This is a genomic window from Flavobacterium sp. (assembly GCF_024642105.1).
In the GTDB taxonomy this organism is placed as follows: Bacteria; Bacteroidota; Bacteroidia; order Flavobacteriales; family Flavobacteriaceae; genus Flavobacterium.
Genome location: NZ_JAHEBT010000001.1, coordinates 115,344 through 173,014, shown reverse-complemented (window position 1 = coordinate 173,014; position 57,671 = coordinate 115,344). Strand labels below are relative to the sequence as shown.

Sequence of the window (57,671 nt, the reverse complement as noted above, 5' to 3'; positions counted from 1 at the left end):
TTGCAGCACAACAACAAGTAGAAAACACCTATTTCAATTGCATTATTTCTCCAAGTATTCAAATGAACCTATTGAATAAAAAATTGCATCTTCGTGCAGGGATAATGTATTCCAAAAATAGTTTTATATCAAATACGTTACAATCCAATAGCCGAATTGATTTTGATTGGAATAAGAACTTGAATTTGTTCATAAACAATTTTTACAGCGATTTTTCTACTAGTTTTCAACCCGTAAACACCATTCAATTTGGCTTGACCAAACGGTTCAATCCCATTCAAATTGATGCTACTAAAAGTGATTTAGAAGTGTATCTTTTTTATGATACTACAGGGAATGGTGTTTTAGATTCGAAAAACAAACCTGCCATCAATCAATTAGTTATTATTAATGACAAAGCCTTTAAATCAAATGACCACGGAATTATAAAATACAAAAGACTGCCCACTGGTTATTATGAAATCCGCCCTATAAATTCCAATGAATGGCATGCCCCTTTGCAAAAAATAAAAGTAGACAAACCTACTAAAATCGCTATAGGTCTAAGCCGTACAAGTACAATCAAGGGAAGTATTCGCTACTTTTCGACTGAAAATTCATTTTCTATCAATCAAAAAATAGGTGGATTGTCAGTAATCCTAACCGATTCTTCAGGGAATGTTTTTTACACAAAAACAGATGAAGCAGGTAAATTTATTTTTTATGTTCCTAAGAACAATTATACCGTCACACTTGAAAAAAAAGGACTTTCAGAATATGTAACTATTGTTTCAAACAACATCAGTATACAAGCAATACCTGAAACCATTATCGAAACGAACTTTGTATTACAGGTAAAAGAGAAACGAATTGAAACCAAAAAATTTGGTACTCAACAATTCTAGACTCTACCTTTAAGAGAACTAAAAACCCAAGCATTCGCTAAAAATCCAACACCGACAGCAGCAAAGCCCCATCCTGCAACATCATCATATCTAAAAGCCCCTAAACCTATTAGTAATAAGCCCATTGCAATCATAATTAAAGTAGCCCATCCTAAAATGGTATTTTTATTCATTCCCATAACATGTGGTATTTTCTGTTTTTTGGTGGTGCAAATATCTAAATTTACTACTAATTAAATATTTTATATAGCATTTCTTTTAATAAATCCGACTGTGACATCGTAGCTCCTACTCCTTTACTCTTCACATCTACATCTCGTAAAGAAGTAATGATTTGGCTTACTTTTTTCATAGGATAATTTTTCAAAGCCACATCATAATCTTTCAAAAAATAAGGATTTACTCCTAAAGCAGATGCTACTTTTGAAGGATTTCTATCTTTCAATCCGTGGTATTTTAGGATTTTTACAAAAAATCCAAATACAAGACCCGTGGTTACTACTAAAGGATTGGCTTTTGGATTTTCTGAAAAATAGTGAGCAATATGGAATGCCTTAGCTTGATTTCGAGAGCCCAAAGCATTCAGTAACTCAAAATTATTGAAGTCTTTACTAAAACCTATATTCTCTTCAATATGCTGTGGATTAATCGTACTTCCTGACGGAAGTATAATTTGCAGTTTCTCTAATTCATTGTTAATTTTACTCAAATCAGTTCCTAAAAATTCCACTAGCATGGCAGTAGCTTTAGGTTCGATCGCATATTTTTTACCAGCCAAAACACGTTTTATCCAGTCGCCAACTTGATTCTCATACAGCTTTTTACTTTCGTAAACAATCCCTTTTTGTGCTAATAATTTCGTTGCTTTTTTACGTTTATCCAATGTTTTGTATTTGTAACAAAAAACCAAGACCGTTGATTCCATTGGATTTTCTACATAACTCTCAATTTTATCAATTGTTCGAGACAATTCTTGAGCTTCTTTAACAATCACTACTTGACGTTCGGCCATCATTGGATAACGCTTAGCAGTCGAAACAATATCGTCAATTGAAACATCACGACCATACAAAACCGTTTGATTGAAGCCTTTTTCTTCTTCAGTCAATACATTTTGTTCAATAAAATCGGATAATTTATCAATATAATACGGCTCTTCTCCCATCAAAAAATAGATTGGTTTGATGTTTCCTGCCTTAATATCATTTACAATTTTTACTACTTCGTCCACAAAAAGTTGTTTTGGTTAGGTCTTTATTCGGAAATTTGAAATTTAAAATAGTAATTTTGGCGCATGCAACAATTGAATTTTTCATCCTATTCTTTCCGTTTCAAAAATAGCGAAAATAAAGTGTCTATTTTTGATGCCATCAGGAAAAAATTTATAATTCTTACTCCCGAAGAATGGGTTCGCCAACACGTTGTTCAATTTTTAATGTTCGAAAAAAACTATCCTAAGTCATTGATTAATGTTGAAAAAGTTTTAAAAGTCAACGGATTACGAAAAAGATATGATGTTGTGGTGTACAATTCAGATGGTTCTATTTTTATATTAATCGAATGTAAAGCCCCTGAAGTGACCATTTCACAAAGTACTTTCGATCAAATTGCTCAATATAATATGACTTTGAAATCGAATTATTTAATGGTGACTAATGGCTTGAATCATTACTTTTGCCAAATGGATTTTGAAAATGAAAAATACCAATTTTTACCTGAATTACCCCATTATCAATCAAACACAATCTAGATGAAAGTAGCAGTTGTTATACTCAATTGGAACGGAAAACAATTACTAGAACAGTTTTTACCTTCTGTAGTTCAATTTTCCAAAGAAGCGACTGTTTATGTTGCTGACAATGCTTCTACAGATAATTCAGTGGCTTTTGTAAAGGCTCATTTTCCTGAGGTTTCTATTGTGGTAAATCCAACTAATACGGGTTACGCAGGTGGGTATAACGAAGCATTACAACATATTGATGCCGATGTTTATGCTTTAGTCAATTCAGATATTGAGGTGACAGAAAATTGGCTACAACCCATCATCAAAACATTTCAAAACGAACCTACAACTGCCATCATTCAACCGAAGATTTTAGACTTCAAGAACAAAGACTATTTTGAATATGCAGGAGCTGCCGGAGGATATATTGACCAATACGGTTATCCTTTTTGCCGCGGTCGTATATTTGACACTTTAGAAAAAGACAATGGTCAATACGATACCAATCAAGAAATCTTTTGGGCTTCAGGAGCTTGTTTTTTTATTCGAAGTGCTGTTTACAACGAATTAAATGGATTTGACACTTCCTTTTTTGCACACCAAGAAGAAATTGATTTATGTTGGAGGGCAAAAAATAAAGGATATACAATTAAGTATTTATTTGAATCTAAGGTGTATCATGTTGGTGGTGCTACTTTACAGCAAGGGAATCCCAAAAAAACGGAATTGAATTTCAGAAATTCATTATTAATGCTCACCAAGAATTTACCTAAAAAAGACTTGTATCGAATACTTTTTATCCGAATGCTATTAGACGGAATAGCCGGAATTCAATTCTTGTTACAAGGAAAAATAAAACACTTTTTGGCAATTCTAAAAGCACACTTCGCATTTTACACGCGCTTTGCCGAAAATTATGCTAAACGAAGTAATTTTCAACAAACCCAATACTATATCACCAAAAGTATCGTTTATAGTTACTTCATAAATAAAATTCGTTTTTTTAACGATTTAATTAGGCTCAAATAAATTATAAAAACTAAATTTGCTACAAATCAAATAATCCAATAAAATCATCATTTATGAAAAAAGTTGTAATTGCTTTATCAGTATTGGCGCTTTTAAGTTCTTGTGTTTCTAAAAAGAAATATGCTGAATTAGAGGCTAAAAATAAAGAAACTCAAGACTTATTAAATACTTGTACTGTAAAGTTAAATTCTTGTTTAGAAGAAAAAGCTGGACTTGCAGCTACTGCAGCAGCTTTAAAAGATCAAAATTTAAATTTAATTGAGACTTCTAAAGAAATGGCAGTTTTGTCGTCTAAAGGTGCTCAAAATATTGAAAAAGCATTAGAATCTATCAAAGAAAAAGATTTGAAAATCAACAGAATGCAAGATGCCTTAACTAAAAAAGACAGCGTTACCTTAGCTGTTGTCACTAGTTTAAAAAGTGCAGTTGGTTTGTCTGATCCAGATATCGAAATTAATGTAGAAAAAGGAGTGGTTTTCATTTCAATTGCTGATAAACTATTATTTAAAAGCGGTAGCTATGAGGTAACTGATAAAGCGAAAGGTGTTTTGGCTAAAGTGGCTAAAGTAGTAAATGACAAACCTGATTTCGAATGTATGGTAGAAGGACATACCGACAATGTACCTTATGCAGGAAGCGGAATCTTACTAGACAACTGGGATTTAAGTGTAAAACGTTCTACGTCTATTATTCGTGTTTTAACTAATCAATTAGGTGTTAAACCTTCTCAATTGATTGCTGCTGGTAGAAGTTCGTATGTACCATTAGTAGAAAACAATTCAGCTGAAAACAGAGCTCGTAACAGAAGAACTCGTATTGTTGTATTACCTAAAATTGACCAATTCTACGAAATGGTGGAAAAAGAAATGAAGAAACAACAAAAATAAAATTGTTTCCATTACATAAAAAAAACGTCTTGAAAAATCAAGACGTTTTTTTTATGTAAAATTTTAAAATACAAATAGTTATATATAACTAACTAAAGTATGTCTACATCTCCTTTTCCTTCTCTGACAACTATCGGTTCATGCCCCGATAAGTCAATTATGGTAGAAGCCGTATTATCTCCATAGCCACCATCAATTACCATATCCACCAAATTTTGCCATTTTTCAAAAATCAATTCTGGGTCAGTCGTATATTCAATCACATCATCTTCATCATGAATGGAAGTGGATACAATTGGATTTCCTAATTGGCTAACAATTTCTAAAGCAATGGAATTGTCTGGCACACGAATACCAACAGTAGTTTTCTTTTTGAATTCTTTTGGTAAATTAGTACTTCCTGGTAAAATGAAGGTATAAGGTCCTGGCAACGCTCGTTTTAAAATTTTAAAAGTAGCGGTGTCAATTTGCTTCACATAATCAGATAAATTACTTAAATCGTGGCATATAAACGAAAAATTAGCTTTCTCTAATTTCACGCCTTTGATTCGGGCAATTCGCTCCAAAGCCTTTGTATTCGTAATATCACAACCCAATCCATAGACCGTATCGGTTGGATAGATTACTAAACCTCCTTCTTTCAATACCTTTACCACTTTGACAATAGCCGACTCACTCGGTTTATCAGGGTATATTTTTATAAATTCAGCCATAGTTTTGTTTTTTTATTTTGTCACTTCGATACATTTTTTGTTCTGCTTCAATACTCGAACTGACATATAAACTATATCTTACTTTTAACGTTTCAAGTACGCGTCACTTCGAGTGATTTTAAATAGGAATGCAATAGCTTTTCTATTTAAAATTGTATCGAGAAGCTGTGTAATGACTGTAAAATTAAAATTTCTTTTTAGCTAAGTTAGGAAGTTTGTCAAACTCCTCGTTTATTAAAGCTTCTTTTTTAGCTCTAGACCATTTTTTAATTTTCTTTTCTATATCAATTGCAAAATTAATATCGGTAAATTCACAATAGTAAACCAATTTAACTGGTCTTTTATTTACTGTATAACAATCTGGATAATAAGCCGTTTCATGTTGAAAAATACGTTGAGTTAGGTTACTTGTTACACCAGTGTAACTAGGAATCATCAGCACATTTTAAAATATAGACATAAGATTGCTTCATTATATTTCGCTTTTAAATGGTTCTCGATACATTTTTTGTTCCGCTTCACTACACAAAAAACACTCGAACTGACGTTTAAACTATATAATCCAATTTAACCAATCCATTCACGTCACTTCGAGTGATTTTAAATAGGAATGCAATAGCTTTTCTATTTAAAATTGTATCGAGAAGTTTTGTTCCGCTTCACTAAACAAAAATACTCGAACTGACTTAAATAATATGATTATTACCCAATAATTTCCAATTTTGCAAAACGCAATAATAGTTTCTTAATTCCCCCCACTTCAAAACGAATTTCCGCTTTTCTGTCGGCACCAACCCCTTCCATATTGATGACTTCACCTTTACCAAAACGCTCGTGCATTACGATATTTCCAGCTACTAATTTATTGTCAAACAAATTGGCACTCCCTGAAGTGGGTGTATTTCCAGTAACCGGTTTTAATCGTCTAATTGGACTGTCCGGTTTAGGTTGGTTATCTGTAATGTATTTGGGTGGTGTTCCTGAAACCGGTTTAGCTAAACGCAATTTGGACTTGTCCACATCGCCAAAAATATCACTGTCAATCATCGGTTTGTAGCGGTAATTCGATTCGGCAGGCGTTAAATATTCTAAATATTGTCCATCAATTTCTTCAATAAAACGAGAAGGTTCGCTATCTGTAAGTTTTCCCCAACGGTAGCGCGATTGCGCATACGTTAAATACGCTTGATGTTCCGCACGAGTTAATGCCACATAAAACAAACGGCGTTCTTCTTCCAATTCCGAACGGGTACTCATACTCATCGCACTTGGAAACAAATCTTCTTCCATTCCCACCACAAAAACGTGTGGAAACTCTAATCCTTTTGCCAAGTGAATCGTCATCAACGCCACACGATCTTCATCGCTAGTGTCTTTATCCAAATCGGTAGCCAAAGCCACGTCTTCCATGAATTCGGACAAGGCACCGCGCGCACCATCAATTTCTTTTTGACCTTCGGTAAAATCCTTGATACCATTAAGCAATTCCTCAATGTTTTGGATTTTAGCCATGCCTTCGGGGGTGGCATCTTTTTTCAGTTCTTGTACCAAACCTGTTTTTTTGGCCACATGATCGGTAATGTAAAACGCATCTTGGTTTTCATTAATAATTTGAAAACTCTTAATCATGTTCACAAAATCCGTCAACTTTTGCTTGGTTCCCGAATTTAGTTTCAAGTCAATTTTATCAATGTTTTGCATCACTTCAAAAATCGAACGCTTGTAATGATTGGCTGCAATAGTCAATTTCTCAACGGTAGTATCCCCTATTCCTCTGGCGGGATAATTAATCACACGAATCAAGGCTTCTTCGTCCTTTGGATTGATAACCAATCGCAAATAACACAAAACATCCTTGATTTCTTTTCTTTGGTAAAAAGAGAGTCCGCCGTAAATTCGGTACGGAATATCTCGTTTACGCAAAGCATCTTCCATAGCACGCGATTGTGCATTGGTACGATACAAAATAGCAAATTGACCGTTTAGCATTTGGTTTTGCATCTTTTGTTCAAAAATCGTACTGGCTACAAAACGCCCTTCTTCGGCATCCGTCAAACTGCGGTGTACTTTTATTTTTGGGCCAAAATCATTTGCCGTCCAAACAATTTTATCCAGTTTGGTTTTATTCTTATCGATAATGGTATTGGCCGCCTCCACGATATTTCGGGTCGAACGGTAATTTTGTTCCAAACGAAAGGTTTTCACATTGTCGTAATCCTTTTGGAAATTCAAAATATTATTAATGTTGGCACCACGGAAGGCGTAAATACTCTGCGCATCATCACCCACTACACAAATATTTTGAAATTTATCTGACAAGGCACGAACAATCAAATACTGAGAATGATTGGTATCTTGGTACTCATCCACCAAAATGTAACGGAAACGATTCTGGTATTTGGCTAATATTTCAGGGAAACGAGTGAGTAATTCATTCGTTTTCAATAATAAATCATCAAAATCCATCGCTCCTGCTTTAAAACAACGCTCAACATAATTTTGGTAAATTTCGCCCAAACGCGGTTTCTTAGACATCGCATCGGCTTCTTGTAATTCGGGATTGTTGAAATAGGCTTTTACCGTAATCAAGCTGTTTTTATAGGTAGAAATACGGCTTAACACCTGTTTTGGTTTGTAAATGTCCCTATCCAATTGCATTTCCTTGATAATCGAAGAAATCAAACGCACGGAGTCTTGCGAATCGTAAATCGTAAAATTAGAAGGATAGCCTAAATGTTCTGCCTCTGAACGCAAAATACGGGCAAAAACCGAGTGAAAGGTTCCCATCCAAAGATTCTTAGCTTCACTGGCTCCCACAATAGACGCGATACGATTTTTCATTTCGCGAGCGGCTTTGTTGGTAAAGGTCAATGACAAAATATTAAATGCATCCACGCCTTGACTCATCAAATAGGCAATTCGAATGGTCAACACTCTCGTTTTACCAGAACCTGCACCCGCAATAATAATCATTGGGCCGTCCTTCTGAAGTACGGGTTCGCGTTGCGCTTCGTTCAATTGATCAATATAGTGCTGCATTTGGAAATTTATATTATTAAAAACAAAAATAGGTATTTTGAATGAGGTTTTGAATAGCAAAAATTGAAGAACAAATAAATTTATTAACCATTTTAAATAACCGCAGATTCACAGATTTTATAGTTTAAAATATGTGAAATACAAGATTAATTTATATATTTAATGAATAATTTTTTTGAAATGAAACAACTCTTTCTCTCATTAACGCTATTTGTTATTGCTACTTCTTTTGCACAACAACTTTCAGGCAAAGTTCCTGGGGTAACAATATCAAAACCATATTCTGCAAATGACACCGTAATTAAAGTTATTTACAATAAACCTAGAATACTCCCGAATAAGAAACCTGCTTTTTATATAAATGGAACATTGGTTAATCAAAATATTCTCCGAACTCTCAACCAAATCGAGATTGAAACAGTGAATATTGAGAAAGAAGAATTTAAAATTGATACTATTAAGTATTATGGAAAAATATTTATTACTACAAAAAACCCCTATAAACCCAAGATTATCTCATTAAGCAATTTAAAAGCAAAATATTTAGAATCATTAAAAGGCCCCGTTATTTTCCAAATTGACAATGAACAAGTTATTGGTGATTATGACCAATATCCAATAGATGAAAAATACATTTTAAAAATAATTGTAGAGGATTTTGAAAACTCGAAAGAAAAACTGAATTTACATATTGTAAAAATAATCTTAAAAACAGAAGAAAATATTAAAAAGGCGAATAATCGTATCCGTGGAGGTAAAGATATTGCAATAGATTAGTTTACTTAAAAAACACATCGTATCCAAAACGAATTAAAGTTCCAATTACCACAATCAAAAAGAAGATTCGGATAAATTGATTTCCTTTGTTAATTGCCAATTTAGCGCCTAAAAAACCACCCAAAGCATTACTAAACGCCATCGGAATGGCAATCGCCCAAATAATTTTTCCTTTGATAAAAAACAAACAAATCGAACCAAAATTAGTAGCCAGATTCACCATTTTCGCATTGGCAGAAGCGTGTAAAAAATCAAATCCCATCAAGGCAATAAACGCCACCACCAAAAAACTTCCGGTTCCAGGTCCTATAAAACCATCATACAATCCCACCACAAAACTGATGCTCACAGCATTGATTAGTTGTCTTTTAGGAGAACTATTCTTTTCAATGTGTTGTCCAAAATTTTTCTTGGCGTAGGTATAAATCACCAAAAAAGACAGCACCACTAACAGAATAGGTTTCATAAAATCATTGCTCACATAGGTCAATAAAGTCGATCCCAAAAATGCTGATGGAAAAGCTAATAGCATCATAATCGAAAGCAATTTCCAGTTCATCGCTACTTTTTTGAGGTATTGGTAGGCCGCAAACGAAGTACCGCTAAATGCTGGAATCTTCAAACTTCCTACTACAGTCGAAACGGGTAAATTAGGCAATAATATCAATCCCATGGGAGTTTGAATTAAGCCACCACCACCCACAACAGCATCAATAAATCCTGCAAAAAAGGCGGCCAAACAAAGTAAAACAATGATGTAATTTTCCATAAAGGATTGAGGTTAAGTAATTTATTTTATTTTATTCTCTACACGTCACTTCGAGTGATTTAAAAAGAAATGAGCTAACTTTTCTTTTTAAATTGTATCGAGAAGCCGTGACTATTTTTGAAGGTTCTCGATTCATTTTTTGTTCCGCTTCACTGCACAAAAAACACTCGAACTGACGTAATATAAATTGATTCGTATGCAATAAAATATTCCGTTACATTTTCAAAAAGCGTATTTTTGTGTTTCAAAAATAGAAAAAAACAAATGGAAACAGTCAAAATACTTGAAATCCTTGGATATACATTACCTTCTTTAGTAACGGGTGGCGTTGCTTATTTTTTATTTGATAACTATTTTAAAGACCAAGAGAAAATTCGTCATTGGTTATTGCAAAAAGAAAACAAAAAAGACATCTTACCTTTGCGCTTGCAAGCCTACGAACGATTGAGTTTATTAATGGAACGCATCAATCCTGCACAAATATTGTTGCGAAATAGCCCTGTAACCAACGATAAAAAAGAATATGAGAATTTTATCATTGACCAAATCCAACAAGAATTTGAACACAATCTAAGCCAACAAATTTATGTGTCTGGCGAATGTTGGTCTATTATTCAAACGGCTAAGAATGCGACTATCCAATTGATACGCATTGCCGCTCAAAACGAAAAAGTACAAACTGCCACTGACTTGAGAGAATTTGTAGTGAGTAGTTTAGTAGATAAAGCCGCTCCTACTTATGCTGCCTTGGACTTGATCAAACAAGAAGTGGGACAGTTGTGGTAGAATATTAAATATTTTATTATATTTCAAATTATTCTTTTTAAGTAAAGTTCACCTCTTTCATAAATATTTAATATCAATAAGTTATGAGATATAGTTTTAAAGTTTGGATTTTTACGGTAGTAGTTTCACCATTACTCTTGTTTTTAATTTTAGGATTAATTAACTCCGCAAAATGGAATGAAATTTTAGGATCTTGGCCAATAATCTCAATTATGATGATTTATGGATTAGTCTTATCAATTCCTGCTATGTTTATATTTTGGATGATTCAACATAAACTTATTTCCTCTTTCACATCGAATAATACTAAACTTATTTTAAGCATTTATTCATTTATTTCCGTTTGGATTACCTTTTATATTTTCGACAAAGGTTTTTTTGAAAGAGGTGTACAACAGAAACTTTGGGTTGTAATATATTCTTTAACAATAGTTATTGGAGTCTGGTTTTTTGAACTTACAAAATCAGAAAAAAAATATATTCAATAAACATTTTATAGCAAAGGCTTCGAATTTTATGCGGAAAATAATTTTTAAAAGACATATTTTACTACTCACCTTTTAAAAATTTTATTTAGCTCCTTACGGAGCAATTTTTAAAAAAAACATTGAGAATAATCGCGTAGCGATGCCATATCGGTAGCCCCACATTAATCAAACGCATTATACATTTCCAATAAATGCGTCACCGTATTCCAATTTCGTATCGTAGCCGTGAGATTCAGTTTTTTCTCAATGTATTTTTGATCTAGTCGTGTTTTTCCTGCGCTTACTGCGTATTTGATGTAAATTTTATTGGCATCAATATGCGCTTGATCCGGTTTCACCTGACTCATCTTTAAATCATTAATGGCCTCATTTCGCAAAGCCATCGATACAAAAGCGACATAGAGTTTTTTGGTATCCAAATCTTTTTCTTTCAAATAGGGATTGTTAGTTAAACAGGCTTCTAAATCGGATTTGGCAATCACCACCACAGGCACTTCGTGACCAAACGCTCTGAATATCTCTTGTTTGATCAGGAAACCTACTTTAGCGGGATTGTCTTCTTCAGTCGTTACAAACACATTTCCAGATTGAATGTAGGTGGTCACGTTTTGAAATCCAATGTTTTCCAAAGCCGTTTTTAATGCCTCCATTTTAATCATATTATGTCCAGAAACATTGATGCCACGAAGTAAAGCGAGATGGGTTGTCATTGTAATTTACGATTTAGGATATACGATATACGATATACGAAGTACGATTTATTGAATTAAGACTTTAATCACTACTTTCTTTACTTCAGCAGTGGATTCTGTTTGAACACAGGGTTGGTGCAAATCATCTGGAAAAAAAATAGTAAACATTCCTTTTGAAACGCGCACTAAAGAAGTTGTACCTTCGTAAAACGTATAGTCTTTATCTTCGTCTTGTTCCAGTATCTTTTGATTGTTTTTTGTAGTTACTCCCATGAATTCCTCACCACGAATCACATATTGAATATCAATGTATTTTTTATGGCTTTCTAATTTACATTCGTTCAAGGGCTTGGTTGGGTATTCTTGTACCAAAGCAAAAATCATATCGCCTTCAATATCGTGTTTTCCTGAGGGAATAGCATCTAAATCAGTGTTGCGTAAAAAGGCAAAACCTTTGGCTATTCTTTCATTGATGGTACTGTACAACTGGTAATTTTCTAGGGTGTCGAGAATCATTTTATGTATTTAATTTTTTTCAAATATATCATTTTCAAACGCTATTTTCTAAAATTGTATTCCATTAAATCAATTTTTAATTTTCATCAATGTCATCCCAATTATTTTTGCCACAGATTTCACAGATTTAACGGATTTTATTTCTAAAAATCAGTATAATCCGTGAAATCTGTGGCTATTATTTTATTTTTATATACTTGATCAAAGTACTCGCAAAAGTGCAAAAAAATTGAACTAAACTGCAACTTGACTTCTCAGCAAAACCATTTTTTTTATAGTTTTGAAATTGTAAAAATAGTAATCTAAAAATATTTTTTACAAACAAAAAACTATCTTCGCAGTATGCAGCAAAATCTTCTACAAACTCCTATCGAATACCTTAAAGGCGTTGGTCCTCATCGGGGCGAACTCTTGCGTAAGGAATTAGGGATTCATAAGTACGGAGATTTAGTGAATTTCTTCCCAAATCGCTACATCGACAGAACGCGTTATTATAAAATTAACGAGTTGCAAAACACCGCTTCAGAAGTCCAAATCATTGGCAAAATCATCCACATTAAAACGGTGGAATTTGGCAAAAACAAAAAACGTTTGGTTGCTACTTTTGTTGATGATACTGGCCAAATGGAATTAGTTTGGTTCCAAGGTCACAAATGGATTCGGGAAAGTTTAAAGTTGAATGAAGTCATCGTGATTTTTGGAAAATGCTCCTCATTCAATGGTACGTTCAACATGGCGCATCCTGAAATGGAATTGCTTAGCGAACACCAAAAAAGTCTTCGCTCGGCCATGCAAGCCATTTATCCTTCCACAGAAACCTTGGCAAATCGAGGTGTTTCGAACCGAGTTATTATCAAAATGATGCAACAGTTGTTTTTGGAAACACAAAATTTGTTTTCAGAAACCTTGCCTGATTATTTGCTGGACGAATTAAAACTAATTCCTAAGAAAGTCGCCTTATTCAATATTCATTTTCCTAAAAGTTCGGAAGCTTTGGCAAAAGCTCAATTCCGATTGAAGTTTGAAGAATTGTTCTTTATTCAGCTGCAATTGATTACCAAAAACCTGATTCAAAAACACAAAATAAAAGGACATCCTTTTACTTCTGTTGGGCAACATTTTAATGACTTTTATCAAAATCATTTGCCTTTTGAGTTGACCAATGCCCAGAAAAGAGTGATTAAAGAAATCCGCACCGATATGGGAAGTAACGCCCAAATGAATCGGTTGCTGCAAGGCGATGTAGGTTCTGGGAAAACCATTGTCGCGTTTATGAGTATGCTTTTGGCAATTGATAACGGCTTTCAAGCGTGCTTAATGGCGCCAACAGAAATTTTAGCCAACCAACATTTTTTAGGCTTATCCGAATTGGCTAAGACCGCCAACATTAACATCCAATTATTGACCGGTTCTACCAAAACCGCTGATAGAAAAGTAATTCATGAAGCATTGGAAAACGGCAGTTTACATATTCTTATCGGAACTCATGCTTTATTAGAAGACAAAGTACAGTTTAAGAATTTAGGATTGGCTGTAATTGATGAGCAACATCGTTTTGGCGTAGAGCAACGTTCCAAATTGTGGAAGAAGGCCTCCCCTGACCCCTCCAAAAGAGGGGAAACCGAACGTATCCTAAAAAAGTATCAAACTGCACGACCTTCAATGTATACTCTTTTAAAAGAGCTTAAAAACGAAAATAAAAAAAAGAGTACACAAGCAGAAAATATTCTTTGGGAATGTCTTAGAGATAAAAATCTTAATTCTAAATTTAGAAGACAACATATTATTGATGTTTTTATAGTTGACTTTATTTGTTTAGAAAAAAATTTAATTATTGAAGTAGATGGTGGTTATCATAATACCGCAGAACAGAGAGAGGCAGATGAATTACGAACCAACATATTAAATGAAATTGGTTTTAAAGTGATTCGTTTTACTAACGAAGAAGTAATTCACAATACTGAAAATGTTTTAAAAAAAATAACCTCTATCTTGGAAAGCCTCCCTTCTGGGGAGGTTGGTGGGGCTATTATCCCTCCACACGTTTTAGTGATGACTGCCACTCCTATTCCACGTACCTTAGCCATGAGTTTGTATGGTGATTTGGATATTTCAGTGATAGACGAATTACCTCCAGGACGAAAACCCATTCAAACCGTGCATCGTTTTGACAGCAACCGACTGAAAGTTTGGAAGTTTTTGAAAGACGAAATTGCGTTGGGCAGACAAATTTACATTGTTTATCCGTTGATTCAGGAATCCGAAAAAATGGATTTCAAAGATTTAATGGATGGCTACGAAAGTATTTCAAGAGATTTTCCATTACCGCAGTATTCTATTTCTATTTTACACGGAAAAATGAAACCTGCGGATAAAGAATCTGAAATGAAGCGCTTTGCCGAAGGAAAAACCAATATTATGGTAGCCACTACAGTAATTGAAGTTGGGGTTAATGTTCCCAATGCCAGCGTAATGATTATTGAAAGTGCCGAACGTTTTGGACTGTCACAATTGCATCAATTGCGTGGCCGTGTGGGACGTGGCGCCGAACAAAGTTATTGTATTTTGATGACGAGCCACAAATTGAGTTCGGATAGTAAAACCCGAATGGAAACAATGGTGAGTACTAATGACGGCTTTGAAATTGCCGAAGTCGATTTGAAATTACGCGGTCCCGGCGATTTGATGGGGACACAACAAAGTGGTGTTTTGAATCTTCAAATTGCGGATATCGTTAAGGATAGAGATATTTTACTATTAGCCAGAAATTATGCCTTGCAACTTCTCAAAAACGATGCAGGCATGCACAAACCAGAACATGCGACCTTGCGTGCTGTGTTTATAGAAATGACTAAAAAGAAAAATATCTGGAATTATATAAGCTGATATAATCAACTCAAAATAATAACTTCAAGTTAGTTCAAAATCAAATTCAAAGTTCTAAATTTGACGTTTGCGTTATTAAGACACTTTAATTAAAATTATGAAAATAAAAACTCTCGTTTACTCCTTATTACTAATAGGATTAGTTGGCTTAATTGGTTACCGAATTACAAAAAATAGCGATAGCAAAGGTCCTAAAGACAAAGAAAAAGACAAACAGCCGATTACGGTGAGTGGAACAATTGTTCATTTACAAACATTCGACAATAATCTAGCTCTTTCGGGTTCGATTGAGGCCAATGAACAAGTGGAGATTCGTTCTGAAGTTTCAGGAATTGTAAAAAACATCTATTTCCAAGAAGGAAGTAATGTGTCTAAAGGTCAAGTGTTATTCAAAGTGAACGATATTGAACTGAAAGCGCAATTGGCTCAAGCTAAAACCAAAGAAAGTTTAGCTTCTGAAAATGAAAGAAGAGCCAAATTGTTATTGCAAAAAGAAGCGATTAGCCAAGAAGAATATGATGTAGCACGCGCTGATTATCAATCTGCGAAAGCACAAAGTCAATTGATTCAAGCACAAATTGAGAAAACTTCGGTACGTGCGCCTTTTTCGGGAAAGATTGGATTGCGTTCTATTTCGCCAGGGACTTACGTTACTCCTACTCTTTTGGTAGCCAAGTTGGTGAATAGTGGTCAACTAAAAATCACTTTTTCTATTCCTGAGAAATATGCTTCGCAAGTAAAAAAGAACGCCACGATTACCTTCAAAGTAACGGGTTCTAACCAATCTTATTCGGCTAAAATCTATGCTATTGAACCCGAAGTGGAGATTGCAACTAGAACTTTAAAAGTGCGTGCTTTGGCAGACAATAAAGACGGTAAGTTATTGCCTGGAACTTTTGCAGATGTGCAATTACCTTTGGATATTATCAAAGATGCCGTAGTTATCCCAACGGAAGCGATTATTCCAGTACAAGACGGTAAAAAAGTATTTATTGCTAATAAAGGAATGGCGAAAGAAGTAATGGTAGAAACCGCTACACGAACCGATGCTTCTATTTTAGTGCTCTCAGGTTTAAAAGTAGGTGATACGGTATTGACTTCAGGAGTAATGTCGTTAAAAGACGAAGCGCCTATTGTAGTAAAAATTAAATAAAAGCACGGAAAAACTAATTTACTTTTCTTAAAAAAACACACATGAGTTTATCCACTTTAAGCATAAAAAGACCTGTATTTACTATAGTTGTCAATCTAACCATTGTTTTATTTGGATTGATTGGCTACAGTTTTTTAGGAGTTCGAGAATTTCCTTCTATAGATCCTGCACAAGTGTCTATTCGTACCAATTATACTGGTGCCAATTCTGATATCATTGAATCTCAAATTACGGAGCCATTAGAAAAAGCCATTAACTCTATTGACGGCATTCGTAACGTTACTTCTTCCAGTATTCAAGGAAGTAGTAATATTACCGTTGAATTTAACTTAGACAAAGATTTAGAAGAAGCAGCCAATGACGTTCGAGATAAAGTATCACAAGCTACACGTAGTTTGCCACAAGACATTGATGCACCACCTGTAGTGTCTAAAGCAGATGCTAATAGTGACGCTATCATTTCGATGACGATACAAAGTGATTCGAGAAACGAATTGGAATTAAGTGATTTTGCCGAAAACGTAATTGGGCAGCGTTTGGAAACCATTCCGGGTGTGAGTGGTATCCAAATTTGGGGACAAAAAAGATACGCCATGCGTTTGTGGATTGACCCTGTAAAATTGGCTTCTTACGGTTGCACCGTTTCTGAAGTTCGAAATGCGTTAAGCAAACAAAATGTAGAATTACCTTCAGGAAAAATCACCGGTGCCAATACCGAGTTAACGGTTAGAACCATTGGTAATTTGTCCAAACCCGAAGAATTCAATAATATCATCATTCGTTCAGAAGGAGAAAAAATTGTTCGTTTTAGCGATATTGGTAAAGCCGAGATTGGACCTGAAAATGTAGAAACTAATATGACGCAATCAGGTGTTCCTTTGGTGGGTGTAGCTATTGTACCTCGCCCAGGTGCCAACTATTTGGATATTGCAACGGCGTTTTACAAAGAGTACCAACGATTTAAAAACGATTTACCGAAAGACATTCACTTAAACATTGTTATTGATAATACGATTTTTGTAAAACAATCCGTGATTGAAGTAGCCGAAACATTAGGTATTTCAATCTTGTTGGTGGTTTTGATTATCTATTTATTCTTTAGAGATTGGGCTATTGCCTTCCGCCCTTTGATTGATATTCCAGTATCCTTAATCGCTACATTTTTTATCATGTGGTTATTTGGGTTCTCTATCAATGTATTGACTTTACTGGCTATTGTTTTAGCCACAGGATTAGTGGTCGATGACGGAATTGTAGTCACTGAAAATATCTTCAAAAAAGTAGAAGAAGGCATGTCTCCTATCGAAGCCGCTATCAAAGGATCAAACGAAATCTTTTTTGCGGTAATTTCGATTTCTATCACTCTGGCAGCGGTATTCTTACCCGTAATTTTCTTAGAAGGATTTGTAGGACGCTTGTTTCGGGAATTTGGAGTAGTCATTGGGGCTGCCGTATTGGTCTCGGCTTTTGTATCATTAACGCTTACGCCAATGTTGAACGCCTATTTAATGAAAGGTGGAAAACAAGAAAAATCCAAATTCTACAATCTCACCGAGCCGTATTTCCAACAATTGAATACGGGTTATGCTAATGCTTTGGAACGCTTCATGAAAAAGAAATGGTTAAGCTTTCCCATTTTAATAGCTTGTTTCGGATTGATTTATTTATTTTTCAATTTGTTAAAAAAAGAAACTGCACCTTATGATGATCGAAGCGGGATGGTAATACGAACCACCACCCCAGAAGGTGCTTCTTATGAATATACAGATAAATTCATGCAAGAATTATCTCAATTAGTTGATGATTCTATCCCTGAAAAAAAAGTAGCCCTTGTTATTACTTCCCCTGGCTTCAATGCTTCTTCTGTAAACAGTGGGTTTATTAGAATTTCATTGGTAGATCCTAACGAAAGAAAAAGTACTCAAAAAGAAATCGCTGAAAAAGTAACCAAATGGACCAATAACTATTCTGAGGCAAAAACAGCTGTAATTGAACAACCCACTATTGCGGTAAACAGACGTGGTGGCTTACCGATTCAGTACATTATTCAGGCTCCGAATTTTGAAAAATTAAGAGAGAAAATTCCATTGTTTATGGAAGAAGCAGCTAAAAACGAAACTTTCTCTACTACCGATGTGAATTTAAAATTCAACAAACCCGAAATCAATGTTACTATTGATAGAGAAAAAGCAGAGAGTTTAGGCATTTCTGTTATCGATGTAGCACAAACATTGCAACTTTCATTAAGTGGGCAGCGTTTTGGTTATTTTATTCGCAACGGGAAACAATACCAAGTGATTGGTCAGTTTGAAAAAAATGATCGTGCAAAACCTTTGGATTTGACTTCGATGTATGTTAAAAACAACAAAGGAGAGTTAATTCAAATGGACAATGTGATTGCAATTGAAGAACAAAGTAATCCGCCACAATTGTACCATAATAATAGATACATGTCGGCTACTGTTTCGGCTGGATTAGCTCCAGGAAAAAGTATTAGTGACGGAATCGAAGCTATGGATGAAATCAAAGCCAAAGTCTTAGACGATTCCTTTACCACAGATTTAGGTGGAGAATCAAGAGATTTTGTCGAAAGTAGTTCCAATACTTCTTTTGCATTTGGATTAGCATTAGTATTAATATTCTTGATTCTTGCAGCACAATTTGAAAGTTTTGTGGATCCTTTCATCATTATTTTAACCGTACCAATGGCCGTTGCTGGAGCGTTATTTTCGTTGTGGTTATTCAATCAAACTTGGAATATCTTCAGCCAAATTGGAACCGTGATGTTAATTGGTTTGGTAACCAAAAATGGAATCTTAATTGTGGAATTTGCGAATCAATTACGCGAGCAGGGAAAACCTAAGTTAGAAGCTATTTTGGAAGCTTCAGAAGCCCGTCTACGTCCTATCTTAATGACGAGTTTAGCCATTGCTTTAGGTGCTTTACCAATTGCTTTATCGCTTGGTGCTGCTTCTAACAGTAGAATCGGAATGGGAGTGGTTATAGTTGGCGGAACTGTCTTCTCATTAGTTTTGACTTTATTCGTTATTCCAGCCTTATATCTAATGTGGTCAAAAGCCAGAAAACATTATCCTGAATTTGATCATATTAACGAATATGAACAAGAAAGTAAATCAATATGACACACTATAAATTCATCATAGTTAGTTTATTTTTTTTAGGTTTTAGCAATGCTAAAGCACAAGAAATTTTAACACTTGAAAGCGCCGTAAAACTAGCTTTAGAGAACAATTACGAAATAAAAATTGCCTCAAATAATTCACTAATCAATACCACCAATGTAGCGGTTGGCAATGCCGGAATGTTGCCTGTTGTCTCAGCAACAGTTGCTGCTAATAATCGCGTTCAAAATAGCTCACAAACTTTACAAAGTGGGGTTGTCAATTCATTGGACAATGCCAAAAATAACAGTTTGAATTACGGCGTTAATTTAGATTGGACGGTATTTGACGGATTCAAAATGTTTGCCAAATTAGACCAACTGAAAGAACTACAAAAATTAGGCGAAGCGCAGTTGAAGCAAACTATTTTGACCAAAATTAGTGCTGTAACGAGTACTTATTTTGATTTGGTACAACAACAACAGCAATTGGAAGCCTTAGATTCTACGATTGTGATTTCGAACCAACGCTTGGCCTTGGCACAAAACCGATTTATTATCGGGAAAGCCTCTAAATTAGAAGTCTTGAATGCACAAGTAGATTTGAATACTGATAAGGTTGCGCTACTAAGACAAAAAGATTTGTATGCCAATACTAAAATTCTATTCAATCAAATTTTGGCTCGAGATACAAAAACAAATTTCAAAGTAATTGATGCTATTAAGGTCGATGCTGCTTTAGTTCTAAACGAATTAACTGCTTTAGCTGAAAAACAAAACCCTCAATTAGAAGCGCAAATTATTGCATTAAAAGTTGCTGAATTACAATTGAAACAAGTTAAGGCCAATAGATATCCAACAGTTCGATTAAATACAGGTTACAATTTATCGGAAACACAAGCTAGTCTGGGTTTTGCTACGGCAACCTCGGCTAAAGGATTGAATTATGGATTTAGTGCCGCATTGAATGTATTTGACGGGTTTGCGCAAAATAGAAATGAAAAAATTGCTCAATTACAAATTGACAACTCTAAATTAACCATCGAGCAGCAAAATTTAGCTTTACAATCGCAATTAGCCACTTCATTTCAAACCTATATAACTAATTTAGAATTGATTAGTTTAGAAGAAAAAAATGAAGCAATTGCCAAACAAAATTTAGCCATTACCTTAGATAAATTCAAGATTGGTACTATTACTACCCTAGAATTTAGAACTGCTCAATTGAATTATGTGAATGCCAAAGTACGCAATAGTAATGCGCAGTTTCAAGCTAAATTATCTGAAATCGCATTAAAAGAATTGGCTGGAATTATCAACCTAAATTAAATCATCCCAATGACATCGTACAACCCAAAAGATTGGATCAGTTTTATATTTCATATTAGTAAAGCCGATACGTTTAGAAAATTAATCCCGATAATGATTATTATCGGAATATATTCAGGAATCATAGCCTATCTTGAAATTGAATATTGGCACTTGCCTGAAGACAGTCATGTAAAAAACATTTCTATGATGCACGGGATGTTAGGTTTTGTCATTTCTTTATTATTAGCTTACCGAACTAACACTGCTTATGACCGTTGGTGGGAAGGAAGAAAAATGTGGGGCGGTTTGGTAAATAGTTCCCGTAATCTAGCTATCAAACTAAATGCTATGTTAGTGGATGATACTGACCGAGCTTATTTTAGAAAAATGATTCCACACTACGCTTCGATTTTGAGAAAACATTTGAATGATAGTGATACAGGCAAGCAATTATTTGATGATGTTGATTTAGAAATCGATCATCACAAACACCGTCCGAATCAAGTCGCCAATAAATTATTTATGAAAGTAAACAATTTGTATTTATCTAAAAAAATATCTGGAAATCAATTAATTATAATCAATAACGAATTACAATCGTTTACCGATATTTGTGGTGCTTGCGAGAGAATAAAAAATACCCCTATACCCTATTCTTATAGCGCATTCATAAAAAAATTCATTTTCATTTATGTATTGACTTTGCCCTTTGGCTATGTATTTAGTTTAGGATATTATGTTGTACCAGTGGTCGTTTTTATATTCTATGTTTTAGCTAGTTTAGAATTAATTGCAGAAGAAATCGAAGATCCATTTGGAGAAGATGCTAATGATTTGCCAACAAAGAAAATAACAGAAAATATCAAAAAACATATCGAAGAAATTTTATAAAACTTATACTTAATCCTATGAAAACTATCGCTAAAATTATTTTAGTTTTAACACTTACATTTTTTACTTCTTGTCAAAAAGGAACTGTTGAAAATCAATCTGTTTATTTTGAAAAAACAACTGATAGTATTCAAAATGGCGGAATAAAAGTTATTCCTATTACGACTCCAAAAGGCACTTTTAACGTTTGGACCAAACGTATTGGAAACAATCCTAAAATTAAATTACTCCTTCTTAACGGTGGTCCGGGTGCCACTCACGAGTATTTTGAATGTTTTGAAAATTTCCTACCTGCTGAAGGAATTGAAATTATTTATTACGATCAATTGGGTTGTGGAAACTCTGATAATCCGAATGATGTAGCGCTTTGGGATTTAGGGCGCTATGTAGAAGAAGTGGAACAAGTTAGAAAAGCGTTGAATTTAGATTCATCAAATTTCTTTATGTTAGGCCATTCTTGGGGAGGGATTTTAGCCATGGAATATGCACTGAAATACCAACATAATATGAAAGGATTGATTATTTCTAATATGATGTCAAGCTGTCCCGAATATGGTAAATATGCTGATGAAGTATTAGCCAAGCAAATAAATCCGAAAGTATTGGCTGAACTCAACCAAATTGAAGCAGCGAAAGATTTTTCTAATCCACGTTATATGGAATTGTTAATTCCTAATTTTTACGAAAAACATATTCTTCGTTTTCCTGCAAAAGATTGGCCAGAACCGGTGAATCGCTCTTTTGCGAAAATGAATCAATCATTATATGTGACGATGCAAGGTCCGAGTGAATTTGGAATCTCTGGAAAATTAGAAAAATGGGATAGAAAAGCCGATTTAAAAAACATCACAATTCCTACTTTAGTTATTGGAGCTAAATACGATACCATGGATCCAAAACACATGTCAGCAATGTCGAAATTAGTACAAAATGGCACCTATTTATTTTGTCCAAAAGGAAGTCACATGGACTTTTATGACGACCAAAAAGTATATTTTGGTGGCTTGATTCCTTTTCTTAAAAAGAATAATTAAAAGAAAAAAATAATTGTTTCAAGTAATACGAAAGACTTTTAAAAATCAAAAAAATTGTTTCCTACTCCAATCTGCAATCCTTATATTTGCAAACCTGAAAATAATTCAAAATGAAAATATCGTACAACTGGATAAAACAGTTTATTAAAATAGATTGGCAATCAGAAGAAACCGCAGCTTTATTAACCGATTTAGGTTTAGAAGTGGAAGTGGTTGAAAAATACCAATCGGTAAAAGGTGGCTTAGAAGGAATTGTAGTCGGACACGTTTTAACTTGTGCTCCTCACCCTGATGCAGACAGACTAAAAGTAACTACCGTAGATTTAGGCGACGGAACTCCAGTTCAAATTGTATGCGGTGCTAGTAATGTAGCGGCAGGACAAAAAGTACCTGTAGCCACTATAGGAACCATTTTGTACGATAAAGAAGGAGAAGCATTTACAATTAAAAAAGGAAAAATTCGCGGACAAGAAAGTCACGGGATGATTTGTGCTGAGGACGAAATTGGTCTTGGTACTAGCCATGATGGAATTATGGTTTTAGACTCATCACTGCAACCAGGTACTCCTGCAGCTACCGTTTTTAAAATTGAAAATGATGAAGTATTCGAAATTGGATTAACTCCCAATCGTGCAGACGCAATGAGTCACTTAGGTACAGCTCGTGATTTAAGAGCTGGAATGCTTCAAAGTGGTGCAAACGTAGAATTGATCACTCCTTCCGTAAGCAATTTCAGAGTAGACAAGCGTACCTTGAAAATTGACATTGACGTTAAAGAAAGTAAATTGGTTCCAAGATACTGCGGAGTAACTATTTCAGGAATTACGGTAAAACCATCTCCTGCTTGGTTACAAAACCGTTTGAAATCTATTGGTTTAAATCCAAAAAACAATATTGTTGATGTTACTAATTATGTATTACACGAATTAGGACAACCACTTCACGCTTTTGATGCTGCTAAAATTAGCGGTAAAGTGATTGTAAAAACAGTACCTTCAGGAACTAAATTCACTACACTTGATGATGTAGAAAGAAGTTTACACGAAGAAGACATTATGATTTGTGACGAAAAAGGACCTTTGTGTATTGCAGGAGTTTTTGGAGGAAAAGAATCGGGGGTTTCAGAAAGTACCAATGCTATTTTCTTAGAAAGTGCATATTTCAATCCGGTAAGTGTTCGTAAAACGGCCAAAAGACATCAACTAAACACCGATGCTTCTTTCCGATTCGAAAGAGGAATTGATCCTTCTATTACTGAATATGCTTTAAAACGTGCAGCTTTATTAATTCAAGAAGTAGCTGGTGGCGAAATTACATCGGATGTAATTGATGTATATCCTAAAAAAGTAGAAAATTTTAGTGTTTTCTTAAACTTTAACAAAGTAGCTAAAATTATTGGTCAAGAAATCTCGAAAGACATTATCAAAAAGATATTAGTTTCTTTAGATATCAAAGTAAATAGCGTTTCAGATTCGGGATTAGGATTAACTATTCCGGCTTACCGCGTAGATGTACAGCGAGAAATTGATGTTATTGAAGAAATCCTTCGAGTATATGGATATAATAACATTAAATTCTCCAATAAGGTAAACGCTACAGTTGCTAATTCACCAAGAACAGAAGATTATAAGATACAAAATGTGGTGGCTACTCAATTGAATTCGCAAGGATTTCACGAAATGATGGCCAACTCTTTGACCACAGCCAATTACATTCAGCTTTCTGAAATGTTGAAAGAAGAACATAATGTAACTATGTTAAATCCGTTGAGTAGCGATTTAGCAACCATGCGCCAATCATTATTATTCTCTGGATTAGAAGCGATTTCGTATAATATTAATAGAAAGAATACCGATTTAAAATTATTTGAATTCGGAAAAACATACCACAACTACCCTTCTGGATATGAAGAGAAAAAACATTTAACGCTTTTCCTTACCGGAAATAGAAATCAAGAAACTTGGACAACTAGCCAAAAACCAACTGATTTCTTTTTGTTCAAAGGATATGTAAATGCTGTTCTAGAACGATTAGGAATTCAGAAAACACAAAACCAACCGTTAACGTCGGATGTTTTTTCTGAAGGAATTGCTGTTAGTTTAGGAAAAGATACTATAGTCGAAATAGGAGTTGTAAAGAAATCAATACTAAAACACTTCGGAATCAAACAAGAAGTATTCTATGCTGATTTCAATTGGGCTGCTATTTTGAAATTAATTTCGAATAAGATTAAATTCGCCGAAATTCCAAAATACCCTGAAGTTCGTAGAGATTTAGCATTGTTAATTGACCAAACTGTTACTTACGAGAGTATTTATACTATTGCAAAACAAACTGAAAAATCATTATTGAAAAATATTGATTTGTTTGATGTGTACGAAGGACAAAACTTACCCGAAGGTAAAAAGTCGTATGCCTTAAGCTTTAGTATTCAAGATAGCTCAAAAACCTTAACCGATGAGCAAATTGACAAAATTATGAATAAATTACAGAAGAATTTTGAAACAGAACTAGGTGCTGTTTTGAGATAATTTATTTTAAACACTATAAAGTAAAACCCCAAATCTAATTAGATTTGGGGTTTTCTTTTTTTGATAATATGCTATACCACTTTTAAAATTACTCCTATTATTCCGAAAATAAAAATTAAACCATAGAGTATTAGAGTAATCAAAGCAAAAATGCCTAAGAATTTATAATGAGATTTTAAATATTCAAACGATGCGTTTAATTGTTCATTATTATTAGTAACAAAAGCTACTCTCGCTTTTGAAGAAAATTGATATAAATAGTACACAGGAAAGAAATAAATCACGGCGATTACCAAATAGATGACCGCTATAAATCCGCCACCAATTGCTCCTAAAGTAGCTTCTCCTCCACCCAAAGAACTTAATTTTGTAAATAACGTTCCCATAAATAGTGCAATCAAAACAATAAATGCGATTCCTATGAATCCCAAAATTGATAAAAAATAAGCCCATTTGGCCGCTTCTTTCAAAAATGATCTTGAGTTTTCTGTCAAATACATCTTTGTTTCTTCTGTTGTTGTAATTTCTTCCATTGTTTGTACGATTTGGTTAATCCATTAAAAATAGGAAAAAAATCAATACAATAAAAAAAGCCTCACATTACTGTGAGGCTTTTGTATTTAAAAAGAACTGAGAATTATTTTTTCTCTGTTTTTTCCATTTTAGCTTTCAAAGCAGCTAATACATCATTGTTATCTCCTAAAGTTGCAGCTGGTGCATTAGTAGAAGCAGATGAAGTATTTTCAGAAACTGTTTTCACATTTTTCTCTTCTTCTTCACGGAAGATAGCAGTGTGAGAAGCAACTACTCTTTTGAATTCTTTGTTGAATTCAATTACTTTGAAATCAGCAGATTCTCCTTTTTTCAATTTCTTACCGTCTTCTTTTTCTAAGTGACGTGTAGGAATGAAAGCAACGATATCATCACCAAATTCTACAGTAGCTCCTTTGTCAACGATTTCAGAAATCTCTCCTGTGTGGATAGTTCCTACTGCGAAAGAATCTTCGTATTGATCCCAAGGATTAGCAGTAGTTTGTTTGTGACCTAAAGATAATTTACGTCCTTCAACATCTAATTCTAATACTACTACATCTAATTTTTCACCAACATTTACAAATTCAGATGGGTGTTTGATTTTCTTAGTCCAAGAAAGGTCAGAGATATAAATCAATCCATCGATTCCTTCTTCTAATTCTACGAAAATACCAAAGTTGGTAAAGTTTCTAACGATACCAGAATGTTTAGAACCTACTGGGTATTTAGAAGTAATGTCAGTCCATGGATCTTGAGTCAATTGTTTGATACCTAAAGACATCTTACGATCGTCTCTATCCAAAGTTAAGATAACTCCTTCAACGATATCACCCACTTTTACGAAATCTTGAGCAGAACGTAAGTGAGTTGACCAAGACATTTCAGAAACGTGGATTAAACCTTCAACACCTTCAGCAACTTCGATAAATGCACCGTAATCTGCGATTACAACTACTTTACCTTTTACTTTATCACCAACAGCTAAGTTAGCATCTAAAGCATCCCATGGGTGAGCGTTTAATTGTTTCAATCCTAATTGAATTCTTGTTTTCTCATCATCGAAATCAAGGATTACAACATTTAATTTTTGGTCTAATTCAAGAACTTCACTTGGGTGATTGATTCTTGACCAAGAAAGATCAGTAATGTGGATTAATCCATCAACACCACCTAAGTCAATAAACACACCATAAGAAGTAATGTTTTTAACAACACCTTCTAATACTTGTCCTTTTTGTAATTGACCAATGATTTCTTTTTTCTGAACCTCAATATCAGCTTCAATAAGCGCTTTATGAGATACAACAACATTTTTGAATTCGTGGTTAATTTTAACTACTTTGAATTCCATGTTTTTGTTTACGTAAACATCGTAATCACGGATTGGTTTCACATCAATTTGAGAACCTGGTAAGAAAGCTTCGATTCCGAAAACGTCAACGATCATACCACCTTTAGTTCTACATTTAACAAAACCAGTAACGATTTCACCTGTTTCGTTTGCAGCGATAACTCTATCCCAAGATTTGATAGTACGCGCTTTTCTATGTGATAATACTAATTGACCTGTTTTATCCTCACGGATGTCAATTAATACTTCTACTTTGTCACCTACTTTTAAGTTTGGATTGTAACGGAATTCGTTTAAAGAAATAACACCTTCCGATTTTGCATTGATATCAACGATAACGTCTCTATCTGTAATTCTAACAACTACACCTTCTACTACTTCTTCTTGATCTGTAGCGATGAAAGTTTTTGAAACTAGTTCTTCGAATTCTTGTAAGTTTTTCTCATCTACTGCATCAATTCCTTCTTGGAAGTTATGCCAGTTAAAATTTGCTAAAAACTCTTCTTGTGATTTTAATTGTTCAGACATGCTGATTAAAAATTTGTATTCTGTATTTTCTCGGATTTCTTGATGCGAAAGAAAACAACAGAAGTTGTTTGTATAATTAATTGATACCTAGAGGAAATCCTTATCCACCAAAAGGTGCGCAAAGGTAATACATCTTTATTCAATTATCAAATTTATTTTAATATAAAACAAACGATTAATTCATTGACAATCAGTAGCAATAGTTAGCTTGAATTTGCGAAGTTAAATCTCTTAAACTTTTGTATAAAAAAAGCCATCCTTTTCAGATAGCTTTTCTTGTTATTTTATATAAAATGATATTAATTTCTAAAATAAATAATTCCTAAGGTTACTGCAATTTGACCAATCCAAAAAATAAACATCCATTTTATGATTTCAGATTTTGTATCAGCCAATTTTACATCAATTTTATAAATATCCTCTTTTGTTGCCAAAATATCTCGTTCTTTTTCTAACGATTTCTCAACTTTAGTTTCTACATATTCAGTCAAAGCTTTGGCTTCGTTTTCACCAAGCTTTTCTTTAAGAATATTGTACATTTCTATACTTGTTATCGAACTCATAATCAATACTATTTTTACAAAATTACAAAAATAAATAATTAAAAAAACATATTTAAACTAGATTACTAATGACTCACTTTTGCTACTTCTTCGGGATTGTGTTTATGTTTAAAGAAAATAGCAAACGCTAATCCGATAATTAATGCATAAGACGAGAAAGCAATCCAGATGTTATGCCAGTCTTTAATTCCGTTTTGAGTATAATAATTATCAATTACAATTCCACTTAGATAACTCCCTAAAAAGGCTCCTACTCCATTGGTCATCATCATAAACAATCCTTGAGCAGAGGAACGTATTGAAGAATCAGTTGTGGTTTCTACAAATAATGAACCTGAAATATTGAAAAAATCAAATGCCATTCCGTACACAATACAAGACAAAATAATCATCCAAAGTCCTTCCGCAGGGTCTCCGTAGGCAAATAATCCAAAACGCAACACCCAAGCAATCATTGAAAACAACATCACTTGTTTGATTCCAAAACGTTTTAAGAAGAATGGAATTGCCAAAATAAACACCGTTTCCGAAATTTGAGAAATAGACATAATAATAGTTGACGAACTCACTACAATTGAATCTTTATATTCTGGAAAGTTTTTAAAATCATTGAGATACGCATCTCCATACATATTGGTTAATTGTAAAGCGGCTCCCAAAAACATAGAAAACAATAAGAATAATGCCATTTTTGAATTGGAAAACAATTTAAAAGCATTCAAACCCAACTGTTCTGTAAAAGACGCTTCTTTTGAGATCAATCGTTGTGGAGGACATTTTGGCAAGGTAAAAGAATAAATCCCTAATACAATGGCAAAAAATGCAGCAAAATAAAACTGATTAGCTGTAACAGGGCTGTCTAACAAAGTAGCAATTCCATTACCAACACTCAAACCAAAATCATGTAAAAAACTTGGTGGATTTGGCGAACTAAAAATATTAGTCAACCACATTGCAGCGATAAAACCAACAGTTCCCCACACACGAATAGGCGGAAAAACTTTTACTACATCGTAATCATTATTTTTCAGAATAGTATACGCAATAGAATTTGACAAAGAAATCGTTGGCATATAGCAAATCATTGCTCCAAAAATCACGTAATACAATACATTTGGATCATCTACTTTTGGAACATAGATCAATATGATTCCGTACAAAATATGAAGGATTCCGTATAATTTTTCAGCATTAAGCCACTTGTCAGCAATAATCCCAGTGATAGCAGGCATGAATAAAGAAGACAAGCCTAAAGTGGAGAAAATAGCACCAAATTCAGCTCCTGTCCAACCTTTAGCATTAAAGCAATAGGTCCCAATTGTGATTAACCAAGCTCCCCAGACAAAAAATTGCAAAAAGCTCATGACTGTCAATCTAAATTTTATACTCATAATTATTTTATGTATTTGTAATAAATAGTTTGTAAATCTAACATTAAAAAAGAAATACGCAAAAATTTAATTCTCTTTAATAATAGCATTCACTAAGTCCAAAACAGCGTCAAACTGCTCTTCTCTACTAAGGTAGGAATTGTCAATTTCAACAGCATCTTCTGCCATTACCAAAGGTGAGTCATCGCGATGGGTGTCAATATAATCTCGTTCTTCCACATTTTTCAATACTTCTTCATACGTTACTGAATCTCCTTTTTGCAACAATTCATCATAACGTCTTTGAGCTCGAGTGGCTGCGCTAGCCGTCATAAAAATTTTCAATTCGGCATCTGGAAATACAACCGTACCAATATCACGACCATCCATAACAATTGCCTTGTTCTTCCCCATTTCTTGCTGTTGTTCCACTAATTTAGCGCGAACTTCAGATACTTCAGCCACCTTACTTACAAAACCAGACACTTCAATAGTACGAATAGCTTTTTCTACATTTTCACCATTCAAGTACATTTCTGCAAAACCCAATTCGCTATTAAATTTAAATTCTAAAACTATGTTTTTTAATTCATTAAGTAGTTTTACCTTATCAAAAAAATTAGCTGAAATTAAATTATTTTGCATCGCAAATAAAGCCACTGCTCGGTACATTGCTCCTGTGTCTACATAAATATAACCTAAGTGTTTTGCCAGTTGCTTTGCCAAAGTACTTTTTCCAGTAGATGAAAATCCGTCTATAGCTATTGTGATTTTTTTTGTCAAAATATAATGTGTTAATGCTGTTCTATTCAACTATGAGTTGCGAAGATAAAATTATAAATACAATAAACGAAAAATTCCAAACTCCAAAACCGAAAAATATTCAGTTTGGAATTTGGAATTAGTTTTTTGGAACAAAATTAATATTACACTAACTTCTTCGCATTTTTAACTTTCTGTTCAGTTATGGCTATTTTCAAGACTTCGATCATCTCTTTCACATAATGAAACGTAAGTCCTTCTAAATATTCTGGTTTGATTTCGTCAATATCACTTTTGTTTTCGTGACACAAAATAATCTCCTTAATATTAGCTCTTTTTGCAGCTAATATCTTTTCTTTGATTCCGCCCACAGGCAATACTTTTCCTCTCAACGTAATTTCGCCAGTCATGGCTAAATTTTTCTTGACTCTTTTTTGAGTTAAGAGAGACACCAAAGAAGTTAGCATAGCAATACCGGCACTTGGACCATCTTTTGGTGTTGCTCCTTCTGGAACGTGTAAATGGATGTTATATTTGTTTAATATTTCCGAATTCAGTCCCATAATGTCCGAATTGGCTTTAATATACTCCAAAGCAATTGTAGCCGATTCTTTCATGACTGTCCCTAGATTTCCTGTAAGAGTCATAGCGCCTTTTCCTGGAGAAAGTAACGATTCGACAAACAAAATATCTCCTCCTACACTGGTCCAAGCCAATCCTGTAACCACTCCTGCGACATCATTACTTTCGTATTTATCTCTTTCCAATCTTGGAACACCTAATACTTTTACAATGTCTTCATCAGTTACTTTTTTATTGTACTCCTCCTCCATTGCAACTGATTTTGCTGCATTTCGAATGACTTGTGCCAATTTATTTTCCAAGCCACGAACCCCTGATTCACGCGTGTACCCTTCTACAATTTTTTCCAATTGTTTTTTAGCAATAGTCAAATCTTTAGAAGTCAGACCATGTTCTTTCAACTGTCTTGGAAACAAATGTTGACGAGCAATTTCCACTTTTTCTTCAATGGTGTAGCCCGACATTTTAATCACTTCCATTCTGTCACGCAAAGCAGGTTGGATAGTTGCCATATTGTTTGAAGTAGCAATAAACATTACCTTAGACAAATCATAACCCATTTCAAGGAAGTTGTCATAAAATGAATTGTTTTGCTCTGGATCCAAAACTTCTAACAAAGCCGAAGATGGATCGCCGCTATGACTGTTTGATAATTTATCTATTTCGTCCAAAACAAAAACGGGATTCGATGTTCCTGCTTTTTTCAAACTTTGAATAATTCGCCCTGGCAAAGCGCCAATATATGTTTTTCTATGACCTCTAATCTCCGCTTCATCACGCAAACCTCCTAGAGAAATGCGAACATATTTTCTACCTAATGCCTCTGCAATAGAACGCCCAATCGATGTTTTACCCACACCCGGAGGTCCTGTCAAACAAATAATGGGTGACTTCATATCATTTCGCAATTTTAAAACTGCCAAATGTTCAATCATTCTTTTCTTCACGTCTTCCAAACCAAAATGATCTCGATCCAGAATTTTTTGTGCGCGTTTTAAATCGAAATTATCTTCTGAAAACACGTTCCAAGGCAAGTCCAAAAACAAATCCAGATAGTTTCTTTGGATACTAAAATCAGGTGCTTGCGGATTCATTCTACGCAACTTAGATAGTTCTTTTTCGAAATGTTTTTGCGTAGTTTCATCCCATTTTTTAGTTTTGGCACGCTGACTCATTTCGTCAAACTCTTCTTCATGCGAAACACCACCCAATTCTTCCTGAATGGTTTTCATTTGTTGATGAAGAAAATATTCACGTTGTTGTTGGTCTAAATCAAAACGCACTTTGGACTGAATGTCATTTTTCAATTCCAATTTTTGCAACTCTACATTCATAAAACGTAAAGTTTCTAAAGCGCGATCTTTTAGATTATTAATTTTCAACAAATCTTGTTTCTCTTTTACCGAAAGATTCATGTTAGAAGAAACAAAATTGACCAAGAACGATTTACTTTCAATATTTTTAATAGCAAAAGTAGCTTCACTAGGCAAATTAGGACTTTCTTGGATAATCTTAACAGCTAATTCTTTCAGTGAATCAATAATTGCATTGAACTCGGTATCGTTCTTTTTAGGCCGTTTTTCAGGCACTTCTTTTACTGTAGCAGTAATATAAGGTTCTTCTGAAACTACTTCTGCAATTTCGAAACGTTTTTTTCCTTGTAGAATAACTGTAATATTACCATCAGGCATTTTTAGCACACGTAAAATTCGGGCTACCGTTCCAATAGTATTAATATCAGCTTTAGTTGGGTCTTCGTCTTCCTCGTTCTTTTGTGCTACAACACCAATATTTTTTCCTGATGCGTTAGCATCATTAATTAGTTTAATCGATTTGTCGCGTCCTGCGGTAATTGGAATAACAACACCTGGAAACAAAACCATATTGCGCAATGGCAAAATTGGTAATGAATCCGGTAATTCTTCATTATTCATTTCCTCCTCATCTTCGGGCGTTAATAATGGAATTAATTCAGCATCTGAATCAAATTCTTGAAGTGACAGATTGTCAATTGTGAGTATTTTATGATTTGACATAAAGTATAATAAGTCGTTTTGTCATTAATTTTTATAATTCGATTGGTCTATGCAATTGGCAATGCAGTTCTAAAGACCGACTCTTAATAAGTCAATCTCTGTGCCAAAACAGAAAACCAAATAGAAATGATTATTCTAATTCAGTAGTTTTGGGAACACGTCGTAATAGAACAAGTCCAATTACAAAGAAGATACCTAAAAACACGATGGCAAATCGCGGACTACCCGTAATTTGATCTATGATTCCATAAACACACATCCCAATAACAATTCCGATTTTTTCGGCTACGTCATAAAAGCTAAAAAATGAAGCCGTATCTTCAGATTCCGGTAACAATTTTGAGTAGGTAGAACGAGATAATGCTTGAATTCCACCCATTACCAAACCGACTAAACCCGCCATCACATAAAAATGAATGGGCAATGTGATGAAATAGGCTAAAGCACACAATACTACCCAGAAAGCATTAATAGCAATCAAAGTAGGTATGTTTCCATATTTAGCAGATGCTTTAGAAGTAAAGGTAGCCCCCACAATAGCAACTAACTGAATCAATAAAATACAGATAATCAAACCAGTAGTACTCTCACTTTGCGAAGCCCATTGAATTTCTTGTTTTCCAAAATAGGTTGCAATCAACATTACCGTTTGCACTGCCATACTATACACGAAGAAACTAGCAAGGTATTTTTTCAAAGCCAAATTTTCGGATAATAAATTCCAAACTTTTAATAACTCTTTGTAACCGTTGAATACAATGTGTTGTTTTATTTTACTTGCTACAATTTTATTGCCTTTTGGCAAATAGTAATAGGTATATTGGCTAAACAAAATCCACCAAATACCTACCATCACAAAGGAATACCGCATGGCTTTTAATGCTGCTTCATTCTCATTACCTGTCATTCCAAAAAAATCAGGCTTCATAATCATAGCCAAATTAACCACAAGTAAAATTACACTCCCAATGTACCCATAAGAAAAGCCTTTGGCACTAATTTCATCTTGTTGTTCAGCAAAAGCTATGTCCGGCAAATACGAATTATAAAAAACCCAACTTCCCCAAAAGCCCACTAATCCTAAAAAATAGAATATTAAACTGAGGTAAATATTTTCAAGACTAAACCAATACAATCCAATACAAGATAAGGCACCCAAGTAGCAGAAGAACTTCATGAATGATTTTTTATTACCTACATAATCTGAAATTCCGGAGAGGATTGGAGAAATAAAAGCCACCACTAAAAAAGCAAAAGCAGTAACAAAACTAATTAAGGCCGAGTTCTTAAGCGAGAAACAAAAAATAGTGATATAATGGCTGCGTTCTGAGAATAAGGCTTCATAAAAAATAGGGAAAACAGCGGAGGATATTACTAATGAATATACTGAATTAGCCCAATCATAAAATGCCCAAGCATTCAATAATTTCTTATCCCCTTTTTGTAAATCTGCCATAATTATTTTGGTTTAGGGGACTAATTTATTTATTTTTTAATTAGTATCACAAAAACTAGATATAATTCGGACTTTAAACTGTAATTTGTAAAAAAACGGGCTATTCTTTAAGAAAAGAATAGCCCGTTTTTTTATGAACTGATTAAATTATCTAGCTATAATTCCAACTTTAGTAGCAATCGCTTTCGCCTCTGGAATTAATGCTCTTAAATTGTCTATTCGAGTAGCATCAGAAGGGTGAGTACTTAAAAATTCAGGTTGGGATTTTCCAGATGATTTAGCAGCCATTCTTTCCCAAAAAAGTACAGACTCCTCTAGATTGTAACCCGCAATAGCCATCAATGTTAAACCAATCTTATCTGCTTCGCTTTCATGACTTCTGCTAAAAGGTAACATTACGCCTACTTGAGATCCAATACCGTAATATTTTTGCCACATTTCTTGCTTTTCAGCACTCTCTTTACCTGTCGCTAGAGCTACTCCTACAGCTCCTATCTGTTGTAACTGAGTTGCGCTCATTCGTTGCGCTCCATGATTGGCTAAAGCGTGAGAAACTTCATGCCCCATAACCGTTGCTAACCCAGCTTCATTAAGGGTTACGGGTAATATTCCTGAATAGACTACAATTTTACCTCCTGGCATACACCACGCATTGATATCTTTGCTTTCTACTAACTTATATTCCCATTCATAGCCTTTCAGATATTGCGTTTGCCCCAAATAATTCAAATATTTTTCGGCGGCTAATTTAATTCTGATACCTACTTTCTCCACTAATTTAGCATTAGCAGTACCTGTAATTACTTTATTTTCTTTTAAAAACGTTCCGTATTGTTGGAATGATGACGGAAATAATTCTGCATTTGAAACAAAATTAAGTGTTGATTTTCCTGTCAATGGGTTGGTTGCACAAGAAAATAATAATCCAAAAGCGGATAGTCCTAGTAAAAAATATTTTTTCATTCGATTTAGATTTAAGAGTTACAAATTTATAGTTTTTAAATCTTTATTAAAATCTAAATCGAACAAAAACAAAATATACGGTTGAATTACGAAATTCTGAATACCATGACCGCCAAAGGAGCTAAATCTAATTCTATAGAATAATCTCTACCATCATAAGGCGAATTTTCTATGGTTAATTTACCTGAATTAGCTACACCGCTTCCTCCAAAAACTTCGGCATCACTATTGAATATTTCGACTAATTTTCCTTTTTTAGGCAAACCAATTCTGTAATTTTTACGCACTACAGGAGTGAAATTACACACTACAATCACATCTTCTTTTGAGTTATTTCCTTTACGGATATACGTCATTACTGCATTATGATGATCGGAATAGTTAATCCACTCAAATCCTTCGGGACTGAATTGTTTTTCATGTAAAGCAGGTTGACTTTTATACAAATCATTCAAACCTGCAATTAACTTTCTTACTCCTTCATGAAATGGATATTGCAGTAAATGCCAATCCAAACTTTGTTCAAAATTCCATTCCCCACTTTGCCCAAACTCAGCTCCCATAAAAAGCAACTTGGTTCCAGGATGCGTAAACATATAACCGTAAAGCAATCGTAAATTGGCAAATTTTTGCCATTCATCACCCGGCATTCTACCTGCAATGGAGCATTTTCCATAGACAACTTCGTCATGTGAAAGTGGTAACATAAAATTCTCTGAAAAAGCATAGGTCATTGAAAAAGTCAAATCATTTTGATGGTATTTTCTGTGAATTGGATCTTTTTTAAAGTATTGTAATGTATCGTGCATCCAGCCCATCATCCATTTCATACCAAAGCCTAAACCACCTGCAAATGTTGGTCTTGAAACCATTGGAAACGAGGTGCTTTCTTCAGCAATAGTTTGCACACCTTCATAATTAGCATAAACGGCTTCGTTAAAATCTTTTAAGAAACTAATCGTATCTAGGTTTTCTCTTCCACCAAAAATATTAGGCTCCCACTCCCCGTCTTTTCTAGAATAATCCAAGTACAACATCGAAGCTACTGCATCTACACGAAGTCCATCAATATGATAATGTTGTAACCAAAATAAAGCGTTACTAATCAAAAACGAACGCACTTCATTTCGTCCATAATTAAAAACCAAACTTTTCCAATCGGGATGATATCCTTTGCGTCTGTCGGGATGTTCAAAAAGATTCGAACCGTCAAAGAAGCCTAAACCGTGCGCATCGTCAGGAAAGTGTGAAGGAACCCAGTCCAAAATCACTCCGATTCCTGCTTGGTGTAGTTTGTCTACCAAAACCATGAATTCTTGTGGAGTTCCAAAACGAGAAGTTGGCGCAAAATAACCGACTAGTTGGTAGCCCCAAGAAGGATCATACGGATACTCCATCACAGGCATAAACTCTACGTGAGTAAAACCTGTTTCTTTTACGTATGCTACTAATTCATCCGCAAATTCTAAATAGGTCAAAAATCGATTTTCTGAACCATGACGTTTCCAAGAACCCAAATGCACTTCGTAAACCGAATACGGCTTATCCAAAGCATTGTGTTCTTTACGGGTTTTCATCCAATTAGTATCTTTCCATTTGTAATCCAAATCCCAGATTACAGAAGCTGTAAGCGGTGGTTTTTCACAGTAAAATGCAAAAGGGTCTGCTTTTTCAGTGATTATTCCACCATTTTCAGATTGAATTTTATATTTGTAAGTAGTTCCTTTTTGAACTCCAGGAATGAATCCTTCCCAAATTCCAGAAGAATCCCAACGAACATTTAATTGATGCTCGCCTTGAATCCAATAGTTAAAATCTCCAACTACAGATACAGAACGTGCTGATGGTGCCCAAACAGCAAAATAAACACCCGAAACTCCATCTACTTCAATCGGATGCGCTCCTAGTTTTTCATAGAGTCTAAAATGTTTTCCTGCTTTAAATAAATCAATATCAAAATCGGTAAAAAGGGAATATCCTTGTACTTTGCTCATTGTGTGTTTTTATTTCTATAAGTATCAAATATACTTTTATATACTACTAATTTTTATCAAATTCCATAATACTTGCAATTCCGGTCAACGGAATTACAGACCAACGCGGACGTGAATTGAGTTCATATCCCAGTTCATATACTGCTTTTTCTAACAAGCAATATTTCAACAAAAAGTCGATTTCTTTGTTGTAACCAATGTTCAAATTACCTGCTTGAGCCACTTCTACATAAGTTTGCAAAAAGACCCCTACAAAATATTTAAACAACACTTCCCCTGCTTGAAACAACTCTTTTTGTTCGTAAGGATACTTCTCTTTATTATTAAAAATCGTTGCGTAAATAGCATAATGAAACGAACGAAACATCCCAGCTACATCTTTCAATGGCGGCTGCTTCACTTTTCGATCTCGAATGGTACTTTCTGGCTCTCCTTCAAAATCCAAAATATAAAAATCATCTCCGTTGACCAACACTTGTCCTAAATGATAATCTCCGTGAATTCTAATGCGTTCTGATTTCATTTTAGTCCAATCAAAATCCAAAAATAATTTTCGAATTGATTTTTTATGATCTAAAAATTGATTGGCTAAATCCAACGCTAAACCATCTAGTTTATGCAAATTATTTTCTAGAATATTCAAACGATTCTGAAATTGATACGTTAACCTATTTTTAAGCCAAACCGTATAATCTCCGTTGTATGTAGTCGGTGTAAAAGCCGTTTCGTGAATGTCACTTCCTAAAGCAATGTGCATTTCTGCGGTGCGTCTGGCTAAAGTTTGAATGCGCAAAATAACACTCAATCCTGCCCAATCAATAATTTCTGGAGGAACTTCATTCAACCGCAATTTTTGAAATAATTCAATATTGGGAAGTTTGTCGATTTTGATTTTTTTAGCACTCAAATTAGAAAAAATTCGATCCACTTCTTCTAACATATATTTCCAAGCATCACCTTGATTTGGAACCAATTCTTGCATCAATCCCAACGTGATATCGCCCTCTGAAAAATTAACACTAATACTTCCTTTATATTCTGGCGAACTTTTAAAATTCATTCTCTCAGTAAGAAAACGACTGATTTCATAGTCTGGATTCATACTAATATAAATTCTTCGAAAAATCTTTAAGACTAAGTTATCGTTGTAAATAATCGAAGTATTGCTTTGCTCTACTCCCATAAATTTGGACGAAATATACTCTTTGTCTAACAATTTTACTCCTTTATGAAAATTCACTTTAGAAATATCATTTTCTTTAGAAGTAATAATTTTATCAAATAGTAATTTTCTGAAATCTTCTTGATGTAACGCATCGACCAAGAATCCATCCTTACCATTCAATTGAACAGGAGCAATAATTGTATTCGTATCCAATTCTTCTTCTAACATAAAAGAAATGGGCATGAAATAATGTTGAAAGAAAGCCTCTTTAAAATTGACTTCTAACAACACTCCGTAATAGTTGTTGTTCTTTGATGTGATTTTGAAAGAATCAACGACTTCGATGTATTTCAAAGTACTTGCCTTACCCCCATACCAACGTTTATTGATGATGTAGTTTTCTAAAATATCTGACGAAAAAACTTTTATAAATTCTTCGTCGTCAAAGGCATTCTTCCAATCTGTTTTAAAAACAAATGGATTTTGAAATTCGTCTTCGTTGATTTTATTTTCTTTCATTATCGCTGAATTTTAAATAAATGAAAAGGTAGTTCTGGAGAAAGTTCTATAAAATTCCATTCTTGATTCCAAAAATATGTATTACCCGTTATCAAGTCTGTAACCTGAATTTGGGTTGTTTCCAAATGTTCTACAGGAATTCTAATCGTGGTTTGAATGGTATTAAATGCGTCTAAATTCACTACCATCAAGGTTTCATTTTGTTTCTCATCATCAAACTTATAATAGGCCAATACTTGATCGTTATTGGTGTCGCAAAAAACAATATTGTTAGTTTGTTGTAACGAAGTTTGCTGTTTTCTTATGAAATTGATTCGAGTGATTAGCGTGGTTATTTTATTTTGCTGATTCCAATCCCATTTCACAAACTCGTATTTCTCAGAATTCAGATATTCTTCTTTTCCAGGAGCCTGTGGTTCGCAAACACGATATTCAAATACTGGCCCATAAATTCCAACACTAGAACTCAAAGTAGCTGCTAAGAAATACTTTTGCAAATGCACCGACTCGTTACCACTTTGCAAGGCAAACGGATTAATATCGGGAGTATTTGGCCAAAAATTAGGTCGGTAAAATTCTTTTTGTTCCGATTGCGTTAATTCGGTTACATACTCTGTCAATTCACTTTTTGTATTTCTCCAAGTGAAATACGTATATGATTGACTGAAACCTTGTTTAGCCAATTCGTTCATAATTTTTGGACGTGTAAAAGCTTCCGCTAAAAACAGTACATCTGGGTGTTTTTTCTTAATTTCAGCAATGAGCCAACCCCAAAAGTAAAAAGGTTTGGTATGTGGATTATCGACCCTAAAAACACGAATTCCGCATTCTTCTACCCAAAACAGCGCCACATCAAGCAACTCTTTCCAAAGGTTTTTCCAGTCGCTACTTTCAAAATAAATAGGCAAAATATCTTGGTATTTTTTAGGCGGATTTTCAGCATATTGTACCGTGCCGTCAGGACGCCATTTGAACCATTGAGGAAATTCTTTTACATAAGGATGATCTGGAGCCGCTTGTAGCGCATAATCCATAGCTACTTCAATTCCCAAATCCTTGGCTGTTTTCACTAAAGATTTGAAATCTTCAATTGTTCCTAATTCAGGATGCGTTGATTTATGCCCACCATACTGGGAACCAATTCCCCAAGGAGAGCCTACATCTCCAGGTTCGGCATTAGTTGCATTATTTTTTCCTTTTCTATTTACTTCTCCAATAGGATGAATGGGCGGAAAATACAAGGTATCAAATCCCATTGCTGCCACTCTTGGCAAAAGCGTTTCACAGTCTTTGAACGTTCCGTGTTTGCCTTCTACTTGCGAAGCAGAACGTGGAAAAAACTCGTACCAAGTGCTAAATAATGCTTTTTCTCTATCTACATACACTTGTAATTCTTGCGATTGATTGGCAAGAAAACGCGTTGGGTACTTCTTGAAAATTTGTGTTAACTCGTGCGAAATTGCTTCTCTAACTCCATTATCGTATTCGGATTCTGTTGAGAACAATTTGACTACAGTGTCCAAGTATTTTTTTTCTTCTTTAGAAGCTAGTTTAAGAATTTCTTTTACATATTCTGCACCTTCTAACAATTCTGACTTAACCTGTTGGCTATCAAAAATTTTACGTTCGGTACCGTGTTGCCAATTCAGCGCATAATCTACCCAACCTTCAACAAAATAAGTATAAGTTCCTTGTTTTTCGACTTTAAATTCACAATACCATTCGTCGTTATCAGCAGGAATCATTCGAATTTCTTGCCATTTTTTATCCGATTGATGTTTGAATTTTACGGCACATTGAATAACATCATGCCCATCTGAAAAAACAGAAGCGGTTACTCTAACTTTTTGATCAACAATTCGTTTTATTGCAAAGACACCTCCATCTAATTGAGGCAAAACATTTTCTATTATAATACGGGTTTGATTCTGCATTGTATGAAATTATAATGAATTCGAAATTTAGTAAAAAAAACAGATGTGCAAAACTTTAGAATAAAAATTACGGGTATTCTAAAAAAAATAGGTTTTGAATGCTAATAATTGTAAATAAATTTAAAATTATCAGTAATTACTCCATTATATTTCACCAATTGCATTTTTTATGGAGAAGCTATTCAGCTGAATTACTTCACAACAAAATTATTAGGAATGATAGCTCCTTTTTTAATCACTACAATTCCATCTTTAACAGCATACAACTCATTGGAACAATTTTCTAAATGTTTACCTCCATTAATATGTACATCGTTACCAATTCGGACATTCTTATCGACAAGTGCGTTATTGATAAAACAACGTTCACCAATACCCACTAATAGTTTGTTATTATAAATATCCTCGTTCATATCTTCCAAACTTTGATAATAGTCATTCCCCATTACATAGCTATTCTGAATAACAGTATCTACACCTATTCGGGAACGAATTCCAATAACTGATTTTTTAATTTCTTTAGCATTTAAAATACATCCTTCCGAAATTAAAGACTTTTCTATTAGCGTTTTTTGGAATTTAGAAGGCGGTAGTAATCTTGGACGCGTATAGATTTTATTTTCATTATCAAACAAATTGAATTGCGGAATATCGTCTGTCAATCCAATATTGGCTTCAAAAAATGAATCTATATTTCCAATATCTGTCCAATAACCTTCATATTGGTAACTCAATATTTTTTGATGACCAACGGCTTGAGGAATAATTTCTTTTCCAAAATCTTTGGTATCCGGATTTTTCATCAACTCTACCAATAGTTTTCTATTGAAAATATAAATCCCCATAGAGGCTAAATAATGTTTCCCTTGTGCTTTCATTTCGTCGCTCACATCCGATTCCCATTGTGGCAATAACTCTGCGGCTGGTTTTTCTATAAAAGCCTCAATACAACTTTCGGAGTTGGTTTTTAAAATCCCGAATTCGGGTGCATCTTTAGCATTGACAGGCAATGTAGCAATAGAAATATCGGCCTGAGCAGCGATATGGGCTTCAATCATTTCATTAAAATCCATTTGGTACAATTGGTCACCAGAGAGAATCAAAGCATAATCAAAATCATGATTGAGGAAATGAGGCATGCATTGGCGCACCGCATCCGAAGTACCTTGAAACCAAGTAGGATTGTCAGGCGTTTGCTCGGCAGCTAAAATATCAACGAATGAATGGCTAAATACACTAAAATTGTAGGTGTTTTTGATGTGTGCATTTAAAGACGCCGAATTGAACTGCGTTAAAACAAACATCCTATAAATATCGGAATTTAGACAATTGGAAATAGGTATATCGACTAAACGGTATTTTCCACCTATTGGAACTGCGGGTTTTGATCGGGTTTCTGTTAATGGATACAAGCGAGAACCTTGTCCTCCTCCTAAAATAATCGCAATTACATTTTTCTTTTTTGCCTTCATTTCCGAATGAATATTTAATGTTAGTAAAAGTGTTATGGATTCTTCAAAATATTGGGATACTACATTGTTAATTAAAGTACTTTTATGTTTTTCTAAATTTAGTAAAAAAACGATTACTTTAGAACTTTCTTAAAAAATTACGACAATGTCAAAAAAGACAATAAATTCGCCTAAACCATTAGCGATTCCTAAAATTATACTATTGATTAGTACATTTTTAAGCAGTATTTCTACACGGGCTGTTACTTTATTTGCTGCTAAATTATTTACTACTCCCATCAAACATAAAGTTCCTAAGCGAGAATTGGCTATGGATAGAACTAGTAAACAACAATTAATTCCTATTCCTGCCATCAATAAATCGATTATGGTGTATGAATATGGAAATAGTACAAAAAAAGTGCTTTTAGTTCACGGTTGGTCAGGTCGAGGAACACAACTTTTTAAAATTGCCGATGCGTTACTAAAAGAAGGTTATACAACTATCAGTTTTGATGCCCCTGCTCACGGAAAATCACCAGGAAATTCAACTATTATGATTGAATTTATTGCTTCCATTTTTGAATTGGAAAGACAATTTGGACCTTTTGAAATTGCTATCGGACATTCATTAGGTGGAATGGCAGTATTGAATGCCGCAAAATCAGGATTAGAAGTTCAAAAAATCGCAGTCATTGGCAGTGGAGATATCGTTCAAGATATTTTGGATAACTTTATTTCAAGTCTACAATTAAAGCCAATTATTAGTCAGAAGTTGCGCAACTATTTTGAAACAAAATATGGAGAGGCCATGGACAATTATTCTGCTTATAAAGCCGCATCGGCTCTCGAAATTCCTATTTTGGTCATCCACGACAAAAACGATCTTGAAGTTCCTGTTGAAGCAGGAATGCATATTTACCAACATGTGAAAAATGGAGACTTGATGTTAACAGAAGGATTAGGGCATCGAAAAATACTAGGCGATGCTCATGTCATTCAAAAAGTAATTGAATTTATTAAGACCAATAACTAAAACTGTTTCGTTAACTTTGACCTATCTAAATAACTGAATTTATGAAAACTACTTCATTTTTATATGCAATACTACTCTTGTTCATTTTCCAAAACAACAATGCACAAACTACTATAAGTGATCCCGAAATTAAAAAAATGGTTTCGGAAGTTAGTGCTTCCAATATGGAAACTACTATTCGTAAATTAGTGTCTTTTGGCACACGCCATACCCTGAGTGATACCAAAAGTAATACTCGTGGAATTGGTGCTGCACAGCGTTGGGTAAAAGCCGAATTTGATAAGTATGCATTAGGGTCAAACGGAAGATTAACGGCTAAAATCGATTATTTTACAGTCAAAGCAGATGGAAAAAGAATCGCAACAGACAGTCAATTAGGCAATGTTATGGCAACTTTAAAAGGTACCGACCCAACAGACGATCGAGTTTTGATAATTAGTGGCCATTTGGATTCACGTGCAACAGATGTAATGAATACTACAATTGATGCTCCTGGTGCCAATGACGATGGTTCTGGTGTAGCTGCCATGATGGAAATTAGCCGAATTATGTGTAAGAGAGAATTCCCTTTTACGATTATTTTTGTGGCCGTTGTTGGAGAAGAACAAGGATTATATGGCGCTAAACATTTAGCCGATAAAGCCAAAGCAGAAAACTGGAATGTAGTAGCCATGCTGAACAACGATATGATTGGCAACAGTTTATCTAACGGAACAGGCTTGCGAGACAATTTAAACGTGCGTGTTTTTAGCGAAACCATTCCGTATTTAGAAACCGAAGCCGAAGCAAAAATCCGCAAAGCAACCAATCGTGAAAATGATAGTCCGTCACGTCAATTGGCTCGCTATATCAAAACAACGACAACTCAATATGTTGACCAATTGAATATCAATTTAGTGTACCGAAACGACCGTTTTCTTCGAGGAGGAGACCACACTCCTTTTTGTCAAAACGGATTTACAGCTATTCGCTTTTGCGAAATGAATGAAAATTACGATCATCAACATCAAGACGTGCGCCTTGAAAAAGGAACACAATACGGAGATTTGCCTGAATTTATGGATTTTGAATACATGCGAAAAGTAACTTGTGCCAACTTAGCCACTTTGAGTAACTTAGGTTGGTCTCCAAAATCACCAAAAAGTGTTGGTATAAAAATAAGTGAGTTGACTAACTTTTCTGATTTAGTTTGGACCGCTCCTGAAGGCAAACCAGTATACGGATATAACATTCTAATTCGAGAAACCTCAGCTTCGCAATGGGAGAAAACAGTATTCGTAAAAGATAGTGCTGTTACTATTCCGTATTCAAAAGACAATTATTTCTTTGCAGTACAAGCGGTAGATGAATTGGGACATGCCAGCTTACCCATCTTTCCCGTTCCAGTTAGATAATAAAAAAAGAAATGTTACTAAAGTTAAGTTAATCTTGTCAAACTGAACTTGTTTCAGTTTCTATACTAATACATGTATATAGATTCCGAAATAAATTCGGAATGACAAAACATTTAATTTCCTTACTGCTTTTTCTATACTAAATTCTTAAAATAATTCAGCAAAATGGTATCGTTTTCACGAGTTGGAGTGAATATTTCTAATAGAGCTGGTTGGTCATTGATAGCAAATAAACGAGTTAACGCTTTATCTACACTATTTTCATCGCTTGCTGTGGTGTAATCGAAACCATACATTTTAGCTAAATGTTCTGCCGTCAGACAATGGGAAGTTTCAAAAAAAGTATTAAAAACTGGCGTTTCTTGATGACCTGGGAGAATTCTAAAAATTCCTCCTCCTCCATTATTGATTAGAATAATTTTGAAGTTCTTCGGAATATAATTGTTCCAAAGCGCATTGGTATCATACAAAAAACCAACATCTCCAGTGATAAAAGTAGTCTGTTTTTGATTGGCTACAGCCGCTCCAATAGCCGTTGAAGTAGCGCCATCTATCCCACTCGTCCCTCGATTACAATACACTTCAATAGACGCATCTATTGGAATTAATTGTGCATATCGAATCGCTGAACTATTACTGATTTGCAATTGGCTATTTTTAGGTAATTGAGGAATTAGTTGTTCAAAAACTTTAAAATCTGAAAAAGGAATAGTTGACAAATAATTGTCGTGTTTTGCCTTTCTGATTTGCTTAACGTGATCCAATCGCTGTGTATAATCACTTGCAATTGCTTTTGTCAGCGGAATAAATTGATTGAAAAACACTTGCGGATTAACTTCAAAATGATGGCTCAACACGCCGAAAGTATCGTAAGCACGTAATGTATCAATATGCCAATGGTGTTTGGGTTGGTATTTTCGTAAAAAAGCTTTGATACGTTTAGAAACTATCATTCCGCCAAAAGTCACCAGTATTTCTGGTTGAAAATTCTCAAAATCCTCCGTAGTGAAAGGCGTAATTATCGTATCAATATTCGCAATAAAACTAGGATGATGTACATTAGAAGTTGTTTCGGTCAATACGACTATCGAAGAATCATTTGCTAAAAAATTGATATTTTCTTCATCAATAGCATCAGGTTCATTTACTCCAACTAATACCATTTTTCGGGAAGCTTGGTTCCAAATATCGGCGAATGAACTTAGTTCTCCAACAGTACTTGATTTTACTTTAGGTTGTGAAATATAAGACTGAACTGAAATCGATTCAACAGTTTCATACAAAGGTTCCTCAAAAGGCGCATTAATGTGCACTGGTCCTTTTTTGGCGAAAGCCGTATCCAAGGCTTCGTTAATTTTTACATCATTTTCTCGACTTGCTAATTCGTTTAAGTTAGCATTGTATAACGAATGATTTGCAAATACATTTTCCTGACGAATGGTTTGGCCATCGCCAATATCAATTTTAGATTGTGGACGGTCTGCAGAAAGCACTACTAAAGGGATTTGGCTATAAAAAGCTTCTGCAAAAGCGGGATAATAGTTCAATAATGCCGACCCCGAAGTACAAACTAAAGCTACTGGTTTTTTAGTTTGTTGCGCTATGCCTAAAGCAAAAAATCCCGCTGAACGCTCGTCAGCAATACTGTAACATTGAAAAGCAGGATTGGATGCAAAACCTATAGTTAAGGGCGCATTTCGAGAACCAGGTGAAATTATTATAGTGGTAATTCCTTTGGCTAAAAAAATCTCAAGGATACTTTGTGCTAAAGGTATTTTGGGGTATATCATGATTCTGAATACTTCTTTTAGAATAACTAGAAGCAAATTTACAATTGTAATTCTATTCTGTTAGTAAAAACCAGTATAAATTTGAGAGGAATTCTAAAAAACAAAATATATTTGCAACCAATATTTAAATACTACAGTATGAAGCCCCACTTTCGACACTTAATTTGTTCACTTCTATTATTTTTTACTTTTTCAATTCAAGCACAAGACTCTATTCGTTTTGATGAAAGTGGATTAGAATTGGTTATTCAGCGTGCCAAAACCGAAAACAAACCTATATTTTATATGGTATATGCCGATTGGTGTCCGCATTGTAAAAACATTAAAGCCACTACTTTGAAAGATTCCGAAGTGATTTCTTTTATGAATACCAATTACGTTTTTGCAGGATTGGATTTTGAAAAAGCAGGTTCTGAATCTTTCAAAAGCAAATACAATATCAAGACCTTCCCTACTTTTTTAGTTCTTGATACTAATGGAATAGAATTGGCTCGATTTACGGGTGAATTAAAAAAAGAAAAATTCCTTTCGGAAGCTAAAATAGCTTTAAATCCAAAACAACAATTACCCTATTTAAAAGCTGAATACGAGAAAGATAAGACCAACGGGGTCAATTGTATGCGTTATTTAATTGCTTTGAAAAAAGGAAACGACAGAAAAGAGTTAAACCCAATTGCTCACGACTACTTTGAAGGAGTTAAAGACGAGAAAATGGTTAGTGAGATTAATTGGAAAATATTTACTAATGGCGTTAGTGATATTGAATCCAGAGAATACAAATTTGTAAACGTGAATCAACAAGCCTTTGCAGCAATTACTTCTCAAAAAAGGGTAAATGACAAGTTTATTAACAGCGTTGTTGAGTTACTAAAACCTATTGTAAAAACAAGTGATACTGCTAATTACACTAAACAACGTGCTATTGCAAAAACGATAACAGCTCCTGTAATTGATTCGTTGTTATTCCAATACGATTTAGATCATTATGAAACCAATAAAGATTGGATAAAATATAAAAAAGTAGCGTCAGAAAACATTAAAAAATACGTTTGGAATAGTACTAAAGACATTAAAAATATTGTCTTGAATGTGATGCGAAATTCTATAGATGCACCAAGTTTAAACCAGTCCTTAAGTTGGATCAAACACTCTAATGAATTAGAGGAATCGTATGATGGAATCTTACTTGAAGCACGTGTACAAAGAAAACTAAACAATATTCCAGTTGCTATTGCTTTTACCAAAAAAGCCAAAGCATTTAGTACAAGCATGGGATGGGATGGTAAAGAAGCCGACAAACTACTTGCAGACCTTTTAGAAAGACAAAAAGTAGCAATTAAGCCAGCTCCAAAAACAAAAAAATAATGGCAATTACAATTCGGAATTATCAAAAATCAGACGCTATAGCAATACTTGATATTATTAATTATAATATTTTGAATGCTACAGCTTTGTACGATTACTCTATTCGAAGTTTAGCCCAACAAGAATCGATTTTAGAATCCAAAATACAAGCTGGATTTCCAGTGGTTGTAGCCGAAAATAATGGTGTAGTAGTTGGTTTCGGAATGTACTCCGAATTCCGATTTAGAGAGGCGTATAAATTCACTGTTGAGCATTCTGTTTATGTACAACAAAACAGTCAAGGATTAGGTATTGGAAAACTATTGTTAACTGAATTGATTCAATTAGCAAAAAAACAAGGATTACATACGATGATTGGCGTGATTGATGCCGAAAATCAAAATAGTATTGACTTCCATCATCAATTCGGATTTAAAACAGTCGGTGTTATCAAAGAGTCAGGGTTCAAATTTAATAGATGGTTGGATTCTGTATTTGTGCAACTCATTTTAGAATAAAACAATCGTATCTTTGTTCTCTAACAAATACTATGGATTTTACCCTACTCTCCTCTCCTTTACAAGGATTTACTGATTTTCGTTTTAGAAACGCCATCAATACTTATTTTGGCGGAATCGACACCTATTACTCGCCTTACATTCGATTGAATGGTAAAATGGTAATCAAATCGTCTTACGAAAGGGATTTATTACCTGAAAATAATGTAGGTTTAGAAGTGATTCCTCAAGTAATCACCAATGATGCAGATGAATTTTTATTTGTTGCCAAATACGTACGAGAATTAGGCTACAAAGAGTTAAATTGGAATTTAGGTTGCCCTTATCCAATGGTAACCAAATCAGGAATGGGTTCGGGCTTAATAAGCAATACCGAAAAAATCAACACTATTTTAGAAAGAGCGCATTCAGAATCGGATATTTTGGTTTCAATGAAAATGCGTTTGGGTTATGATACTACTGAAGAAATTCTGGATGTCTTACCCATTTTAGATAAATATCCCATAAAAAACATTGCTATTCACGCGCGTATTGGGAAGCAACTGTACAAAGGTGGGGTACATTTAGATGCTTTTCAGCAATGTATTGATAACACCAAGCACAAACTATATTATAACGGGGACATTACTTCGGTTACTAAATTTAAGGAAATGCAAGAGCGTTTCCCAAGTATTGATCATTGGATGATTGGTAGAGGATTAATTTCCGATCCTTTTTTACCGAGTATGATCAAACAAGACACTACAGAATATCCTGCCAATAAAATAGCGTTGTTTAGTGATTTTCACAATACTTTGTACCAAGGCTATAGCGAATCGCTTTCAGGACCTGCGCATATTTTGCTGAAGATGCATCATTTGTGGGAGTACTTTTCGGTTATCTTCTCTAATCCACATAAGGTGTTGAAGAGAATCAACAAAACAAAAAACATTCGGAATTACGAATTGGCAGTAAAAGAAATTTTAGCTGCTGAATAAAAATAAAAAAAGAGATTTTCAACTTATGAAAATCTCTTTTGTGTACTATTATAATTGAAAATTTTACCCTTTAACCCAATTGACAATTTTTTCATCTAATGGTTTGGTTCTAGGCGAAATTACTTTCTCCAACTCCCCATTTTCATTCAACAAGTATTTTTGAAAATTCCATTCCACTTCAGAATCTTGCAAACCGTTTTTAGATTGTTGCGTTAAAAACTGATACACCTCGCACATATCACTTCCTTTTACCGAAACTTTTGACATCATAGGAAAACTTACTCCGTAATTCAATTGACAAAATTGCGCAATCTCTTCATTAGTTCCTGGTTCTTGCGAAGCAAAATTATTGGCTGGAAATCCAACGATAACAAAACCTTTGTCTTTGTATGTTTTATACAAGGCTTCTAAATCTTTATACTGTGGGGTCAAACCACATTTAGAAGCAGTATTGACTACCATAATCTTCTTCCCTTTCAATGAGGCAAAATCAAAAGTATTACCAGATAAATCGGTCACTTTAAATTGATGAATGGATTGTTTGGTCATAGTTTCAGTAGAATTAGTAGTCGTTGCCATTGCATTTTGAGCTTTGTTTTGGCAACAAAAAAGAAATGCGATACAACAGGTTAGAGTAGCTAGTTTCATGATTTTGTTTTTTGTAAATATAACTAATAAAAAAATAAGCTGTCTCAATAGACAGCTTATTTTATGTTTAAAACTATTGACAAATAGTTTGAATTACTCTTTGTTGTTGGTCTCCAAAACCAAATCCTCCAATATATATAGACTCTACGGATGGAGGTGAACATAAAGATTGAATGATAACTACTTCACTAGTCCCTCGACCTTGACCTCCATAATAGATGGACTCAACAGGCACTGCAGCACAAATAGATTGTGAAAGTACGTTATCTTGACTACCATATCCTTCACCTCCATAATAAATTGACTCTACTAACTGAGGAGAACAAGCAGATTGAACAACTAAATTATTTTGTGATCCATATCCTTCACCTCCATAATAAATTGATTCTACTACGAAAGGACTACAAACCTGCTGCACACTAGTACTTTGTGCAGTACCATAGCCTTTTCCTCCGGAAAACATAGTAAAAATTTGATCTGGTTTAGAATTAATCAAACCTCTCATTGCAGGTAAATTAATTTGAGCTTGAACAAAATTAAGTCCAAAAAAAAGAAAGAATATAACGATTATTCTATTCATATCTAGCACGATTAATAAGAACGGACTCCTCTACCTCCTTGATAATGACCATAAGAATCAATATTAACCCAGTTCCTAGGAGATACCGCTTGCCAAACATCTTGCCAATTTGCACCTCCTCCTCTAACCGTGATTTTATTCGATATCCATTCCGGCATATCAGTAGATCCATTATTACTTGAATCACCATTTTCATACAAATTTCCATCTCCATTAGCAGTAGTAAATCCTGAAAAATCTACACTCCATCCTCCAATGCAAGATTCCCAAACGCCTCCTGTCATATCTAAAACTCCATAATAGGTTGCTCCAGCATGAATTCTATCAGAAGTTGCAGTAGCAAACATTCCAGTTCTAAATAAAGTGTCTATACCACAATTTGCTGGACCTAAACCTGATTTTCTATTATATTCTGTAGATTTCCCACGATCTACCATATCGAATTCCCTGAACATATCTGTAGATCCCCAAGCAAACTCATTAATCACTGGAGTATTAGGTCCTCTACACACTTTTTCATATTCAAATTCGGTCATTGGTCGAATGGCTGCCCAATCCAAAAAAGCAAAGAAATTTTTCATATTCAATACTACAGGTAGTCCTAAACCATCGGCATCTTCATCATACACTCCATCATTGTCAAAATCGTTAGCATATACAGCAGGAGAGATTTGAGTTACTGATTGTGCAGGAGTAGCAATTACAATATTTGCCGATCTGTTTCCACAAGGCCAACAATGAAACTGAGTTCCTGTAGCAGAAGTTGGTGGTGTTACATTAGGATTATAATCGCGTTGCATACGCAATTGTTGTTTGTACGTTAAAGTATTCAAAAACGCAACATATTGACCTGCTGTAATTTCATATTTCATACAATAAAAACGATTGTAACCCAAAGGAAAAGTAGCAGGTAAATTATTTGATGACCCTAAACTTTGCTTTTGATAATTGGAAGCTGCCCCCAAACCATTGGACTGAATAGTTGCATCAATTAATTTTGGATTATTGGTATTCCCATCTGTAAAAGCACGAAGATCAGATCTTCCATCTCCTATATAAAATTGTCCTTGAGGAATATTTACCATTTCTATTCCATAAACACCAATATTATCTGAACCTATGGCGGAAGCAAGTGTTAAAGTTACCGTGGCTTGATTTATATTCCCTAAACCAGCTGCATTTCTTCTAATAAAAACTCCCTTATTATCAGAAACAGCATCCACTTGAAGTTGGGATCCCGTCACGGTATGTCCTGAAGCGGCTAAATCAGCGTGTATCCATGGACTTGTTGCGCTACTAACACAAGTTTGTCTTTTTACAAAAACCCAAACTGCATCCCAATTTGAGGGGCCTGTGCTTACTTTCCAACTATTATCCCATTTAATTGTAAACGAAACTGTACTTCCATTAACTGTAGGAGTACCCATTATTAAGTTATTTGCTGAACTTTTAAAAGTTACTGCAACAAATAAAATCATTATTAGTATGCTTTTTTTCATAATCATCATATTATATTTTAGTTCTTATTTTAATTTTAAAATCAATTTATTGCATATCTCCCGCTGTCACCATGATATCTCCTCCAATACTTACAATTGTTGCGATAGCATAGTTACCTGCTGTTGCAGTATAATTATTTCTATTTTTCATTGTAACCCCCGAACCTCCTGTTAGATTGATTTTATTAGCATCGGCGCTTTTTTGTAAAATCATACAATTAAACCCTATTGGCAAGCCTGTAGCAAAAGTAATGGTGATAGGGTTAGATGGATTACATATTATTACCTTTCCTTTATATTGCTCTACATTAGTAACATCAATAGTAAAATCTGCTGTTATCTCATTACTAATCGCTGCATTAGCTGTTATAGAACCATAGGTATTCACATTAGTGACTCCAGTATCTCCTAATTGAATGGTGTTGCTAGTAGAAACAACAGCTCCTGACCCAATTGCAGTTGCATTAGTTAAATTTCCACTAGCCACTTCGGCTTGATAACCTAAAGTAGTAATTTTATTTCCTGTTGTATTACCTCTTAATGCTTCAGTTCCGATAGCAGTATTAAAGCTTCCAGATGTATTACTTGATAAGGCTTCTTTTCCTAAACCGGTATTAAAAGAACCTGTATTTGCTTGCAATGCAGCATTACCAATAGCTGTATTTAAGCCCCCTACCGCATTGTTTTGTAAGGCATCTTTACCAAATGCTGTATTATACACACCTGTAGTATTTGAAATTAAAGCATTAGCACCTACAGAAGTATTAGAAGGTTTTGCCCCAGCTCCCAATCCAACCTTGACACTATTTACAGTCAAATCATACGAACCTAAATTAACCGATCCCGTAGCTCCTGTATAAGGCACTAAACTAGTTAATGCTGTTGGACTTAAATAATCAGTTCCTACTACAGCAGCTGTAATCGAACCACTCCCATTTGATTTTAAAAGGCCATTGACTGTATTCAAATTATTAGAAGTTAATACATCGATATCAAAATAATCTAAAGCAAAAGTTCCACCTCCCATATTACTAGGATTGTATCCTATTGGGTGAAAAACTAATTTTCTAATTCCATTAAGGGCTACAGCAACATTTGAAAAACTAAATTGATTTAGTGAAGACACATTTACTGTAACTGTACCTATCAAAGTTCCAGATGCATTGTAACCTTTAAACTCTATTGAAGTGGCTGTAATTTGAAAATCACTTTTTAGATAAACTGATCTCAAGTTAAAATCTTGCGAACTCTGTAACGTGAAATCTTGTGATTCAGGAGCCATTATTGCATAACTTCCTTGGTAAGCCAATCCATTGTAATTACGTGTATTAGCCCAACCACTAGTTATAGTCCATTGAGAATTTAATTCTGTCCAATTTTGAGCACTAAAAACTCCAGTCTCAAAATTTAAATATCCTGCTGTTGTAGAAGACGAAGCTACAATATCGGAAGGAGTCAATGACTGCCAAGTTGGAGCAGTTGCAGCACCATTAGACCCAGTAGCGCTTAAAAACTTTTTTGTGGAAGAAACATTTCCTGAAATAAACCCAGTTGTACCTGCAGCGGTTTGATAGAGTACTTGGCCTACACTTCCACCACTTAGGTTAGAGGATTGAGTAGCAGATAGAGCATTCCCATTTAAAGTAGCGCTAATTGTACCAGCCGAAAAATTTCCATTTCCATCTCTTGCAACGATAGTACTAACGGTATTGGTATCCGTTGCGGCTGCCAATTTGTTTTTTTCGACAGTTGTATAATCATTGGTTGATAAATCCTTTCCCACTACCTTGTCAACTTTAGTACTCAAATTAGTTAAAGTTGCATAACTACTCAAATCTTGATCCCCTGTATTCACACCTGAAATAGATGCTAACTTAGTTTTCTCAACCGTTGTAAAGTCATTCGTAGATAAATCCTTTCCTACTACCTTGTCAACTTTCGTACTCAAATTAGTTAAAGTTGCATAACTACTCAAATCTTGGTCCCCTGTATTCACACCTGAAATAGCTGCTAACTTCGTTTTCTCAGCCGTTGTAAAGTCATTCGTAGATAAATCCTTTCCTACTACCTTGTCAACTTTAGTACTCAAATTAGTTAAAGTTGCATAACTACTCAAATCTTGATCCCCTGTATTCACACCCGAAATAGCTGCTAACTTCGTTTTCTCAGCTGTTGTAAAGTCATTCGTAGATAAATCCTTTCCAACTACCTTGTCAACTTTAGTACTCAAATTAGTTAAAGTTGCATAACTACTCAAATCTTGATCCCCTGTATTCAAACCTGAAATAGCTGCTAACTTCGTTTTTTCTGCAGTAGTAAAATCTTCTGTTGATAAATTCTTGCCTACTACTTTGTCTACTTTAGAATTTAAAGTGGTTTGTGTAGCAGTAGAGATAGGTTTGTTCAAATCACTTGTATTATCTATATTACCTAAACCTACCATTGCTTTTGTGATTCCTGAAACCGTTCCCGTAAAAATAGGATTGTTGATTGGAGCTTTTAAATTCAATGCTGTTTGTGTAGCTATAGAGATAGGTTTGTTTACATCTGAAGTATTGTCTACATTCCCTAAACCTACCATTCCTTGAGTAACCCCAGAAACCGTTCCTGTAAAAATAGGATTGTTGATTGGGGCTTTTAAATTCAATGCTGTTTGTGTAGCAGTAGAAATAGGTTTGTTTAAATCACTTGTATTGTCCACATTCTGCAATTGTAAGTTAGTTTTTGCACCAATTACAGTTGTAGCGTTAGTTCCTCCGTGAGCGATTCCCACAATTCCTGATACAGATGCCGCACTATCAGCTACTAAAGCAAATGGGACATAAGTTAACAATTGATTGCTAATTTCTTCAAATGTCGAACAAGCACCAGATTGATCTAAACTTACTTTTAAATATTTCTTAGAATTCGACCAAACTATGGAGTTAAATGAACTAGCATAACCTCCTGTTTGGGTTCCGTTTCCAATAATTAAATTTACCATCCCAAAATCATCAGTAGTAATTGTAACTTTTTCTTGATATTCTGTTTGGCTACTCTCATCAATAACACTAAACTGCAAACAAATGGCTTTGTTTACTAAAGGTGAATTAGGATTTTGAATTCCTGGAATTGATTCACCACTAGCGCTATAAATAACTGCTTGATAGGTAATTCCATTATTTTGAGCAAATGTCACTACAGACATTAAAAAGCAAATTAAGAGTAATATTTTTCTCATAATGATTAATTATTAACATTAAAATGAAGACCAAAAACTATTTGATTTGAAGAAATAGTAAGATATTCTTTATTGGTTAAAGAAGGTTTGAAAGTAGTAGAGTGATTATACCCTATAGATAAATAGCCCAAATCTTTAATTCTATATTTGGCTTTAAATCCTAAATAAGGAATCAATTTTAAACCTGAAAATTCAGAATTATTAGTGATATCATACACGGCGCCATTTATTTCTTGTTTACCATAAATAATAGAAGAAAAATTCATCCCCACTATAGGAACTAGTTTAATATTTTTTATCTCGATGAATTCGTATTCAAATCCGGCTCTCAAACCTAAATACTTTGTATTCCATTTATACGAATTGGCTAATGTACCTGCTAAAGCACTATATTCATTAAGTCCTACACCAAAATCATACATCAACTTTTCTTTTCCCGAAGGCAATAAATAAGCTATTTCATAAAATGAACCTGAGCCAGATTGTAGCGGAGTTCCAACATAATTTTCTGGATTCTTTAAATTGTACTGAGTAAAATTGGTTCCTGTAGCAAAGGAAATTTCTTGCGATCTAGCAGTATAAAAAATCAGAAAAACAAATAGAATTAGTAGTTTTTGTTTCATTTGGTTTGTATTATTTGTGTTGAGTATTTGTAATTCGGTGCCGATAATTTTACTAGATATTCATTTTGAGAAAAATGAAGATTTTCTAAGGTTAGAACATCTTGAATCGCTTCTTTCTGGTCTTTGTAAACCAATCTGCCTAAAACATCATAAATACTAATCGTAATTAGTCCATTAATTGGTTTAGAAAATTGAAAATGAATTTGATCTACAAATGGATTCGGATACGTTGTTGTAGTAATTCCATTAGATAACGAAGTTGTTACTGATTTAGTAATAAGACTTTGTTGAAATCCTTGTCCTGCAACAATATTCGAAAATTTGTAATTTCCAATAACACTTTGTTGCCCAATGGTCTGATGAACTAAAGTACCTGTTGAAAGTAAGTTTGAACTCCCTTGCGAAGACAGCATCTGATGATGTAATTGCTGTCCATACATAGAAAATCCAAAAAATAAAAGTAGTAGTTGTTTCATATAGTGGGGATATTTAAAACAATAGTACGACACTCTTTTTTATCTGTAATTAGCCTCTTTAAGCAACCCTCTATTTTTAAAGATTTAGATAACAACTTTTAAGGTTTTAGTAAGTTGAAGTTAATGACAACATTACTTTTAAGGACAATGAAAAAAATTTTCATTGGGACTAATTTCACAACACATCAAACTGAAAAATCATATTCTGTTTATCAAACAATCCTTCTTGTCAATGAGAATTATATTAAACAAAGTAGTACATTTGTAACATTCCTGTAATCTAAATCAAAACTAGTCCCCCCTTAACTAGAGTAATAAATAGTTAATTTATTTCTATACTGAATGATTGAGAATTTAATAGTTTCATTTTCTGGACTTATAGGTTTTTTGACCATTTTTTTAATTCTATTACGATATCAATCGAATCGAATTACTAATATTTATTTGGTTATTATTTTCCTGATTATATCAACCCGAATGTTGTTGGTAGGTACTCTGAATATTGATAATAATCCTTTTATAATAGTGCTACTCAGTAAATACAACAACTTATCAATTGTAATTATTCCTTGTAGCTACTTATATTTTTCCAACTTAATAAAGGATCAAAAAGAAATTGAATTAAAGAATTTCAATCATTTTATAATTCCATTAGTCTTTAATATAATTGATTACATACTAGAGAATAAATATGTAAACATAACTAAGGTTGATTATTCTTACTACATCTTTTTTACAATTTATACGATTGTTTATTTTTTCCTTATTTTTAGGCTACTCAATACAAATATTTGGAATAGAAAAGGAGAAATTAGTATTGTTGTGAAGCAAAACCAATTAATTAAAAAATGGAGTATTTACTTTTTTTTATTTTTAGCGATTACTGCCCTACGATTAATTACTGTTTTACTTTGGGAAATAAATAATACCAAATATATTTTTGGGACAAGCTATCTATGGATTTCTGCTGTTTTTTGGCTGATTTTATATTTTAAAATTATTATTTCTCCTGAAATACTGTACGGCTATACTTTTTTAAATTCGAAAATAAATGAACAAAAAAAGAATGATAATCCAATCATTTCTTTTTGGACTAATTCTCCAATTTCAGCAATTAGTAATTCACAA

The 57,671-nt window shown here is 34.1% G+C and carries 46 protein-coding genes and 1 pseudogene (2 of these 47 cut by a window edge); 20 read left to right on the top strand and 27 right to left on the bottom strand.

Annotation, left to right across the window (positions count from 1 at the left end):
* A protein-coding gene (locus tag Q0L65_RS00820) for a carboxypeptidase-like regulatory domain-containing protein (protein ID WP_296682397.1) crosses the window boundary here: on the top strand, positions 1 to 884 show its 3' end. 1,888 nt of this gene lie to the left of the window's left edge; only the last 884 of its 2,772 coding nucleotides appear in the window; the start codon falls outside the window, past its left edge; its stop codon occupies positions 882 to 884.
* Here Q0L65_RS00820 and Q0L65_RS00815 read toward each other — a convergent pair.
* The gene (locus Q0L65_RS00815) at positions 881 to 1,063 is read right to left on the bottom strand and encodes a CAL67264 family membrane protein (RefSeq protein WP_296682396.1); all 183 of its coding nucleotides are present in this window, start codon (positions 1,061 to 1,063) and stop codon (positions 881 to 883) included. The two genes, Q0L65_RS00820 and Q0L65_RS00815, sit on opposite strands and share 4 nt — an antisense overlap.
* Positions 1,064 to 1,113: 50 nt before the next feature.
* A complete protein-coding gene (gene holA / locus Q0L65_RS00810; RefSeq protein WP_296682394.1) occupies positions 1,114 to 2,115 on the bottom strand; it encodes a DNA polymerase III subunit delta in 1,002 nt (333 codons plus the stop codon).
* Between the two features lie 63 nt (positions 2,116 to 2,178).
* Here holA and Q0L65_RS00805 point away from each other — a divergent pair, with 63 nt between their 5' ends.
* Genes Q0L65_RS00805 through Q0L65_RS00795 form a run of 3 tightly spaced genes read left to right on the top strand, consistent with a single transcriptional unit; the run spans position 2,179 to position 4,523 of the window.
* Positions 2,179 to 2,634: a type I restriction enzyme HsdR N-terminal domain-containing protein gene (locus Q0L65_RS00805; protein WP_296682393.1), complete on the top strand. Its 456-nt coding sequence runs from the start codon at positions 2,179 to 2,181 to the stop codon at positions 2,632 to 2,634.
* On the top strand, positions 2,635 to 3,636 hold the full coding sequence (locus tag Q0L65_RS00800; protein WP_296682391.1) for a glycosyltransferase family 2 protein: 1,002 nt from the start codon (positions 2,635 to 2,637) through the stop codon (positions 3,634 to 3,636). It abuts the gene before it with no gap.
* 53 nt (positions 3,637 to 3,689) lie between these two features.
* Positions 3,690 to 4,523, top strand: a complete 834-nt coding sequence (locus tag Q0L65_RS00795; RefSeq protein ID WP_296682390.1) for an OmpA family protein — start codon at positions 3,690 to 3,692, stop codon at positions 4,521 to 4,523.
* A gap of 92 nt (positions 4,524 to 4,615) precedes the next feature.
* On the opposite strand, the gene Q0L65_RS00790 is transcribed toward Q0L65_RS00795, so the two are convergent.
* From Q0L65_RS00790 to Q0L65_RS00780, 3 genes and pseudogenes are all read right to left on the bottom strand, one after another.
* A complete protein-coding gene (locus tag Q0L65_RS00790) occupies positions 4,616 to 5,236 on the bottom strand; it encodes an L-threonylcarbamoyladenylate synthase (RefSeq protein ID WP_296682387.1) in 621 nt (206 codons plus the stop codon).
* A 184-nt stretch (positions 5,237 to 5,420) separates the two neighbouring features.
* A pseudogene (locus tag Q0L65_RS00785) lies at positions 5,421 to 5,709 on the bottom strand (GIY-YIG nuclease family protein).
* A 229-nt stretch (positions 5,710 to 5,938) separates the two neighbouring features.
* On the bottom strand, positions 5,939 to 8,275 hold the full coding sequence (locus tag Q0L65_RS00780) for a UvrD-helicase domain-containing protein (RefSeq protein WP_296682385.1): 2,337 nt from the start codon (positions 8,273 to 8,275) through the stop codon (positions 5,939 to 5,941).
* A gap of 162 nt (positions 8,276 to 8,437) precedes the next feature.
* Here Q0L65_RS00780 and Q0L65_RS00775 point away from each other — a divergent pair, with 162 nt between their 5' ends.
* On the top strand, positions 8,438 to 9,052 hold the full coding sequence (locus Q0L65_RS00775; RefSeq protein ID WP_296682383.1) for a hypothetical protein: 615 nt from the start codon (positions 8,438 to 8,440) through the stop codon (positions 9,050 to 9,052).
* A gap of 1 nt (position 9,053) precedes the next feature.
* On the opposite strand, the gene Q0L65_RS00770 is transcribed toward Q0L65_RS00775, so the two are convergent.
* Positions 9,054 to 9,821 (bottom strand): TSUP family transporter, encoded by a 768-nt coding sequence (locus Q0L65_RS00770; protein ID WP_296682382.1) that lies wholly within the window; start codon positions 9,819 to 9,821, stop codon positions 9,054 to 9,056.
* A gap of 264 nt (positions 9,822 to 10,085) precedes the next feature.
* Between Q0L65_RS00770 and Q0L65_RS00765 the strand changes: the two genes are divergently transcribed.
* Together Q0L65_RS00765 and Q0L65_RS00760 are read left to right on the top strand one after the other, a co-directional pair.
* Positions 10,086 to 10,607, top strand: a complete 522-nt coding sequence (locus tag Q0L65_RS00765; RefSeq protein WP_296682380.1) for a hypothetical protein — start codon at positions 10,086 to 10,088, stop codon at positions 10,605 to 10,607.
* An 83-nt stretch (positions 10,608 to 10,690) separates the two neighbouring features.
* Complete coding sequence (locus Q0L65_RS00760) at positions 10,691 to 11,095, top strand: hypothetical protein (protein WP_296682377.1); 405 nt, start codon at positions 10,691 to 10,693, stop codon at positions 11,093 to 11,095.
* Positions 11,096 to 11,256: 161 nt separating this feature from the next.
* Here Q0L65_RS00760 and Q0L65_RS00755 read toward each other — a convergent pair whose 3' ends face one another.
* Both Q0L65_RS00755 and Q0L65_RS00750 read right to left on the bottom strand, forming a co-directional pair.
* A complete protein-coding gene (locus Q0L65_RS00755) occupies positions 11,257 to 11,805 on the bottom strand; it encodes a DUF1697 domain-containing protein (RefSeq protein WP_296682375.1) in 549 nt (182 codons plus the stop codon).
* Between the two features lie 48 nt (positions 11,806 to 11,853).
* On the bottom strand, positions 11,854 to 12,303 hold the full coding sequence (locus Q0L65_RS00750; protein WP_296682374.1) for a YhcH/YjgK/YiaL family protein: 450 nt from the start codon (positions 12,301 to 12,303) through the stop codon (positions 11,854 to 11,856).
* A gap of 342 nt (positions 12,304 to 12,645) precedes the next feature.
* On the opposite strand from Q0L65_RS00750, the gene Q0L65_RS00745 reads away from it, so the two are divergent.
* From Q0L65_RS00745 to pheT, 7 genes are all read left to right on the top strand, one after another.
* The gene (locus tag Q0L65_RS00745; RefSeq protein ID WP_296682372.1) at positions 12,646 to 15,189 is read left to right on the top strand and encodes a DUF559 domain-containing protein; all 2,544 of its coding nucleotides are present in this window, start codon (positions 12,646 to 12,648) and stop codon (positions 15,187 to 15,189) included.
* A gap of 97 nt (positions 15,190 to 15,286) precedes the next feature.
* Entirely contained in the window at positions 15,287 to 16,342 is a 1,056-nt protein-coding gene (locus Q0L65_RS00740) for an efflux RND transporter periplasmic adaptor subunit (protein ID WP_296682370.1), read from the top strand.
* Positions 16,343 to 16,383: 41 nt separating this feature from the next.
* Positions 16,384 to 19,485 carry an efflux RND transporter permease subunit gene (locus Q0L65_RS00735; protein ID WP_296682368.1) on the top strand — a complete coding sequence of 1,034 codons (3,102 nt, stop codon included), beginning with the start codon at positions 16,384 to 16,386 and terminating at the stop codon, positions 19,483 to 19,485.
* On the top strand, positions 19,482 to 20,792 hold the full coding sequence (locus tag Q0L65_RS00730; RefSeq protein WP_296682366.1) for a TolC family protein: 1,311 nt from the start codon (positions 19,482 to 19,484) through the stop codon (positions 20,790 to 20,792). The genes Q0L65_RS00735 and Q0L65_RS00730 overlap by 4 nt, the downstream gene beginning before the upstream one ends.
* Positions 20,793 to 20,801: 9 nt before the next feature.
* Positions 20,802 to 21,665 carry a bestrophin family ion channel gene (locus tag Q0L65_RS00725; RefSeq protein ID WP_296682364.1) on the top strand — a complete coding sequence of 288 codons (864 nt, stop codon included), beginning with the start codon at positions 20,802 to 20,804 and terminating at the stop codon, positions 21,663 to 21,665.
* Positions 21,666 to 21,682: 17 nt separating this feature from the next.
* Positions 21,683 to 22,699, top strand: a complete 1,017-nt coding sequence (locus Q0L65_RS00720; RefSeq protein WP_296682362.1) for a proline iminopeptidase-family hydrolase — start codon at positions 21,683 to 21,685, stop codon at positions 22,697 to 22,699.
* A gap of 110 nt (positions 22,700 to 22,809) precedes the next feature.
* Positions 22,810 to 25,230: a phenylalanine--tRNA ligase subunit beta gene (gene pheT / locus Q0L65_RS00715; RefSeq protein WP_296682360.1), complete on the top strand. Its 2,421-nt coding sequence runs from the start codon at positions 22,810 to 22,812 to the stop codon at positions 25,228 to 25,230.
* Between the two features lie 71 nt (positions 25,231 to 25,301).
* On the opposite strand, the gene Q0L65_RS00710 is transcribed toward pheT, so the two are convergent.
* The 12 genes from Q0L65_RS00710 to Q0L65_RS00655 all read right to left on the bottom strand — a co-directional run bounded on the left by Q0L65_RS00710 (position 25,302) and on the right by Q0L65_RS00655 (position 42,459).
* A complete protein-coding gene (locus tag Q0L65_RS00710; protein ID WP_296682358.1) occupies positions 25,302 to 25,763 on the bottom strand; it encodes a hypothetical protein in 462 nt (153 codons plus the stop codon).
* A 104-nt stretch (positions 25,764 to 25,867) separates the two neighbouring features.
* Complete coding sequence (gene rpsA, locus Q0L65_RS00705) at positions 25,868 to 27,643, bottom strand: 30S ribosomal protein S1 (protein WP_296682357.1); 1,776 nt, start codon at positions 27,641 to 27,643, stop codon at positions 25,868 to 25,870.
* A gap of 299 nt (positions 27,644 to 27,942) precedes the next feature.
* Entirely contained in the window at positions 27,943 to 28,206 is a 264-nt protein-coding gene (locus Q0L65_RS00700) for a hypothetical protein (RefSeq protein WP_296682355.1), read from the bottom strand.
* A 65-nt stretch (positions 28,207 to 28,271) separates the two neighbouring features.
* On the bottom strand, positions 28,272 to 29,597 hold the full coding sequence (locus Q0L65_RS00695; protein ID WP_296682353.1) for a nucleoside permease: 1,326 nt from the start codon (positions 29,595 to 29,597) through the stop codon (positions 28,272 to 28,274).
* A gap of 66 nt (positions 29,598 to 29,663) precedes the next feature.
* A complete protein-coding gene (gene cmk, locus Q0L65_RS00690) occupies positions 29,664 to 30,359 on the bottom strand; it encodes a (d)CMP kinase (protein ID WP_296682351.1) in 696 nt (231 codons plus the stop codon).
* Positions 30,360 to 30,502: 143 nt separating this feature from the next.
* Positions 30,503 to 32,956: an endopeptidase La gene (lon, locus tag Q0L65_RS00685; protein WP_296682349.1), complete on the bottom strand. Its 2,454-nt coding sequence runs from the start codon at positions 32,954 to 32,956 to the stop codon at positions 30,503 to 30,505.
* A 130-nt stretch (positions 32,957 to 33,086) separates the two neighbouring features.
* Entirely contained in the window at positions 33,087 to 34,412 is a 1,326-nt protein-coding gene (locus Q0L65_RS00680) for an MFS transporter (protein ID WP_296682347.1), read from the bottom strand.
* Between the two features lie 147 nt (positions 34,413 to 34,559).
* Entirely contained in the window at positions 34,560 to 35,375 is an 816-nt protein-coding gene (locus tag Q0L65_RS00675) for a M48 family metallopeptidase (RefSeq protein WP_296682345.1), read from the bottom strand.
* 86 nt (positions 35,376 to 35,461) lie between these two features.
* Complete coding sequence (gene glgB / locus Q0L65_RS00670) at positions 35,462 to 37,369, bottom strand: 1,4-alpha-glucan branching protein GlgB (RefSeq protein WP_296682343.1); 1,908 nt, start codon at positions 37,367 to 37,369, stop codon at positions 35,462 to 35,464.
* Positions 37,370 to 37,415: 46 nt separating this feature from the next.
* Positions 37,416 to 39,053 carry a trehalose synthase gene (locus Q0L65_RS00665; protein WP_296682341.1) on the bottom strand — a complete coding sequence of 546 codons (1,638 nt, stop codon included), beginning with the start codon at positions 39,051 to 39,053 and terminating at the stop codon, positions 37,416 to 37,418.
* Positions 39,053 to 40,987: an alpha-1,4-glucan--maltose-1-phosphate maltosyltransferase gene (locus Q0L65_RS00660; RefSeq protein WP_296682340.1), complete on the bottom strand. Its 1,935-nt coding sequence runs from the start codon at positions 40,985 to 40,987 to the stop codon at positions 39,053 to 39,055. The genes Q0L65_RS00665 and Q0L65_RS00660 overlap by 1 nt, the downstream gene beginning before the upstream one ends.
* Positions 40,988 to 41,178: 191 nt before the next feature.
* A complete protein-coding gene (locus tag Q0L65_RS00655; protein ID WP_296682338.1) occupies positions 41,179 to 42,459 on the bottom strand; it encodes a glucose-1-phosphate adenylyltransferase in 1,281 nt (426 codons plus the stop codon).
* A 145-nt stretch (positions 42,460 to 42,604) separates the two neighbouring features.
* On the opposite strand from Q0L65_RS00655, the gene Q0L65_RS00650 reads away from it, so the two are divergent.
* Together Q0L65_RS00650 and Q0L65_RS00645 are read left to right on the top strand one after the other, a co-directional pair.
* Entirely contained in the window at positions 42,605 to 43,474 is an 870-nt protein-coding gene (locus tag Q0L65_RS00650) for an alpha/beta hydrolase (protein WP_296682336.1), read from the top strand.
* A gap of 41 nt (positions 43,475 to 43,515) precedes the next feature.
* Complete coding sequence (locus Q0L65_RS00645) at positions 43,516 to 44,868, top strand: M28 family metallopeptidase (RefSeq protein ID WP_296682334.1); 1,353 nt, start codon at positions 43,516 to 43,518, stop codon at positions 44,866 to 44,868.
* Positions 44,869 to 45,002: 134 nt separating this feature from the next.
* Here the strand turns inward: Q0L65_RS00645 and menD are convergent, their stop codons facing one another.
* Positions 45,003 to 46,658 (bottom strand): 2-succinyl-5-enolpyruvyl-6-hydroxy-3-cyclohexene-1-carboxylic-acid synthase, encoded by a 1,656-nt coding sequence (gene menD / locus Q0L65_RS00640; RefSeq protein WP_296682332.1) that lies wholly within the window; start codon positions 46,656 to 46,658, stop codon positions 45,003 to 45,005.
* A 138-nt stretch (positions 46,659 to 46,796) separates the two neighbouring features.
* On the opposite strand from menD, the gene Q0L65_RS00635 reads away from it, so the two are divergent.
* The 3 genes from Q0L65_RS00635 to Q0L65_RS00625 are packed head-to-tail and all read left to right on the top strand — an operon-like array spanning position 46,797 to position 49,497.
* On the top strand, positions 46,797 to 48,023 hold the full coding sequence (locus Q0L65_RS00635; RefSeq protein WP_296682330.1) for a thioredoxin fold domain-containing protein: 1,227 nt from the start codon (positions 46,797 to 46,799) through the stop codon (positions 48,021 to 48,023).
* The gene (locus Q0L65_RS00630; RefSeq protein ID WP_296682329.1) at positions 48,023 to 48,520 is read left to right on the top strand and encodes an N-acetyltransferase family protein; all 498 of its coding nucleotides are present in this window, start codon (positions 48,023 to 48,025) and stop codon (positions 48,518 to 48,520) included. The genes Q0L65_RS00635 and Q0L65_RS00630 overlap by 1 nt, the downstream gene beginning before the upstream one ends.
* Before the next feature lie 32 nt (positions 48,521 to 48,552).
* Positions 48,553 to 49,497: a tRNA-dihydrouridine synthase family protein gene (locus Q0L65_RS00625; RefSeq protein ID WP_296682327.1), complete on the top strand. Its 945-nt coding sequence runs from the start codon at positions 48,553 to 48,555 to the stop codon at positions 49,495 to 49,497.
* A gap of 63 nt (positions 49,498 to 49,560) precedes the next feature.
* Here Q0L65_RS00625 and Q0L65_RS00620 read toward each other — a convergent pair whose 3' ends face one another.
* The 6 genes from Q0L65_RS00620 to Q0L65_RS00595 all read right to left on the bottom strand — a co-directional run bounded on the left by Q0L65_RS00620 (position 49,561) and on the right by Q0L65_RS00595 (position 56,543).
* Positions 49,561 to 50,076, bottom strand: coding sequence for a glutathione peroxidase (locus tag Q0L65_RS00620; protein WP_296682519.1), 516 nt, complete (start codon positions 50,074 to 50,076; stop codon positions 49,561 to 49,563).
* A 142-nt stretch (positions 50,077 to 50,218) separates the two neighbouring features.
* Positions 50,219 to 50,725: a hypothetical protein gene (locus Q0L65_RS00615; protein ID WP_296682326.1), complete on the bottom strand. Its 507-nt coding sequence runs from the start codon at positions 50,723 to 50,725 to the stop codon at positions 50,219 to 50,221.
* A gap of 11 nt (positions 50,726 to 50,736) precedes the next feature.
* Positions 50,737 to 52,224, bottom strand: a complete 1,488-nt coding sequence (locus tag Q0L65_RS00610) for an SUMF1/EgtB/PvdO family nonheme iron enzyme (protein ID WP_296682324.1) — start codon at positions 52,222 to 52,224, stop codon at positions 50,737 to 50,739.
* A 46-nt stretch (positions 52,225 to 52,270) separates the two neighbouring features.
* Positions 52,271 to 55,444, bottom strand: a complete 3,174-nt coding sequence (locus Q0L65_RS00605; protein WP_296682322.1) for a hypothetical protein — start codon at positions 55,442 to 55,444, stop codon at positions 52,271 to 52,273.
* A gap of 5 nt (positions 55,445 to 55,449) precedes the next feature.
* On the bottom strand, positions 55,450 to 56,067 hold the full coding sequence (locus Q0L65_RS00600) for a hypothetical protein (RefSeq protein WP_296682321.1): 618 nt from the start codon (positions 56,065 to 56,067) through the stop codon (positions 55,450 to 55,452).
* The gene (locus Q0L65_RS00595; protein WP_296682320.1) at positions 56,064 to 56,543 is read right to left on the bottom strand and encodes a T9SS type A sorting domain-containing protein; all 480 of its coding nucleotides are present in this window, start codon (positions 56,541 to 56,543) and stop codon (positions 56,064 to 56,066) included. The genes Q0L65_RS00600 and Q0L65_RS00595 overlap by 4 nt, the downstream gene beginning before the upstream one ends.
* Before the next feature lie 342 nt (positions 56,544 to 56,885).
* Here Q0L65_RS00595 and Q0L65_RS00590 point away from each other — a divergent pair, with 342 nt between their 5' ends.
* A protein-coding gene (locus Q0L65_RS00590; RefSeq protein WP_296682319.1) for an AraC family transcriptional regulator crosses the window boundary here: on the top strand, positions 56,886 to 57,671 show its 5' portion. The gene runs 390 nt beyond the window's last position; 786 of the gene's 1,176 nt are visible here — the first part of the coding sequence; it begins with the start codon at positions 56,886 to 56,888; the stop codon falls past the right edge of the window.

What these genes read in the sequence shown, in the direction of transcription:
- Q0L65_RS00710 (WP_296682358.1), bottom strand. Translation starts at nt 25,763, where the DNA reads ATGGAAGAAATTACAACAACAGAAGAAACAAAGATGTATTTGACAGAA.
- Q0L65_RS00735 (WP_296682368.1), top strand. Translation starts at nt 16,384, where the DNA reads ATGAGTTTATCCACTTTAAGCATAAAAAGACCTGTATTTACTATAGTT.
- Q0L65_RS00795 (WP_296682390.1), top strand. Translation starts at nt 3,690, where the DNA reads ATGAAAAAAGTTGTAATTGCTTTATCAGTATTGGCGCTTTTAAGTTCT.
- Q0L65_RS00655 (WP_296682338.1), bottom strand. Translation starts at nt 42,459, where the DNA reads ATGAAGGCAAAAAAGAAAAATGTAATTGCGATTATTTTAGGAGGAGGA.
- Q0L65_RS00660 (WP_296682340.1), bottom strand. Translation starts at nt 40,987, where the DNA reads ATGCAGAATCAAACCCGTATTATAATAGAAAATGTTTTGCCTCAATTA.
- Q0L65_RS00610 (WP_296682324.1), bottom strand. Translation starts at nt 52,224, where the DNA reads ATGAAAAAAAGCATACTAATAATGATTTTATTTGTTGCAGTAACTTTT.
- Q0L65_RS00650 (WP_296682336.1), top strand. Translation starts at nt 42,605, where the DNA reads ATGTCAAAAAAGACAATAAATTCGCCTAAACCATTAGCGATTCCTAAA.
- Q0L65_RS00615 (WP_296682326.1), bottom strand. Translation starts at nt 50,725, where the DNA reads ATGAATAGAATAATCGTTATATTCTTTCTTTTTTTTGGACTTAATTTT.
- lon (WP_296682349.1), bottom strand. Translation starts at nt 32,956, where the DNA reads ATGTCAAATCATAAAATACTCACAATTGACAATCTGTCACTTCAAGAA.
- Q0L65_RS00680 (WP_296682347.1), bottom strand. Translation starts at nt 34,412, where the DNA reads ATGGCAGATTTACAAAAAGGGGATAAGAAATTATTGAATGCTTGGGCA.
- Q0L65_RS00605 (WP_296682322.1), bottom strand. Translation starts at nt 55,444, where the DNA reads ATGAGAAAAATATTACTCTTAATTTGCTTTTTAATGTCTGTAGTGACA.
- menD (WP_296682332.1), bottom strand. Translation starts at nt 46,658, where the DNA reads ATGATATACCCCAAAATACCTTTAGCACAAAGTATCCTTGAGATTTTT.
- Q0L65_RS00645 (WP_296682334.1), top strand. Translation starts at nt 43,516, where the DNA reads ATGAAAACTACTTCATTTTTATATGCAATACTACTCTTGTTCATTTTC.
- rpsA (WP_296682357.1), bottom strand. Translation starts at nt 27,643, where the DNA reads ATGTCTGAACAATTAAAATCACAAGAAGAGTTTTTAGCAAATTTTAAC.
- Q0L65_RS00745 (WP_296682372.1), top strand. Translation starts at nt 12,646, where the DNA reads ATGCAGCAAAATCTTCTACAAACTCCTATCGAATACCTTAAAGGCGTT.
- Q0L65_RS00695 (WP_296682353.1), bottom strand. Translation starts at nt 29,597, where the DNA reads ATGAGTATAAAATTTAGATTGACAGTCATGAGCTTTTTGCAATTTTTT.
- Q0L65_RS00740 (WP_296682370.1), top strand. Translation starts at nt 15,287, where the DNA reads ATGAAAATAAAAACTCTCGTTTACTCCTTATTACTAATAGGATTAGTT.
- Q0L65_RS00780 (WP_296682385.1), bottom strand. Translation starts at nt 8,275, where the DNA reads ATGCAGCACTATATTGATCAATTGAACGAAGCGCAACGCGAACCCGTA.
- Q0L65_RS00800 (WP_296682391.1), top strand. Translation starts at nt 2,635, where the DNA reads ATGAAAGTAGCAGTTGTTATACTCAATTGGAACGGAAAACAATTACTA.
- Q0L65_RS00665 (WP_296682341.1), bottom strand. Translation starts at nt 39,053, where the DNA reads ATGAAAGAAAATAAAATCAACGAAGACGAATTTCAAAATCCATTTGTT.
- Q0L65_RS00790 (WP_296682387.1), bottom strand. Translation starts at nt 5,236, where the DNA reads ATGGCTGAATTTATAAAAATATACCCTGATAAACCGAGTGAGTCGGCT.
- Q0L65_RS00755 (WP_296682375.1), bottom strand. Translation starts at nt 11,805, where the DNA reads ATGACAACCCATCTCGCTTTACTTCGTGGCATCAATGTTTCTGGACAT.
- Q0L65_RS00770 (WP_296682382.1), bottom strand. Translation starts at nt 9,821, where the DNA reads ATGGAAAATTACATCATTGTTTTACTTTGTTTGGCCGCCTTTTTTGCA.
- Q0L65_RS00720 (WP_296682362.1), top strand. Translation starts at nt 21,683, where the DNA reads ATGAAAACTATCGCTAAAATTATTTTAGTTTTAACACTTACATTTTTT.
- Q0L65_RS00625 (WP_296682327.1), top strand. Translation starts at nt 48,553, where the DNA reads ATGGATTTTACCCTACTCTCCTCTCCTTTACAAGGATTTACTGATTTT.
- Q0L65_RS00595 (WP_296682320.1), bottom strand. Translation starts at nt 56,543, where the DNA reads ATGAAACAACTACTACTTTTATTTTTTGGATTTTCTATGTATGGACAG.
- Q0L65_RS00620 (WP_296682519.1), bottom strand. Translation starts at nt 50,076, where the DNA reads ATGGCAACGACTACTAATTCTACTGAAACTATGACCAAACAATCCATT.
- Q0L65_RS00760 (WP_296682377.1), top strand. Translation starts at nt 10,691, where the DNA reads ATGAGATATAGTTTTAAAGTTTGGATTTTTACGGTAGTAGTTTCACCA.
- Q0L65_RS00750 (WP_296682374.1), bottom strand. Translation starts at nt 12,303, where the DNA reads ATGATTCTCGACACCCTAGAAAATTACCAGTTGTACAGTACCATCAAT.
- Q0L65_RS00805 (WP_296682393.1), top strand. Translation starts at nt 2,179, where the DNA reads ATGCAACAATTGAATTTTTCATCCTATTCTTTCCGTTTCAAAAATAGC.
- Q0L65_RS00675 (WP_296682345.1), bottom strand. Translation starts at nt 35,375, where the DNA reads ATGAAAAAATATTTTTTACTAGGACTATCCGCTTTTGGATTATTATTT.
- Q0L65_RS00815 (WP_296682396.1), bottom strand. Translation starts at nt 1,063, where the DNA reads ATGGGAATGAATAAAAATACCATTTTAGGATGGGCTACTTTAATTATG.
- glgB (WP_296682343.1), bottom strand. Translation starts at nt 37,369, where the DNA reads ATGAGCAAAGTACAAGGATATTCCCTTTTTACCGATTTTGATATTGAT.
- Q0L65_RS00600 (WP_296682321.1), bottom strand. Translation starts at nt 56,067, where the DNA reads ATGAAACAAAAACTACTAATTCTATTTGTTTTTCTGATTTTTTATACT.
- Q0L65_RS00775 (WP_296682383.1), top strand. Translation starts at nt 8,438, where the DNA reads ATGAATAATTTTTTTGAAATGAAACAACTCTTTCTCTCATTAACGCTA.
- pheT (WP_296682360.1), top strand. Translation starts at nt 22,810, where the DNA reads ATGAAAATATCGTACAACTGGATAAAACAGTTTATTAAAATAGATTGG.
- Q0L65_RS00725 (WP_296682364.1), top strand. Translation starts at nt 20,802, where the DNA reads ATGACATCGTACAACCCAAAAGATTGGATCAGTTTTATATTTCATATT.
- Q0L65_RS00635 (WP_296682330.1), top strand. Translation starts at nt 46,797, where the DNA reads ATGAAGCCCCACTTTCGACACTTAATTTGTTCACTTCTATTATTTTTT.
- Q0L65_RS00730 (WP_296682366.1), top strand. Translation starts at nt 19,482, where the DNA reads ATGACACACTATAAATTCATCATAGTTAGTTTATTTTTTTTAGGTTTT.
- Q0L65_RS00630 (WP_296682329.1), top strand. Translation starts at nt 48,023, where the DNA reads ATGGCAATTACAATTCGGAATTATCAAAAATCAGACGCTATAGCAATA.
- Q0L65_RS00765 (WP_296682380.1), top strand. Translation starts at nt 10,086, where the DNA reads ATGGAAACAGTCAAAATACTTGAAATCCTTGGATATACATTACCTTCT.
- Q0L65_RS00700 (WP_296682355.1), bottom strand. Translation starts at nt 28,206, where the DNA reads ATGAGTTCGATAACAAGTATAGAAATGTACAATATTCTTAAAGAAAAG.